The sequence below is a fragment of the Pseudomonas sp. dw_612 genome (genome assembly GCF_018449725.1).
Lineage (GTDB): Bacteria > Pseudomonadota > Gammaproteobacteria > Pseudomonadales > Pseudomonadaceae > Aquipseudomonas.
The window spans coordinates 285,296-342,966 of sequence record NZ_JAAVVC010000006.1; the positions used below are offsets into that span (position 1 = coordinate 285,296).

Annotated in this window: 47 protein-coding genes and 1 pseudogene (2 of these 48 running past the window's edge); 16 read left to right on the forward strand and 32 right to left on the reverse strand. The window is 58.6% G+C overall.

Annotated elements, in window-relative coordinates; all coding sequences use genetic code 11:
- The 5 genes and pseudogenes from HB680_RS12620 to HB680_RS12640 all read right to left on the reverse strand — a co-directional run.
- On the reverse strand, positions 1-631 hold the 5' portion of the coding sequence (locus tag HB680_RS12620; protein ID WP_213938950.1) for a PoNe immunity protein domain-containing protein. 137 nt of this gene lie to the left of the window's left edge; only the first 631 of its 768 coding nucleotides appear in the window; it begins with the start codon at positions 629-631; its stop codon lies beyond the left edge, outside the window.
- Between the two features lie 11 nt (positions 632-642).
- A pseudogene (locus HB680_RS12625) lies at positions 643-1,415 on the reverse strand (PoNe immunity protein domain-containing protein); the annotation flags it as partial.
- Positions 1,416-1,521: 106 nt separating this feature from the next.
- Entirely contained in the window at positions 1,522-2,460 is a 939-nt protein-coding gene (locus HB680_RS12630; protein WP_213939019.1) for a PoNe immunity protein domain-containing protein, read from the reverse strand.
- A gap of 2 nt (positions 2,461-2,462) precedes the next feature.
- Positions 2,463-4,181 carry a hypothetical protein gene (locus HB680_RS12635; protein WP_213938951.1) on the reverse strand — a complete coding sequence of 573 codons (1,719 nt, stop codon included), beginning with the start codon at positions 4,179-4,181 and terminating at the stop codon, positions 2,463-2,465.
- On the reverse strand, positions 4,178-6,469 hold the full coding sequence (locus HB680_RS12640; RefSeq protein WP_213938952.1) for a type VI secretion system tip protein VgrG: 2,292 nt from the start codon (positions 6,467-6,469) through the stop codon (positions 4,178-4,180). Before HB680_RS12640 ends, HB680_RS12635 begins: the two co-directional genes overlap by 4 nt.
- 350 nt (positions 6,470-6,819) lie before the next feature.
- On the opposite strand from HB680_RS12640, the gene HB680_RS12645 reads away from it, so the two are divergent.
- Complete coding sequence (locus tag HB680_RS12645) at positions 6,820-8,121, forward strand: OprD family porin (RefSeq protein WP_213938953.1); 1,302 nt, start codon at positions 6,820-6,822, stop codon at positions 8,119-8,121.
- Between the two features lie 164 nt (positions 8,122-8,285).
- Here the strand turns inward: HB680_RS12645 and HB680_RS12650 are convergent, their stop codons facing one another.
- From HB680_RS12650 to HB680_RS12705, 12 genes are all read right to left on the reverse strand, one after another.
- Positions 8,286-8,906, reverse strand: coding sequence for a hypothetical protein (locus HB680_RS12650; RefSeq protein ID WP_213938954.1), 621 nt, complete (start codon positions 8,904-8,906; stop codon positions 8,286-8,288).
- Positions 8,907-9,138: 232 nt separating this feature from the next.
- Positions 9,139-10,083: a carbohydrate kinase gene (locus HB680_RS12655; protein ID WP_213938955.1), complete on the reverse strand. Its 945-nt coding sequence runs from the start codon at positions 10,081-10,083 to the stop codon at positions 9,139-9,141.
- Between the two features lie 13 nt (positions 10,084-10,096).
- Positions 10,097-11,593 (reverse strand): xylulokinase, encoded by a 1,497-nt coding sequence (xylB, locus tag HB680_RS12660; RefSeq protein ID WP_213938956.1) that lies wholly within the window; start codon positions 11,591-11,593, stop codon positions 10,097-10,099.
- Between the two features lie 586 nt (positions 11,594-12,179).
- On the reverse strand, positions 12,180-13,652 hold the full coding sequence (locus tag HB680_RS12665; protein ID WP_213938957.1) for a mannitol dehydrogenase family protein: 1,473 nt from the start codon (positions 13,650-13,652) through the stop codon (positions 12,180-12,182).
- A gap of 12 nt (positions 13,653-13,664) precedes the next feature.
- The gene (gene ugpC, locus HB680_RS12670; protein WP_213938958.1) at positions 13,665-14,768 is read right to left on the reverse strand and encodes a sn-glycerol-3-phosphate ABC transporter ATP-binding protein UgpC; all 1,104 of its coding nucleotides are present in this window, start codon (positions 14,766-14,768) and stop codon (positions 13,665-13,667) included.
- 146 nt (positions 14,769-14,914) lie between these two features.
- Positions 14,915-15,745 carry a carbohydrate ABC transporter permease gene (locus tag HB680_RS12675; protein ID WP_054046221.1) on the reverse strand — a complete coding sequence of 277 codons (831 nt, stop codon included), beginning with the start codon at positions 15,743-15,745 and terminating at the stop codon, positions 14,915-14,917.
- A 10-nt stretch (positions 15,746-15,755) separates the two neighbouring features.
- On the reverse strand, positions 15,756-16,655 hold the full coding sequence (locus HB680_RS12680) for a sugar ABC transporter permease (RefSeq protein WP_236708625.1): 900 nt from the start codon (positions 16,653-16,655) through the stop codon (positions 15,756-15,758).
- A 178-nt stretch (positions 16,656-16,833) separates the two neighbouring features.
- Positions 16,834-18,144: a sugar ABC transporter substrate-binding protein gene (locus tag HB680_RS12685; RefSeq protein WP_213938959.1), complete on the reverse strand. Its 1,311-nt coding sequence runs from the start codon at positions 18,142-18,144 to the stop codon at positions 16,834-16,836.
- A 303-nt stretch (positions 18,145-18,447) separates the two neighbouring features.
- Positions 18,448-19,353, reverse strand: coding sequence for an AraC family transcriptional regulator (locus HB680_RS12690; RefSeq protein WP_213938960.1), 906 nt, complete (start codon positions 19,351-19,353; stop codon positions 18,448-18,450).
- Positions 19,354-19,424: 71 nt separating this feature from the next.
- On the reverse strand, positions 19,425-20,291 hold the full coding sequence (locus tag HB680_RS12695; RefSeq protein ID WP_213938961.1) for a phospholipase: 867 nt from the start codon (positions 20,289-20,291) through the stop codon (positions 19,425-19,427).
- A 153-nt stretch (positions 20,292-20,444) separates the two neighbouring features.
- Positions 20,445-21,761: a glycosyltransferase gene (locus HB680_RS12700; protein ID WP_213938962.1), complete on the reverse strand. Its 1,317-nt coding sequence runs from the start codon at positions 21,759-21,761 to the stop codon at positions 20,445-20,447.
- Positions 21,762-21,875: 114 nt separating this feature from the next.
- On the reverse strand, positions 21,876-22,235 hold the full coding sequence (locus HB680_RS12705) for a response regulator (RefSeq protein WP_213938963.1): 360 nt from the start codon (positions 22,233-22,235) through the stop codon (positions 21,876-21,878).
- 263 nt (positions 22,236-22,498) lie between these two features.
- On the opposite strand from HB680_RS12705, the gene HB680_RS12710 reads away from it, so the two are divergent.
- From HB680_RS12710 to HB680_RS12730, 5 genes are all read left to right on the forward strand, one after another.
- Positions 22,499-25,990: a response regulator gene (locus HB680_RS12710; protein ID WP_213938964.1), complete on the forward strand. Its 3,492-nt coding sequence runs from the start codon at positions 22,499-22,501 to the stop codon at positions 25,988-25,990.
- Between the two features lie 27 nt (positions 25,991-26,017).
- Entirely contained in the window at positions 26,018-26,833 is an 816-nt protein-coding gene (locus HB680_RS12715) for a protein-glutamate O-methyltransferase CheR (RefSeq protein ID WP_213938965.1), read from the forward strand.
- Positions 26,830-27,423: a chemotaxis protein CheB gene (locus HB680_RS12720; RefSeq protein WP_213938966.1), complete on the forward strand. Its 594-nt coding sequence runs from the start codon at positions 26,830-26,832 to the stop codon at positions 27,421-27,423. Before HB680_RS12715 ends, HB680_RS12720 begins: the two co-directional genes overlap by 4 nt.
- Complete coding sequence (locus tag HB680_RS12725) at positions 27,417-28,598, forward strand: hybrid sensor histidine kinase/response regulator (protein ID WP_213938967.1); 1,182 nt, start codon at positions 27,417-27,419, stop codon at positions 28,596-28,598. The genes HB680_RS12720 and HB680_RS12725 overlap by 7 nt, the downstream gene beginning before the upstream one ends.
- A gap of 77 nt (positions 28,599-28,675) precedes the next feature.
- Complete coding sequence (locus tag HB680_RS12730; RefSeq protein WP_059405185.1) at positions 28,676-29,053, forward strand: response regulator; 378 nt, start codon at positions 28,676-28,678, stop codon at positions 29,051-29,053.
- Positions 29,054-29,101: 48 nt separating this feature from the next.
- Here the strand turns inward: HB680_RS12730 and HB680_RS12735 are convergent, their stop codons facing one another.
- From HB680_RS12735 to HB680_RS12755, 5 genes are all read right to left on the reverse strand, one after another.
- Positions 29,102-29,995 carry a halovibrin HvnA gene (locus HB680_RS12735; RefSeq protein ID WP_213938968.1) on the reverse strand — a complete coding sequence of 298 codons (894 nt, stop codon included), beginning with the start codon at positions 29,993-29,995 and terminating at the stop codon, positions 29,102-29,104.
- 185 nt (positions 29,996-30,180) lie between these two features.
- Entirely contained in the window at positions 30,181-31,851 is a 1,671-nt protein-coding gene (locus HB680_RS12740; protein WP_213938969.1) for a response regulator, read from the reverse strand.
- On the reverse strand, positions 31,848-33,350 hold the full coding sequence (locus tag HB680_RS12745) for an ATPase domain-containing protein (RefSeq protein ID WP_213938970.1): 1,503 nt from the start codon (positions 33,348-33,350) through the stop codon (positions 31,848-31,850). Before HB680_RS12745 ends, HB680_RS12740 begins: the two co-directional genes overlap by 4 nt.
- 230 nt (positions 33,351-33,580) lie before the next feature.
- Positions 33,581-34,636 (reverse strand): tetratricopeptide repeat protein, encoded by a 1,056-nt coding sequence (locus HB680_RS12750; RefSeq protein ID WP_213938971.1) that lies wholly within the window; start codon positions 34,634-34,636, stop codon positions 33,581-33,583.
- A 76-nt stretch (positions 34,637-34,712) separates the two neighbouring features.
- Positions 34,713-35,612 (reverse strand): bestrophin family protein, encoded by a 900-nt coding sequence (locus HB680_RS12755; RefSeq protein WP_213938972.1) that lies wholly within the window; start codon positions 35,610-35,612, stop codon positions 34,713-34,715.
- Positions 35,613-35,817: 205 nt separating this feature from the next.
- On the opposite strand from HB680_RS12755, the gene HB680_RS12760 reads away from it, so the two are divergent.
- Genes HB680_RS12760 through HB680_RS12770 form a run of 3 tightly spaced genes read left to right on the forward strand, consistent with a single transcriptional unit; the run spans position 35,818 to position 39,125 of the window.
- Positions 35,818-37,965, forward strand: a complete 2,148-nt coding sequence (locus HB680_RS12760) for an FUSC family protein (protein ID WP_213938973.1) — start codon at positions 35,818-35,820, stop codon at positions 37,963-37,965.
- Positions 37,955-38,155 carry a DUF1656 domain-containing protein gene (locus HB680_RS12765; RefSeq protein WP_054046186.1) on the forward strand — a complete coding sequence of 67 codons (201 nt, stop codon included), beginning with the start codon at positions 37,955-37,957 and terminating at the stop codon, positions 38,153-38,155. Before HB680_RS12760 ends, HB680_RS12765 begins: the two co-directional genes overlap by 11 nt.
- 4 nt (positions 38,156-38,159) lie before the next feature.
- Positions 38,160-39,125 carry an HlyD family secretion protein gene (locus HB680_RS12770; RefSeq protein ID WP_213938974.1) on the forward strand — a complete coding sequence of 322 codons (966 nt, stop codon included), beginning with the start codon at positions 38,160-38,162 and terminating at the stop codon, positions 39,123-39,125.
- Positions 39,126-39,324: 199 nt separating this feature from the next.
- On the opposite strand, the gene HB680_RS12775 is transcribed toward HB680_RS12770, so the two are convergent.
- The 4 genes from HB680_RS12775 to HB680_RS12790 all read right to left on the reverse strand — a co-directional run bounded on the left by HB680_RS12775 (position 39,325) and on the right by HB680_RS12790 (position 46,344).
- Complete coding sequence (locus tag HB680_RS12775; RefSeq protein ID WP_213938975.1) at positions 39,325-40,746, reverse strand: efflux transporter outer membrane subunit; 1,422 nt, start codon at positions 40,744-40,746, stop codon at positions 39,325-39,327.
- Positions 40,743-43,922, reverse strand: a complete 3,180-nt coding sequence (locus HB680_RS12780; protein WP_213938976.1) for an efflux RND transporter permease subunit — start codon at positions 43,920-43,922, stop codon at positions 40,743-40,745. The genes HB680_RS12775 and HB680_RS12780 overlap by 4 nt, the downstream gene beginning before the upstream one ends.
- 12 nt (positions 43,923-43,934) lie before the next feature.
- Complete coding sequence (gene mexE / locus HB680_RS12785; protein ID WP_213938977.1) at positions 43,935-45,188, reverse strand: multidrug efflux RND transporter periplasmic adaptor subunit MexE; 1,254 nt, start codon at positions 45,186-45,188, stop codon at positions 43,935-43,937.
- A 247-nt stretch (positions 45,189-45,435) separates the two neighbouring features.
- Positions 45,436-46,344, reverse strand: coding sequence for a LysR family transcriptional regulator (locus tag HB680_RS12790; protein ID WP_213938978.1), 909 nt, complete (start codon positions 46,342-46,344; stop codon positions 45,436-45,438).
- A gap of 99 nt (positions 46,345-46,443) precedes the next feature.
- On the opposite strand from HB680_RS12790, the gene HB680_RS12795 reads away from it, so the two are divergent.
- Complete coding sequence (locus HB680_RS12795) at positions 46,444-47,307, forward strand: aldo/keto reductase family oxidoreductase (protein ID WP_213938979.1); 864 nt, start codon at positions 46,444-46,446, stop codon at positions 47,305-47,307.
- Between the two features lie 44 nt (positions 47,308-47,351).
- Here the strand turns inward: HB680_RS12795 and hisM are convergent, their stop codons facing one another.
- From hisM to HB680_RS12820, 5 genes are read right to left on the reverse strand one after another with little or no spacing between them, the layout of a single operon-like run.
- Positions 47,352-48,053: a histidine ABC transporter permease HisM gene (hisM, locus tag HB680_RS12800; protein WP_213938980.1), complete on the reverse strand. Its 702-nt coding sequence runs from the start codon at positions 48,051-48,053 to the stop codon at positions 47,352-47,354.
- The gene (locus HB680_RS12805; RefSeq protein ID WP_213938981.1) at positions 48,050-48,739 is read right to left on the reverse strand and encodes an ABC transporter permease subunit; all 690 of its coding nucleotides are present in this window, start codon (positions 48,737-48,739) and stop codon (positions 48,050-48,052) included. Before HB680_RS12805 ends, hisM begins: the two co-directional genes overlap by 4 nt.
- A gap of 24 nt (positions 48,740-48,763) precedes the next feature.
- Entirely contained in the window at positions 48,764-49,534 is a 771-nt protein-coding gene (locus tag HB680_RS12810) for an ABC transporter substrate-binding protein (RefSeq protein WP_213938982.1), read from the reverse strand.
- A 60-nt stretch (positions 49,535-49,594) separates the two neighbouring features.
- Complete coding sequence (locus HB680_RS12815) at positions 49,595-50,449, reverse strand: PfkB family carbohydrate kinase (protein ID WP_213938983.1); 855 nt, start codon at positions 50,447-50,449, stop codon at positions 49,595-49,597.
- Between the two features lie 2 nt (positions 50,450-50,451).
- Positions 50,452-51,465, reverse strand: coding sequence for an SIS domain-containing protein (locus tag HB680_RS12820; protein ID WP_213938984.1), 1,014 nt, complete (start codon positions 51,463-51,465; stop codon positions 50,452-50,454).
- A 248-nt stretch (positions 51,466-51,713) separates the two neighbouring features.
- Here HB680_RS12820 and HB680_RS12825 point away from each other — a divergent pair, with 248 nt between their 5' ends.
- Positions 51,714-52,499: a GntR family transcriptional regulator gene (locus HB680_RS12825; RefSeq protein WP_213938985.1), complete on the forward strand. Its 786-nt coding sequence runs from the start codon at positions 51,714-51,716 to the stop codon at positions 52,497-52,499.
- Here the strand turns inward: HB680_RS12825 and HB680_RS12830 are convergent.
- Complete coding sequence (locus tag HB680_RS12830) at positions 52,496-53,401, reverse strand: LysR substrate-binding domain-containing protein (protein WP_213938986.1); 906 nt, start codon at positions 53,399-53,401, stop codon at positions 52,496-52,498. The genes HB680_RS12825 and HB680_RS12830 overlap by 4 nt on opposite strands.
- Before the next feature lie 166 nt (positions 53,402-53,567).
- Between HB680_RS12830 and HB680_RS12835 the strand changes: the two genes are divergently transcribed.
- The 5 genes from HB680_RS12835 to HB680_RS12855 form a co-directional block, all read left to right on the forward strand.
- Positions 53,568-54,692, forward strand: a complete 1,125-nt coding sequence (locus tag HB680_RS12835; RefSeq protein ID WP_213938987.1) for an FAD-dependent oxidoreductase — start codon at positions 53,568-53,570, stop codon at positions 54,690-54,692.
- Positions 54,682-55,014: a (2Fe-2S)-binding protein gene (locus tag HB680_RS12840; protein WP_213938988.1), complete on the forward strand. Its 333-nt coding sequence runs from the start codon at positions 54,682-54,684 to the stop codon at positions 55,012-55,014. The genes HB680_RS12835 and HB680_RS12840 overlap by 11 nt, the downstream gene beginning before the upstream one ends.
- Positions 55,007-56,407: an FAD/NAD(P)-binding oxidoreductase gene (locus tag HB680_RS12845; RefSeq protein ID WP_213938989.1), complete on the forward strand. Its 1,401-nt coding sequence runs from the start codon at positions 55,007-55,009 to the stop codon at positions 56,405-56,407. The genes HB680_RS12840 and HB680_RS12845 overlap by 8 nt, the downstream gene beginning before the upstream one ends.
- The gene (locus HB680_RS12850; protein WP_054046155.1) at positions 56,404-56,757 is read left to right on the forward strand and encodes a RidA family protein; all 354 of its coding nucleotides are present in this window, start codon (positions 56,404-56,406) and stop codon (positions 56,755-56,757) included. The genes HB680_RS12845 and HB680_RS12850 overlap by 4 nt, the downstream gene beginning before the upstream one ends.
- 157 nt (positions 56,758-56,914) lie before the next feature.
- Positions 56,915-57,671 carry the 5' portion of an ABC transporter substrate-binding protein gene (locus HB680_RS12855; protein ID WP_213938990.1) on the forward strand. It continues 26 nt past the right edge of the window, so only the first 757 of its 783 coding nucleotides appear in the window; the start codon lies at positions 56,915-56,917; its stop codon lies off the right edge, out of view.

Consider the following 57,671-nt stretch of genomic DNA (forward strand, 5'->3'; position numbering starts at 1 on the left):
CGCCATCCTTGTGCGAATCATGCCAAGGGGCTTGATCAAAGGACGAATACCAATTTGCACAATATTTTTTCAATAGTTCAGGTGCGTTGTTTTTATCTTCGACGTAAATGGCTTGAGTTAGCGGGGTATAAGCGTCGTGATACCACTGATCGATATCTTCACGGTCGGGAAGAACCTTGATTAACAGATCTTCATAAAGCGTATCCGTGCCTGCATAACCGGCATTATCTATTAGCAAAACGAATCGCTTCAGTAGGTCTTGCCGATGCAAAAGGATACACAGACTGATCACCTGCAAACATTCCTGATACTCGTCAATCCAGTCATCAATGGTAAGGGGTGAAATGTTTGTTATCTGCTCGGAGAGCGAAAGTTTTCTTTGACGCTCTTCGTAAGCTGATATCAGCTCTTCAAGAAACGGAACCAGCAAGTGGATCTGCATTCCAGCGGTATAGGATATAAATATTTTTTTTAGCGCCACGTCTTTAAAGTGAGCGGCCCTTAGAGATGCTTCTTGTTCGGGAGAGTCTGATTCGAATGTGTGGGTCTTCCAGAAAATTCTGGTCTCTTCGCTGTAAACGAGGAAGTTCGCGTGTCGGTAATCGGTGAGGAGTTCTTGTCGCTTATTCAACAGGACCCAGCCTTGGAGCCAATAGCTACCTTATGGTTTCTAGCGTACTCAACCAAATCTTTCGGATATACCATGTGATCAATCGTGCTGTCGTCTATGCCATACAAGAATGCGATTGCTCCCGCTTCAATAGCCCAGTATCCGACGTAATTCCCATCCTCTCCCTGTAAATGCAAGTCGTGCCATGGCGCTTGTTCAAATGCTGGATACCATTGACTGCAGTATTTTTTCAGATACTTGGTTGCTTCTTCTTTACTATCTGCATAGATGGCTTGAATTAAAGGCGAATAGACACCGTGAAACCAAAAATCTACATCGTGTCTGTTTGGCAGTACCTTGGTAGGTAATATAGAGTGTCGGCGCCAGCATAGCTTGCGTTATCTATTAGTTTAACAAAGCGTTTAAGTAGGTCTGTGCGATGTAGTAGTATGCAAAAACCTATAACCTGAACGCATTCTTCATATTGATAAGGCCAGTCATCAATTGCTAGAGGAGATATATTGGGGAGGTTTTCGTGTTTCTCCAGTGTGGCCTGTCTTACTTCGTACTTGTCAATCAGGTCGCTAAGGAGAGGTATTAAAGGCGCTATTTCCTCCCCAGCCGTATAAGCAGCCAGCAGTCTGTCCAGTGAAAGCGTTTGTAAATGCCTTGAGCGAATAGCTGCTTCTTCTTCGGGAGAATCAGACTCGAAGGTATTTGTCCTCAGTAATTCGATTACTTCGTCGTGTTCTATTTGAAAGTTTTTGTAATGAGTTTCACTAAAAAATCTCTGTCTTTTTTTCATAGATGTCAGCAAAGGGTACTAGCGGTTTCACCATGGCTAGATGGGCGGTTATCCACCCATCTAACTAATAACTGACTTAATTAAAGTCAATCTGTCACCGTTATCCTTACTCTCCCGACCAATACCAAATAGTGTCGCCCCAATGGGAGTCACTGAATCCAGGCATTATGTCACCTTGATTAAAGTGACGACGAGACTCTGCTTTTGCCGGCGTGAACCAATAGCCAGTCTTGCTGCATGGTTGTCCTGCATCTATACGAGCAACTTGGGATCCATTGGTCGGTTGGTAGTTTCTCGCGTATTCGACCAAATCCTTTGGATAAACCATATGTTCGATTTTGCTATCGTCAATGCCGTAAAGAAAAGCAACCGCAGCAGCCTCCAGAGCCCAGTACCCACAGTAACTTCCGTCATCCCCTTGTTTGTGAGAGTCGTGCCACGGGGCTTGCTCAAATGCGGGATACCATTCATTACAGTATTGCTGAAGTAGCTTAGAGGATTCTTCAGTGTCATCTTCATAGATTGCATAAATTAACGGCGAGTAAACATCGTGGTACCAGCGATCAACGTTATATCGATCAGGCAAAAGTTTGCAAAGTAAATCCTCGTAAAGGGTGTCATCACCCGCATAGCCTGCCGGATCAATCAATGCAGCGAAGCGTTTTAGCAAGTCAGTGCGATGCAAAAGAATGCAAAGGCTGAATACTTGTACACACTCTTCGTACTGGTCGAGCCAGTCATCAATTGTTAACGGTGTAATGATAGGTATACTTTCGTATATTGCCAGTTTTTTCTGAAGAAACTCGTAGCTATCTACTAAATTTTCCAAGAGTGGAATTAGAGTTTCTATCTCGTTTCCAGCTGTATAGCGAATTAATATTTCTTTTAGTATCAGCTTTTGAAAGTGCCTTGCCCTGACGGATTTTTCTTGTTCTTCCGAGTCCGCCTGGAATGTGTTTTCGTCGAAAAATGCTATGGTTTTTTTATACGTTTTGAAAAAGTTATCGTATCGCGCTTCGCTTAAAAATTGTTGTCTTCTATTCATCATTACGCCTCTTCCTTCAAGGAACTCAAGGTGCCATATTTTTTAATTAACGATGCCTTTTTCTTATTGACAGCTTCCTTGACTTCGTTTTCCTTGTAGTGAATGGCCTCGTGTGACGTATGTGTTTCTGGGCCTGATATGTCTATACGAGCTTTTGCATGTTCGCGAGGGCCGTTAAGAATACTGTAGAGAGGCGTAAAAAATAAATGTCGGCTGTATGAGCTTAATACGTAAAGTGAAACACCATCAAGCACTGCTTTTTCTATATTTTGGTTTATCCACTCAATGCTCATTTGTACTAAAACTACTTTGCCGGGTTTTCCGTTCGGCTTGTTTGGTTTTTCTTCTCCTTCGGAGTCGATTTTCGTTTTTGCTTTGGGTGCCGTATCTCTGGCAGGTTTTTTTCTATTGCTATTTGACGATGCACTACTAGCTGTAGCTTTCTTTCGGTTTTTCCCCGGTCGTGTTCTTTTTGGAACTGGTGCTTCTGATGTATTCGGCGACTTGTCTATTGGCTCAAGCAACTCTGCAATTGCTATGTCTCCTGATACACCCAGCTTTGAGGTAATGCTAGGTTGGCGGGGCGCTGGGGGCTGGCCTAATGCAGTAGGCTTCTTTGGCGGTTTGGCTATTTTCTCTTCTTCTTTTTTATTGTATTGGTCCTTCATAAACTTTGGGGCGTCTTCGTGTCTACTTGCCTTTGCTTCAACAATCGCAAATTTTTTTGAATTGTTTGTAGCTGGATTAGCGCGCCATACTGCATCAATACCAGTTCCGTTCGCGCCATCAGACAGTTTATATAGTGCATGCCATTTTTTTGGAGTTCCGCCCATTGAAAGTTTACCTAATGTATTTTCATCAGGATTGCCATTGAGCCAATGCCCCTCGGCGCCTTTATCATGGCCATCCCAGTTTTTACCCCAGCCCAAAGTTTCCGCGCAGTAATAGTCGGCTATATGCTCTCCGCTGACACCGAGTGCCTCGTTGGTAATATGGTAGGCCTTGGTGGCTGCGTTCTGCTGGTCAATCTTGTTTGAGTGTGTGCCACTTGCGCCGTCCGCGCCGTGACTTGCGACAGTAGCATCTTTGCCTGCCGGCTTTTTGGTCGTTGCGGGCTTGCTTGACACCGCCATCGCCGAGCTATTGCGCTGCATCCCTTTCCATTTAACCAACCGCTTCTCAACAATCCCCACCATGGCCGGCATGTTGTCGCGGGAGGCGGCGAGGACGGTGACGACAGATGTTTTGGCCCAGTTTGGAAGGCTTTGGAAAGTCGATGAGCCTTTGACGCCGGTGATGATTTCGTCGAGTTCAGCGCGCAGTTTGCCGGCATCAAATATCTGCTTGAGCAGTTCTTCGGGGCTGGTTTTGATTCCGCATTCTTGCAGTACGAAGCGCAGCAGGTCGAAAAGCACCGGGGCGTAGCGCTGCGGGTCTTTGTTGACGATGCGCAGGCTCTTTTTCAGCCCATCGCCCGGTCCTGGCACCCAGCCGATGACGGCCATCAGCAGGTCAAATTGGGCTTCTTCCTTCCCGTCGGTCGACTCTGCGTTGTAGAGGACGATGGAGGATTCGATTGTGTCGTAGGCGTCGATGGCCTGGCCAAGAAACGGCACCGCGCCGAGTGCGATGCCTTTTGCCAGTTCTACCGCGGCCTCTTGGTAAGCGGCGCTGCGGTCGTCGTCACCTTCGTTTGCGCTCTCAACTACTTCGTCACTCATGACAGCCTCCCTGCGGCTTTCTCCACCAATGCTTGTAAATCAACCTGGTCCGGGTCCAGGCCGAGCTTGCGTAAATCTGCGTTAACTTTTTCGTCCGAGTTCTGCACAACCGCGACGCTTTCACGGTTGTACGGCCTCGGATCCTCGCCGTAATACACCTTGGCCGGTCCTTTCGGTACGTCCTCCAATCGGGCAAAGCCGTCGTCGTCCAGCACACCTTCACGGGTCGAGCCGTCGGCAAAGTCGACGCGGTAGGACGCGCCTGGGACGGGCTCAAGGTTGTCGTAGTGCAGGTTCAATTCCAGCCAGGTCGGATTGGACTTGGCTTCTTTCATCAGGCGACCGGCGATGTCGGCAGCGGCGAGACCTGGAATCAGCGGGGCGAGGATGCCGATGCCGGTACCGGAGCCCGGCCCACCACCGGAGTTAACCTTCACATTAGCGCCATTGATCGTCACACCCCCCGCATCCACCTTCACAAAGCTCCCACCAGCCTTGGCCGTGAGTTCCATGCCACCCTCAACCACAACTTTTTCCCCAGCGTTGTAGTGAATCTCCGTCCCGGCTTCGACAAACTGAGCCGTCCCGACCCTCACGTGCTGAGTCACGCCAACGGTGAGGTGATCATCCGCCCGGGTTTCACTTTTGCGGTCGAGGTGGGTGATGCGGTGTTCTTCAACCTTGAATTCGCTGAGAACATTGGCCTCGACCGTGTCGTGCCGTTCGTTGCCGACGCGGATCTTCTGGTCATGCTCGATGTTTTCATCCCAGTCGCGCTGGGCGTGCAGGTAGATCTGTTCTGCACCTTTTTTGTCTTCGATGCGGAATTCGTTGTAGCCCTTGCCGCCCGGAGAGCTGAGGGTCTTGAAGGTGCTGCGGGTTTTGTTCGCCGGCAGGTCGTAGGGGACGACGTTTTCCTTGTGGTAGAGGCAGCCGGTGACCAGTGGTTGGTCCGGGTCGCCTTCCATGAAGGACACCAGCACTTCCATGCCGATGCGCGGGATGGCGATGCCGCCGTAGGCGTTGCCGGCCCAGCCGGTGGCGACGCGCAGCCAGCAGGTGGTGTTGTCGTCGGCCTGGCCTTCGCGGTCCCAGTGGAACTGGACTTTGACGCGGCCGTACTGGTCGGTGTGGATTTCTTCGCCCTTGGGGCCGGTGACGATGGCGGTCTGGCTGCCGAGGATTTTCGGTTTCGGGTGTTCGAGGGCAGGGCGGAAGTGCGCGTCCCACGGGGTGGCGAGGAAGCGGTTGCGGTAGCCCTGGTGGAAGTCATCCTTGTTGTCGGTGACGTCGCTGGTGGTGTTTTCGCCGAGGACCTGCGGCTGTTTGCCTTCGTGGACGACTTCCAGCAGCAGCCAGAGGTCGTTCCACTCGGCGCGCGGGTGTTCGCTCAGGGCCAGGAAGTGGCCGCTGACCAGGATCGGTTCGTCGCTTTTGCCTTCGGCGAGTTTGTAGTCGCTGCGATGGCGCTCAAGGGCGCGGGTTGCCAGTTGTTTGCCGCGTTCGCGGTCGGTGAAGCGGCCGGGGTAGTCGTAGTCTTCGAGGTCCGGGGCGAAGGTGCTTTTGGCGGAGCCTTCAGGAAGGATGCGCGGTTTTTCGAAGTCGTAATCCCGGCGGCTGACGCGGGTGGTGCGGGTTTCCAGGCGCAGGTTGAAGCGCTTGATCACGGTTTTTTCGGCGGCCATGCCGGAGTCTTGCTGGTAGGCCACGGGCGCGAGTTTGCGGAACACGGTCTGGTCGTCGCCGAACACCAGTTTGTGGCCGCTGGCGGAGTGCTGGAAGTGGAAGTGAATGCCTTCTTCTTCGCACAGGCGCTGGATGAAATGCAGGTCGGATTCGTCGTACTGCACGCAGTAATCGCGTTCAGGGTAGATCGCGCCGAGCTGGAAGCTGTAGGCGTCGGACAGAATGCCCCGCGCTTCGAGGACCTGGCCGATGATCTTCGGCACCGTCAGGTGCTGGAAGATTTGCTGGTCATGGTTGTGCCGCAGGTAGGCCAGTTGCGGCACCAGGCTGAGGCTGTAGCGGGTCAGTTTCTTGCCGGAATCGCCTTGCTCGATGCGATAGACCAGGCCGTGGATGATGCCTTTGCCGGTGGCGCCGAAAGTCAGGCAGCCAGGCTTGTGCAGCAGCTCTTCGAGTTTCAGGTCGGGACGGGCGCTGACCAGTTCGATGTCGAAACAGAACGGTTGGTTGAGGGCTTCGCGACCGACGAAACTGAGCACTTGCAGGTCGGCGGAAACACCGTCCAGCGTGAGGGAAATATGGGTTGCGTTCGCGTCCAGCATGCCTTGAATTCCGTCCTTTGAATAAGCTGGGGCGGATGGTGCAGGATTAAGCGGGCTCGTTCAAGGCGCAAATGCCGTGCTTGAGGATAGGGAAATCCCCTATGTGCGGGGTTTCGCTCAATGAATGCGGGGATTTGGACTTGCCGGGTTCCAACAGGAGGGAACGCGAACTCGAGAACTGCCAGTCAGTTTCAGACTAAAGTCGCCTTCAGCACGTAAAAGCCTTGTGCCACCATTGTTGTTCACCCCCGTGTGTTCACTTCACTCTGGCCCGTCACCGGTCCAGGGCGGAAGCTATTTTTTGGCTTATTGCGCCTTGCGCAAACGCTGCACTGTTGGAGCTTCTTTTCATGCGTCCCCCATTTCCCCTCATCACACCGCGCCAGTCATTCGGCTTCGGTGCTTTAGTCCTGTGCGCCGGTTTTACCGGGCCGGTTCAAGCCAGCGGTTTTATCGACGACACCACCGCGAAGATCGAATCGCGCACGGTGTATTTCAACCGTGACTTTCGTGATGGGCACACCAGCAACGAGCAGGGCGCGTCCAAGCGTGAAGAGACGGCTCAAGGTTTCATTCTCAATCTGCAATCGGGTTACACCGAGGGCACCGTCGGTTTCGGTATCGATGCGCTGGGCATGCTCGGGCTCAAGCTCGATTCCAGCGCCGACAGCAGCAACAGCGGCTTGCTGCCGTCGTCCGGCGAGAACCCGCGCGGTTCGAAAGACCAGTACGCCAAACTCGGCCTGACCGCCAAAGTGCGGGTGTCGCAAAGTGTGTTGAAGTACGGTGCGTTGCTGCCGGACGTGCCGTTGCTCAAATACAACGACGGCCGATTGCTGCCGACCATGTTCAACGGCGCGCTGCTCACCTCCAAAGAGGTGAAAGACCTGACCGTTATGGCGGCGCGTCTGGATAAGTACACCGCGCGGGATTCGACGGACTCCCAAGACATTCGCGTGCACTGCAAGAACAAGCGCTATGCCTGCAACGTCACTGCCGACCATTTCGACATGTACGGCTTTGACTACAAGATCAACGAGCGCTTGACCGCGCAATATCACTACGCGGAGCTGGAGGACATCTATCGTCAGCACTTTGTCGGTGTGCTGGCCAACCAACCGTTGGGCGATGGCGTGCTGAAGGCGGATCTACGGGTACTGAAAAGTGCCGACAGCGGCGCCGCTCGCGCCGGTTCCATCGATAACCGAGCCCTGAGCGGCATGCTGTCGTATGCGTTGAGTGGCCACACCTTCAGCGCTGGTTGGCAGCGTATGAACGGCGACAACTCGATGCCGTACCTTGATGGCACCAATCCGTATCTGGTCAATTACGTGCAGGTCAACGACTTCGCCGCCGCGCAGGAGCGTTCGTGGCAGTTGCGTTATGACTATGACTTCAAGGCGATCGGCGTTAACGGGCTGAGTTTCCTGACCCGGTATGTGAACGGTGATCACATCAAGGTGCTGGGCAGCGATCAGGACGGGAAAGAGTGGGAGCGCGACAGCGAGCTTAAGTACGTGGTGCAGAGCGGGACGTTCAAGGATGTGAGTTTGCGGCTGAGGAATGCGACGTATCGGGCGAATGACGAGAAGTTTGCCCGGGATGTGGATGAGACGAGGCTGATTGTGAGTTACAACTTTTCGGTGTTGTGATCGTTGGGGTAGCGGTGTGAGGTAGATCGCTTTCGCGAGCAAGCCCGCTCCCACAGGGGATCTTCAGTGAACACAGCTATTGTGTTCGTCGACGATCCCCTGTGGGAGCGGGCTTGCTCGCGAAGAGGCCTTAAATGTTGCGGTACGGTCAACTGCACACTGGCTCAAAGCCAATGCCAGAACCGACTCCAAAACCCCCGACCCAGATCATTCTTGCACCCAGCATATTGCTGGGCATACATATCGGAACGCCCCTGAACCTTGCCCGCCGTCGCCACCAGCCAGCCTTTGCTGGCATAGGTTTTCTGACGATACCCGCCCCAGCCTTCGTGGTAGTTGAGGTATTGCCCGAAGGCGTCGTACTTGTACACGCCGTTGATGCTGGCGGTCTTGTCCATGTACCAGCCGACAAAGTCGATGGCGTCATCGAAATCCTCGCGGTCGGCCCCACTGCGGCCAGTGCTTTTTTGGTAGTCGGACCAGACTTCATCCTTGGCTTGGGCATAACCGGACGCCGTCGACACCCGGCCCCACGGGATGATCCAAAGCAGGTATTTGCGCGGTGTCTTGGCGTCGTAACGATAGCCGGACTCCTGATACATGATCGCGAAAGGCACCTGGATCGGCACGCCCCAGCGTTTTTGCGTGACCTGGGCGGCGTCGTACCAGTCGCTCTTTTCCCGGAAGATTTCACAGAGATCGTTGGGGGAGCGGGGTGGTGAGGTGCTGCAACCGGCTAGCAGCGTGGTGAGTAGCAACAGTCCAGCCGTTTGCCTTGAGTTCAAAAGTCCGTCTTCCTGTCGTGCGCGTAAAAGGGCGACAGTTTACCTATTCACGGCAAGGGCGGGTGATTGAGAGGTATGGCTTTTTGGTGTCGTGATCTTGAGGTGGGCGGTGTCTGGCAGGCCGCTTTCGCGAGCAAGCCCGCTCCCACAGGGGATCTTCAGTGAACACAGATGTTGTGTTCGACAACGATCCATTGTGGGAGCGGGCTTGCTCGCGAAGAAGCCCTAAAACTCAGCGGAGATCTAGCAGATGGCGATACGGCAAATCCGGCCCGGTTTTGCTGCACGTCAACGCCGCCGCCTGCACCGCAAACTTCAGCATCCCGTCAATTTGCTCACGACTCAGCCGCTGAACACCGTCCACCGAATCCAGTTGATGTTCGGTCAGCCAGGCAATCAACGCCGCCTGGAAGGTATCGCCGGCGCCCACGGTGTCGGCAACTTTCACCGAAACGGATGGCACCGACCACGAACCATGCACACGACTGAACACTGTCGCGCCTTCACCACCCCGGGTCAGGAACACCAACTGACAGCGATGCTGCAACCAGCCCTCGATCACCCGCTGCGGATCCTGTTCGGGATACAGCAGGCTCAAGTCTTCATCGCTGACTTTGATCAGGTCGGCCAATTCCACCAATTCTGCAATCCGCGAACGCCACAGGTCGATGTTCGGCTCGGGATTCAACCGTACATTCGGATCAAGGCTGATCAGGCGTTTGCCGCTTTCGCGACCCACCAACGCCAGCAGCGTGTCGGCAATCGGTTGCACCACCAGCGAAAACGAGCCGATGTGCAAGCCGCGCACCTCAGGCCCGAGTACCGGCAGGTGCTCAAGGCGTAGCTGCCGATCCGCACAACCTTCGCCACGGAAGCTGTAGTGGGGCGAGCCATTGGCGCCGACCGCAACCATTGCCAACGTGGTCGGCGCGGCGAAATCGACGAGGTAGTCCGGGCGCACACCTTCATCCTGCAACACTTGCTGCAAACGTCGGCCAAGGTAGTCGGTGGACAACCCGGCAAACAGCGCCGCGTCCACGCCCAAGCGGCGCAGACCGACCGCCACGTTGAACGGCGAGCCACCGGCAATCGCCTTGAAATTCACTTTCGAAGCCAGACCGCTCGCATCGTCTTCGCTGAAGAAATCGAACAGCGCTTCGCCACACACCAGATACATAATTGTTCGCTCTTTAAAGGGTTGCGACATGCTGTTGATAGCGCTCGTAGGCTTGCTGAGCGGCTGTCACATTGTCGGCGATCGGCAGGGTTTCGCTGGCCAGATCGAGTTTTACGCAGCGTTCGCACAAATCCGCCAGGGTGCTTTCATGGCCGTTAGCCCAGGACTTGCACCACGCCGCTTGAATCGCCGCGCCCAGGGCCGCGGCTTCGGCTTGTTCGGTGCAGATCACCGGGGTGTTCATGATATCGGCGACGATCTGCCGCCACACCGGGCTTTTCGAGCCGCCACCGATCAGGCAGATGCTGCGACTTTGTAAGCCATTCTGGCGCAGCAGGTCCAGTCCGTAACGCAAACCGAAGGTGGTGCCCTCGACGGCGGCGCGGCACAGGTTGGCCTGGGTCAGGTTGGTCATGGTCAGGCCGTGCAGGCTGCCGGTGGCGTGGGGCAGAGCGGGAACGCGTTCGCCGTTGAGGAACGGCAGCATGCACACGCCGTCCGCACCAATCGGCGCATGGGCGACCAGATTGTTGAACTGTTCGATATCCAGCTCGAACAATTCGCGAATCACACCGGTGGCATTGGTCAGGTTCATGGTGCAGATCAACGGCAACCAGCCTCCGCTTGACGAGCAGAACGTCGCGACCGAGGCGTCCGGGCTGACTTTGGGCTGTTCCGAGTAGGCGTAGACCGTGCCGGAAGAGCCGAGGCTCATGGTGATCGCGCCGGGCTGAATGTTGCCGGTGCCAATGGCGCCCATCATGTTGTCGCCGCCGCCGCTGGAGACCAGCGCTTGCGGGTTGATGCCCAGGTGCTCGGCGATGCTTGGCAGGATCGTGCCGACCGCTTGGTGCGCGTCGATCAGCTCCGGCAGCGCGGCTTGCAGGCGTCCGGTGGAATCGATATCGCGCAGCAACTGCAAGTCCCACTGACGGGTGCGCACGTTGAAATAACCGGTGCCAGAGGCGTCGCCGTATTCGCTGCAACTGCGGCCGGTCAGCCAATAGTTGAGGAAGTCGTGGGGCAGCAGAATGCGCGCGATGCGGGCGAAAATCTGTGGGTGTTGTTCTTTGGTCCAGAGCAGTTTGGACACGGTGTAGCCCGGCGCAATGACGATGCCGAGGCGTTCCAGAGAGCCTTTCTCGCCGCCCAGATGCGCGAGCAGGCGGTCGTTTTCCGGGGTGGACTCGGTGTCGCACCAGAGTTTGGCCGGGCGCAGCACCTGGCCTTGGTCGTCGAGCAGCACCAAACCGTGTTGCTGGCCGGAAACGCCGATGCCGAGGATGTCCTGGCCGTCGACGTTGGCGGCGAGCAGGGCGCGGCGGGTGGCCAGAGCGAAAGCTTCGAGCCATTGGTTGGTGTCTTGCTCGCGCCGGCCGTTGGCGCCGCTGATCAGCGTGTGGGAGGCGGCCCCCTGGCCCAGCACCTGACCGCTGACGGCATCGAGGATGATGGCTTTGGTGCCTTGGGTGCCGCAGTCGATGCCGAGGAATAGTTGTTGGTTTGCCATGGGATATCCAAAACGTTGAAAACGGGCCACGATCAAGAGCCACCCCTCACCCCAGCCCTCCCGAAACGTCGGACCGCCCCAAGGGGGAGAGGGGGAAAGGGAGCCGATCTCCATGCTTTTCAAACCTGAGTTCGACTCGAGGTTTCAGGTCGATGTATCTCGAAAAAACAACTCGGTCAGTCCCCGCTACCCCTTGGTGAGAGGGGGGGAAAGGGAGCCGATCTCCATGCTTTTCAAACCTGAGTTCGACTCGAGGTTTCAGGTCGATGTATCTCGAAAAAACAACTCGGTCAGCCCCCGCTACCCCTTGGTGAGAGGGGGGAAAGGGAGCCGATCTCCATGCTTTTCAAACCTGAGTTCGACTCGAGGTTTCAGGTCGATGTATCTCGAAAAAACAACTCGGTCAGTCCCCGCTACCCCTTGGTGAGAGAGGGGGAAAGGGAGCCGATCTCCATGCTTTTCGAACCTGAGTTCGACTCGAGGTTTCAGGTCGATGTATCTCGAAAAAACAACTCGGTCAGTGTCCCCTCTACCCCTTGGGGAGAGGGTTAGGGTGAGGGGTGGTTCCCCCTGACACTCAACCAATCTAAGCCAACACCCGCTCCAATGTCCGCGTAACCCCCACTTCCCGCAAGCTGTTGCAGCACCATTCAAACGCCGCAACAAACTCTGGCGAACGCGGGATCGCGGTTCCGAAGATCTCTTCAACCTCCAGCAACCGCTGAGTAATCAACGCATCATCCGCCACCAGCGCCTGACAGAACGCCGCCCGTGGGTCCGGAATCGAGTAGGTCACGCCATTCTCATCCACGCCCTTCAAATACAAAGCCCAGGCTGCCACGACCAACGCCGCACGCTTGGTTTCCTGACCGTCGGCAATCAAACGGTTAAGCGTCGGCACGGTGAATTTCGGAAACTTCGACGAGCCGTCCGAACACACCCGCTCCAACTGATCGGCAATCGCCTGGTTGGAAAAGCGCGCCACCAGGGTGTTCTTGTAATCCGTCAGATCGATCCCCGGCACCGGCGCCAGTTGCGGCGTGACGTCCAGGTCCATATAGGCGCGCATGTACTGCACGAACAGCGGGTCGTTCATGGTTTCGTGGACGAAGCGGTAACCCTTCAAGAACCCCAAATAGGTCAGGGCCAAGTGGCTGCCGTTAAGCAACTTGATCTTCATCTCTTCGTAGGGCGTGACGTCGTCGGTGAACTGCACGCCGACCTTTTCCCAGGCCGGGCGACCGTTGACGAACTTGTCTTCCAGCACCCATTGCACAAACGGTTCGCAGACCACCGGCCAGGCGTCGTCGACCGCGTGTTTGTCGTGCAGTTGCAGCTTGTGCTCGGTGCTGGTCATCGGCGTAATGCGGTCGACCATGGCGTTGGGGAAACTGACGTTCTGGTCGATCCAGTCCCGCAGATCGGCATCGCGCAGGGCAGCGAAGGCCAGCAGCGCCTTGCGGGTGACCGCGCCGTTGTGCGGCAGGTTATCGCAGGACATCAAAGTGAACGCTGGCGTACCGGCGGCGCGACGTTTGGCCAGCGCTGCGCAGAGGAAACCGAACACGGTTTTCGGTGCATTCGGGTGCGCCAGGTCATGCTGAATCAACGGCAGATGGGCCATGAATTCGCCGTTGCTGTCGTCGATGCAGTAACCGCCCTCGGTGATGGTCAGGGAGACGATGCGGATCTCGGGGCTGGCGAGTTTGTCGATCAGCGCGTCGGCGCCATCTTCGGCCAGCAACATGTCGCGAATCGAGCCGATCACCCGCACTTCAGCGTCGTCGTTGTCGCCCAGTTCAAACAAGGTGAACAGGTAATCCTGCTCCTTCAAATCGTCCCGGGCGCGGCGGTCTTCGGCGCGCAGGCCAACCCCGCAAATCGCCCAGTCCAGGCCTTCGCCGGTGTTCATCAACGCATCGGTGTAATACGCCTGATGCGCCCGATGAAAACCGCCGACGCCGATGTGGGCGATGCCTTGGCGCGTATCGCTCAGGGCGTAGGCGGGCAGCACCACCTCAGGCGCGAGGCGATGGAGGTTCTGTTTATTGAGTTTCATCGCATAGTCTCGTCAGGCAGCGGCGCGCAGCGGGCGGGTGAGCGCTACGCCGTCGGCATCGAATAAATGGCAGTGTTCGGCATCCAGGTGCAGGCTCAGCGACTCGCCATAACGGCTGGCCAGATCGCCGCGAACGCGCATGGTCAGCGCTTCGCCGGACGAGGTCACCACGTGGCAGAAAGTGTCGCTGCCCAGGCGTTCGCTGACGTCGGCGGTGACTTGCAAGGTGCAGTCGCCGGGTTGTGCGAGGTTGAGGTGTTCCGGGCGAATGCCCAGGGTCACCGGGCCGCCGACGCTCAAATTGGCACCGCTCAACGGCAGGGTGATGCGGGTGCCGGCGTCCAGTTGCACTTCAACGCTCTGGCTGTCGACGCCGGTGACTTTGCCCTTGAGGAAGCCCATTTTCGGCGTGCCGAGGAAGCCTGCGACAAACAGGTTGGCTGGCTGGTGATACAGGTCCAGCGGCGAACCCACTTGCTCAACTTTGCCGCCATTCAGTACCACGACTTTGTCGGCCATGGTCATGGCTTCGACCTGGTCGTGGGTCACGTAAATCATGGTGGCTTTCAGTTCTTTGTGCAGGCGCAACAGCTCAAGGCGCATCTGCACCCGCAGGGCGGCGTCGAGGTTGGACAGCGGTTCGTCGAACAGAAAGATTTTCGGGTTGCGCACAATCGCCCGGCCGATGGCCACGCGCTGACGCTGGCCGCCGGACAGTTGTTTCGGCTTGCGTTCCAGCATCGGCCCGAGTTCGAGAATGCGTGCGGCTTCGCCGACTTTCTTCTCGACTTCGGCTTTTGGCACGCCGGCCAGGTCGAGGGCGAACGACATGTTCTTTTTCACGGTCATGTGCGGGTACAGGGCGTAGGTCTGGAACACCATCGCCAGGTCGCGCTTGGCCGGGCTGACTTCGGTGATGTCGCGGCCATCGAGTTCGATGGTGCCGCCGCTGACTTCTTCAAGGCCAGCGATCAGGCGCAGCAGGGTGGACTTGCCGCAGCCCGACGGGCCGACGAAGACCACGAATTCCTTGTCGTTCACTTCCAGGTCGATGCCCTTGATGATGGAAAAGCCTTCGAAGCCTTTATGCAGATTCTTGATTTTCAGGTTGGCCATGATGATGGGCCTCCACGTGTTGTTATTCAGTTGAGCTGCGCGGCCTTGAAGATCAAAAGATCGCAGGCTGCGCCAGCTCCTACAGGGGATCGCGTGGATCGGGGGCTCTGTGTAGGAGCTGCCGAAGGCTGCGATCTTTTAGCGATTCATTTCACAGCGCCAAACGACAGGCCGCGGACCAGTTGTTTCTGGCTGATCCAGCCAAAGATCAGGATCGGCGCGCACGCCAGGGTCGATACGGCCGACAACTTGGCCCAGAACAGGCCTTCGGGGCTTGAGTACGAGGCGATCAACGCGGTCAGTGGCGCGGCTTTGGACGAGGTCAGGTTCAAGGACCAGAACGCTTCGTTCCAGCACAGGATCAGCGACAGCAACACCGTGGAGGCCAGGCCACCCTTGGCGATCGGCAGCAGCACCCGGACCATTTCCTGCCACAGGGTTGCTCCGTCGAGGCGAGCGGCTTCGAGGATGTCTTTCGGGATGTCCTTGAAGTAGGTGTAAATCATCCAGACCACGATCGGCAGGTTGATCAGCGTGTAGATCACGATCAGCGCGATGCGGGTATCGAGCAGGCCGAAACTCTTGGCCAGCAGATAGATCGGCATCAGCACGCCCACCGGCGGCAGCATCTTGGTGGAGAGCATCCACAGCAAGGTGCCTTTGGTGCGTTTGGTTTCGTAGAACGCCATCGAGTAGGCCGCCGGCACCGCGATCAGCAGGCAAAGGGCCGTGGCGCTGAAGGAAATCACCACCGAGTTCCAGGCGAAGCTGAAGTAATCGCTGCGCTCATTGATGTGCAGGTAGTTTTCCAGCGTCGGCGTGAAAATGAACTGCGGCGGCGTGGCGAACGCGTCGATTTCGGTTTTGAAACTGGTCAGCACCATCCAGAAGATCGGGAAGAAGATCAGGATCGCGATGGCCCAGGCCAGGGTGCCGAGCAGCAAACTTTGCAGGCGGCGGGATTGTTGAAGAGTCATGGCGCAGGCCTCAGGCTTTGTCTGTCAGGTTTTTGCCGATCATGCGCACCAGCACGATGGCCGCGACGTTGGCAATCACCACCGCGATCAAACCGCCGGCGGACGCCATGCCGACATCGAACTGCACCAGCGCCTGGTTGTAGATCAGGTAGGCGAGGTTGGTCGACGCGTATCCGGGGCCACCGTTGGTGGTGGTGAAGATTTCGGCAAACACGGAGAGCAGGAAAATCGTTTCGATCATCACCACCACCGCGATGGGACGCGCCAGGTGCGGCAGGGTCAGGTGCCAGAAGATCGCGACCGGGCCGGCACCGTCGAGGCGTGCGGCTTCTTTCTGTTCCTGGTCGAGGGACTGCATGGCGGTCATCAGGATCAGGATCGCGAAGGGCAGCCATTGCCAGGACACAATGATGATGATCGACAGCAGCGGGTAGTGGGCCAGCCAGTCCACCGGTTGCGCGCCGAACAGTTTCCAGACGTAGGCGAGAATCCCCGACACCGGATGGAAAATCAGGTTCTTCCAGATCAGCGCACCGACGGTGGGCATGATGAAGAATGGCGAAATCAGCATGACCCGCACAATGCCGCGACCGAGAAACTCACTGGCCTCCAGCAACGCACTGATCAACACGCCGAACACCACGCTGATCAGCAGCACACTGCCCACCAATAGCAACGTGTTGGTGGCGCCGGGCAGGAAACCCGAGTCGGTCAGGAAGTAGGTGAAGTTCTCCAGCCCCACGAACTCGTTCTCGCCGGGGTTGAGCAGGTTGTAGCGGATCACCGAGAAGTAGAGGGTCATGCCCAGCGGCACGATCATCCACAGCAGCAACATGGCTACCGAAGGACTGACCAGAAACCAGCCGGGGTTGGACAACCGGCTTTTACGCACCGGTTGGGGAATGTCCATTTGAGCTTTGGCAGTTGAAATATTCATGGCGTTAAAACCGATTCATGCAGACCTATGAAGATCCAATGTGGGAGCGAGCTTGCTCGCGATGGCGGTGGATCAGTCACCCACAGTGTTGAATGGGCGACCGTCATCGCGAGCAAGCTCGCTCCCACATAAGGCGGGAGCAGGTTGCGGGTTACTTGGGATAACCGGCGCGCTTCATCTCACGTTCGGTGGTTTGCTGGGCGGCGGCCAGGGCCTGGTCGACCGTGGTCTGGCCGATCAGCGCTGCCGAGAACGACTTGCCGACCTGCGTACCGATGCCCTGGAATTCAGGAATGGTCACCAACTGAATGCCGATATAAGGCACAGGCTTGATGCTCGGCTTGCTCGGGTCGGCGACTTTCAGCGACTCGAGGGTCACTTTGGCGAACGGCGCGGCTTTCATGTAAGCGTCGCTGTAGGTCGAAGCCCGGGTACCTGGCGGCACGTTGGCGATGCCGTCTTTCTCGGCGACCAGTGCGCCATATTCCTTGGAAGTGGCCCAGGCGCTGAAGGTTTTCGCTGCGTCCTTGGCCTTGGAACTGGTCGGAATCGCCAGCGCCCAGGAATACAACCAGGCCGAGCCCTTGTCGGTGGTTTCGTGCGGTGCGTAGGTGAAACCCACGTGTTCGCTGACCTTGCTTTGGGTCTTGTCGGTGACGAACGAACCGGCGACGCTGGCATCGACCCAGATTGCGCACTTGCCGCTGTTGAACAGCGCCAGGTTTTCGTTGAAGCCGTTGCTGGATGCGCCCGGCGGGCCGGATTTCTTCATGGTGTCCACGTAGAAGTTCAGCGCGTTTTTCCACTCGGGACCGTTGAATTCAGGTTGCCATTTCTCATCGAACCAGCGCGCGCCAAAGGAGTTGGCGACGGTGGTGATCAGCGCCATGTTCTCGCCCCAACCGGCCTTGCCGCGCAGGCAGATGCCGTACTGCTCTTTATCTTTGTTGGTGAGTTTGCTGGCGAATTCGCTGATCTGGGTCCAGGTCGGGTGCTCCGGCATGGTCAGCCCGGCGTCCTTGAACAGGTCAGTGCGGTAATAGGTGATCGAACTTTCAGCGTAGAACGGCAGGGCGTACAGCGAACCCTTGACCGACAGACCTTCACGTACCGACGGGAACACATCGTCGAGGGCGTAGCTGGCCGGCAAGTCCTTCATGGGTTCCAGCCAACCTTTGGCGCCCCAGAGTGCCGCTTCGTACATGCCGATGGTCAGCACATCAAACTGTCCGCCCTGGGTGGCGATGTCGGTGGTCAGGCGTTGGCGCAGGACGTTTTCTTCGAGCACCACCCAATTGAGCTTGATGTCCGGATGCTCGGTCTCGAAGGTTTTCGAGAGCTTTTGCATGCGGATCATGTCGCTGTTGTTGACGGTGGCGATGGTCAGGGTCTGAGCGCCGAGGCTGACGCTGCTGAGGGTCATGCAGGTGAGGGCAAGCAGAGCTTTTACAGAAGGTTGCATCGTGCACTCCTTTTCTGTACCCGGCGGGGCCAGAAGGACGGTTATTGTTTTTGTGTCTTCCTGCGCAGGAAGAATGTGCACTGATTACAGCCTTCAATTGAGGTGCTGACAAATCATCCGTAGCACTTTAATCGATACTTTTTTGCACTGGGGTTTGGGGGGAGAGGCGGACGGAACGGTTATCTGGCGATTGGCCGGTATGGAATCCGTATTGGTTTTTGGCTTTGGAGGAGTATGGCTTGCCCGCGATAGCGATCTCAAGAACGCCATCGCGGGCAAGCCATGCTCCTACAGAAAAAGCGTTTAACCGAGGTTTTGCTCAGTCAACCGCTGCACCGCCAACCGACGGTAATGGGAAGGGGTCATGCCCTTGAGTTGCTGAAAGCGTCGGTTGAAGTTGGAGATATTGTTGAAACCCGACTCGAAACATACATCGGTCACCGGTTTATCGCCGTCGGCCAGCAGTTCGCAAGATTTGCTGATCCGCAGGCGATTGACGAATTCGATAAAGCAGCGCCCGGTGGCTTGCTTGAACACCCGGCTGAAATACGTGGGTTTCATGCCCAGGTGTTCGGCGACTTCTTCCAGCGGCAGTTCCCGGGCGTAATGAGCGAAGATGTAATCCACCGCCCGGTTGGTGCGATCAACGTTATGTTCATCCGCCAGTTGCGCCGTTGTTGCTCCGGACAGCAATTGGTAATCGTCGGAAGCCGCCAGCAGCTCCAGCAAAATGAAAAAATGCCCGAGTCGGGTCACACCTTTGGTGTCGGCGATACGCTGCATCAAGGTCATGGCCTGGCGAATGGTGCGCTTGCAACGGAACTCGATGCCGTACTGGGCGCGTTCCAGCAACGGGGTGAGGGTCTTGAGTTCGGCAAACACCAGGTGGCCGCTGTCGAACAACTCGTCCGTAAAGTTGACCAGCATGTCCCGTTTGGGCACCACTTCGTCTTCGGCGATCTGGCTGATCCAGTTGTGGGGCAGGTTGGGGCCGGTCAGGAATAGCGTTTCCGGGTAGAAGTTACCGATGTAGTCGCCGATGAACACCTTGCCGGAACTGGCCACGATCAGGTGCAGCTCGTATTCCTTGTGAAAATGCCAGCGCACCAGCGGGCACGGAAAACCATGCTGGCGATAGATGATGGACAACCCGTTATGGTCGTCCATCAACTCGTAGGAAGGATCGGTGATTCTGGCGGATCGGCTCATGGCAGGGCACTTTTTTTGTTATTGCACCGTGATGATGCCTCTTTCACGGCCGACAGCGCCAGCGTCTCGACTCAACCGACCCTGGGCGCTGCCTTCATGCTGTTGGCCACCCAGCAATAACCGACAATCTCTGACTCGTCGAAAAAATCGGTACTGATGATGCTGCAGCGGGTCACCCAGTCACGCGATGAATGAAACCAGTCGTTGATGTGCTGCTGGATGTCCACCGGCCCACCGAGGAACGAGTAGCTGGTGGCGGTCAGGGACCAGAAGTAGTTGTCGCGACGAGGTGTTTCCAGGGTTCGCACGATATGTTGGCGCAACTCGCTGACATTGGTCAGGCGCTCGCCGCTCCAGTGATGCGGGACCCGTATCCAGAAAAGGTTCATATCCAGTTCCACCGAACCGCTGGCGGCCATGATCACGCGTTTCTTGCTGCTCGCGGCCTTCAGTTCGCCAAGGGTCTTGTCTTCATCCTCGGACGAGATGGCCCGCGCGCCCAGCCCTTGCACCAGCAAGTCATTGAACTGCTTGAAGTCGAAGTGCTGGTTGCCGTCACGTAACTGGTGAAAGTCGAGAATGATGAACTCATCCGGATTGCGAACCAGAAAGTCATTCACTGCGTCGATCAGTTCACCCAGTACCCGCAGGGATTGGTAGCCATTGTGATGGAAGTAAAAAGTACCCCGGGGTGAACCCGCGCGGTAACCCAGGCGAAGGTCGAAAGCGCGGACACCATTGGCCAGTTGCCAGGCAAATGAATCGTTCTGGCAGGTGGTCCAGTTGCCGAGGACCACCTCGTAGTTGCGGGCTTTTTTATCCATGCCCGAGTTGTGCGTGCCGGGCCAGATAAGTTCGGTGAGTTTCAAGCGGTCGATGTCGGGGACTTCGCTCATCCAGCGTTGCGTATCGACATTGGAGGTGGGGCTGTTGGACATATTTCAAGGCTCCTGCCTGTGACTCGGCTCCCCATCCGTGGGGGCGAGATTTGATGAACTCGTGACCAAAGCCTAGAAGCCGGTAATGGGTTTTTCAATGCACGGAAACATTCACATAAACATAGCGTTAAGCCAGCTACTTCACGTCAGAAATCACCCGCGAGAATCAGAAGTGGATGACTCACTATGACGATTTTTCGCCTCGATCCACTGGGCCATGTACTGCGTACTTTTATGGGCATGATGGCGAAGCATGGCGCCGGTGAAGTTGTCTCGGCGTCGGTTCGCCAGGTCACGGCGACAGGCTTGCAGCCGCTCGATCAGGGCCGGGCCGTGCTCTGACTGGCGGTATTGGGCCGCGAGCAATTGGTCGCCATGCTCCTGCGCCTGAGTCCACAGCGCTTTGTCCTGATAAAGCGCTACGGCAGCGGCGGCGAGCGCATCGGCGGATTCACCCACCGCGCCCGGCCATGGCAGCCCGTCACTCATGCCTTCGGCACCGATCGGCGTGGTCACCGTGGGTGTGCCGCACAGCATGGCGTCGACGATTTTACCCTTGATCCCCGCGCCAAACCGTAGCGGCGCCAGGCAGATTCGCGCGGCTGACATCACCTGCAACGCATCCTCCGCCCAGTTCATGATGTGAAACCCTTGCGCCGGGTTGTGCAAAGCCGTGGCCTTGGGCGGGGTGTAGGCGCCATAGAGATGCAGTTGCGCACCGGGCAATTGTTGACGGATCAACGGCCACACCGCGGTTTTCATCCAGAGCACTGCATCCCAGTTCGGCGCGTGACGGAAGTTGCCGATGCTGAGAAAGTGCGCACGCTGCTCAAACTCCGTGTGGGCCGTTGTCGGCAGGTCGGGCATCAGCGGGCACCAGTGCAACAAGTCTCGCGGCAGCCTGAACTGATCGACCAGCAACTCGATTTCCACCGGCGAAATCATCAGGCTCAGGTCGCAGCGATACAACGCGGCAATCTCGCGTTTGGCCAGGTCAGTCCCGGCCATCAACTCGAATTCTTCGCGCAGCGCCGGGGCAAACAGTGTGCTGAAGTCGTTTTCGTCGGTGCTGGACTTCAAGCGGTCCTTGAGCCGCTGGTGCCGGGCGTGCCGCAGGCTTTGCAGGTCGGACGTTTCAAGCACCCGCAACGCATCAGGACAATGCTTTTCCACGCGCCAGCCGAACTGTTCTTCCATCATGAATTGATCAAACAACACGATATCCGGAGCTAACTCGCCAATAAAGGTGTCGAAACTGCTGTTATTAAGCTCGATCGGGCATTCACGAATGCCCAGCGCGGCGAGGTCGGCCTTGTGCTCGCCGACACCCGCCGGGCTGCTGAACGTGATGTCCCAGCCTTCCTGCAAAAACGTCTCGAGAATTTGCATCACATGCCCACTGGCCGCCGAAGAGCGGGGTTCGGGCCAGACGTAACCAATGACCAGGACTTTGGTTGTGGGCTGACTCATGAACGTGTTCCTTGGCGGCGGGCGATGGGGGGGGTGACGCAAAAAGGGCGCAATTAAAACACAGGATTCTGTTATCGAGCGGTTGCTACCTTTCGTTCATGCCCGGCGCGCAGTTCAGGCCAGCATGCCCTTGACCTTGTCCCGCAACTGGTCAATCGAGAACGGCTTGCCAATCACGTGCATACCCGCCGGCACATCGATACTTTCGGCATAACCGCTGGCAAACAGGATCGGCAGCTCCGGGCGCAGCATCCGCGCCTGGGTAGCCAATTCACGGCCGTCCATTACCGGCAAGCCCACATCCGTCATCATCAGGTCGATGTACTGGTCTTCATCATTGAGAAATTCCAGGGCCTGTTCGCTGCCATCGGCTTCCAGTACCTTGAATTCAAGCTCCTCCAGCACATCGACGATCAGCATGCGCACGATGGCATCGTCTTCGACGACAAGAATGATGGATGCGTTGGAGGACATAGTAGGGGCTCTCAAGGGTGGATTTACGGGTCGGCGGTCGATCAAAATCGCCGGTCTCTTGCTTGAGTAAATGCCAGACCCTGACAAGTTCCCGACCCGATACAAAAAACAATAGCTGTACAAGAGGCACCAAGGATAACGCGCGGCATTGATCAAGCGCAGTTAATTGCAGGAAATTGCGGCCAAAGCTGTCAGAAAATTAGATCAACGCGCCGGTTTGGGGCAAACTCCTTGGTTTTCAACAGTTCGACAAGGCCTTCCCCATGACCTCTGCGTCTTCGGTTGATGAGCAACGATTCCGTAAACTCCTGAGCCGCAACGTCAGCTTGCCGCTTGGCGTGGGTGTGATCAGCGCGGTTTTTTTTGTAGCGCTGATCACTTACCTGTTGTCTGTCATCCAATGGGTCGAACACACCGACCGGGTGATCAATAACGCCAATGAAGCGGTGAAACTGACGGTCGATCTGGAAACCGGCATGCGCGGTTTCCTGCTCAGCGGCGACGAGCACTTCCTGGACCCGTACGAAACGGCCAGGCCGAGAATCGCAGTCGCCCTCAATACCTTGCTCGAACTGACCGCCGACAACCCGGTGCAAACTGATCGTCTGCGTCGTCTCCAGGCCTTGCAAACCGAGTGGGCCACCTACGCGCAGTCGATGATCGATTTGCAGCGCAGCAGTGGCGACTATCGCGGTGCGGTAAAGGCCGGGCGCGGCAAGCGCCTGACCGATGAAATCCGAAGCCAGTTCCAGGACGTGATCGACATGGAGCAGCAGTTGCGCACCACGCGCAACGAAGAAGTGCGCCGCACCACGATCTGGAGCATCACCCTGTACCTGCTGTTCGTGGCCGGGATCAGCACGTTGCTGGCCTACATCGGCCGGCGAGACTTGCTCAATCTTTCGCAAAACTACAGCGCCAACCTGGCCGCGCAACAGACCGCTGCCGACCGTCTGGAAAAGCAAGCCTGGCTGCGCAGCGGCCAGACTGAGCTGGCCGAGCAGGTGCTGGGGCAACTGACCCTCAACTTGCTGGGGCGCAACATTCTGCAATTCTGTGCGCAATACCTGGGTACCGCCGTGGCTGCCATTTATGTGCGCGAAGAACATGGCGGTCTCAAGCGTGTGGCCTCTTACGGTTTGTCCCGGGAACAGGAAGAGCAGGATCAATCGATTTACGACGGCGAAGGGATTGTCGGCCAAGCGGTGAAACAGGGCCGGCTGATTCGCCTGGATGCCGTGCCGGCCGATTACTTCAAAGTCAGCTCCGGCTTGGGCGAAGGCTTGCCCCACAGCGTGCTGGTGGTGCCGACCAGCGACGATGACCGGATCAATGGCGTGATCGAACTGGGCTTCCTGCGGACCCTGGACGAGCGTGACATCGAATTGCTTGAGCTGATTGCCGGCAACATCGGCACCTCGATCGAGGCCGCTCGCTACCGTCAACGCCTGCAAGAAGTGCTGGCCGAAACCCAGCAGCTCAACGAAGAACTCCAGGTTCAGCAGGAAGAACTCAAGACCGCCAACGAAGAACTGGAAGAGCAGTCACGGATTCTCAAGGAGTCCCAGGCGCACCTGGAAACCCAGCAAGTGGAGCTGGAGCAAACCAACGAGCAACTGGCCGAGCAGGCGCAGATCCTCGCCGATCAGCGTGACGCGATGGACCTGAAGAACACCGAACTCAACCAGGCGCAGATTCAACTCGAAGACCGCGCCGAAGAGTTGCAGCGCTCCAGCAAGTACAAGTCCGAATTCCTCGCCAACATGTCCCACGAACTGCGCACGCCGCTGAACAGTTCGTTGATCCTGGCCAAGCTGCTGGCGGAGAACCCGCAGGAAAACCTCAGCGCCGAACAGGTCAAGTTCGCCGAGTCGATCTATTCGGCCGGCAATGACTTGCTCAACCTGATCAACGACATTCTCGACATTTCCAAAGTCGAGGCCGGCAAGCTGGAAATGCGCCCGGAAAACACCAGCGTCGCCCGTCTGGTGGATGGCCTGCGCGGGATGTTCCAGCCGATGGCCACCGACAAGAAGCTGGACTTCCAGATCGAGCTGCAGGCCGGCGCGCCGATGATGATCTACACCGACCGCCAGCGCCTGGAACAGGTGATCAAGAACCTGCTGTCCAACGCGGTGAAATTCACCGAAAAAGGCAGTGTCAGCCTGACCGTGGCCAGTCAGCCGGGCGACGGCATCGCCTTCATCATTCGCGACTCCGGGATCGGCATTGCCCCGGATCAGCAGGAAAGCATCTTCGAAGCCTTCCGTCAGGCCGATGGCACCACCAATCGCCGCTATGGCGGCACCGGGTTGGGCCTGTCGATTTCCCGGGATCTGGCGAATTTGCTGGGCGGTTCGATCAGCGTCACCAGCGAACCGGGGCAGGGCAGTGCGTTCACCCTGGTGTTGCCGCAGCAGTACGTCGAACCGGGTGACGAACCGGTCGAGCCGATGCGCGCCACCCCGGTCGCGTACACGCCAAAACCCGTGGTCGCCGCACTGGCGCCGTTGATTGCCGAAATCGACATCCCGCGTTTCGACGATGACCGCGCCAAGGCACCGTTCGCCACGCGCTGCATTCTGGTGGTGGAAGACGAGGTGAATTTCGCCCACATCCTCTACGACCTGGCCCACGAACTGGGTTATCAGTGCCTGGTGGCCCACGGTGCCGACGAAGGGTACGACCTGGCCAAGGAGTTCATTCCCGACGCCATCCTGCTGGACATGCGCCTGCCGGATCATTCCGGGCTGACCGTGTTGCAGCGCCTCAAGGAACATGCCGAAACCCGGCACATCCCGGTTCACGTGATCTCGGTCGAAGACCGGGTCGAAGCCGCGATGCACATGGGCGCCATCGGCTACGCGGTCAAGCCGACCACCCGCGAAGAGCTCAAGGACGTGTTCGCGCGGCTGGAGGCCAAGTTGACCCAAAAGGTCAAAAAGGTCCTGCTGGTAGAGGACGATGACTTGCAGCGCGACAGCATTGCCCGCCTGATCGGCGACGAAGACATCGAGATCACCGCCGTCGGTTTCGCCCAGGAGGCGCTGGACCTGCTGCGCACAACGATTTTCGACTGCATGATCATCGACCTGAAGCTGCCGGACATGCTCGGCAACGATCTGCTCAAGCGCATGTCCACCGAGGATATCTGCTCGTTCCCGCCGGTGATTGTCTACACCGGGCGCAACCTGACCCGTGATGAAGAAGCCGAGCTGCGCAAGTATTCGCGCTCGATCATTATCAAGGGCGCCCGCTCGCCAGAACGACTGCTGGATGAGGTGACACTCTTTCTGCACAAAGTCGAATCCCAGTTGTCCCATGAGCGGCAGAAGATGCTCAAGACCGCGCGCAGTCGCGACAAGGTCTTCGAGGGCCGCAAGGTGCTGCTGGTGGACGACGATGTGCGCAACATCTTCGCCCTGACCAGTGCGCTGGAGCAAAAAGGCGCAGTCGTGGTCATTGGCCGGAACGGCCGTGAAGCGATTGAAAAATTGAATGAAGTCGAGGACATCGACCTGGTGCTGATGGACGTGATGATGCCGGAGATGGACGGTTTCGAGGCCACGACCTTGATCCGCCAGGATCCGCGCTGGCGCAAACTGCCGATCATCGCCGTGACGGCCAAGGCCATGAAGGACGATCAGGAGCGCTGCCTGGCGGCAGGTTCCAACGATTACCTGGCCAAGCCGATCGACCTGGATCGCCTGTTCTCGCTGATTCGCGTGTGGTTACCGAAAATGGAACGCATCTAATGGAACGCTCCTAGTGGAAAGCTCTTAGTGGAAAAGAATACCGAAATCGAACTGCGGCTGCTGATCGAGGCGATCTACCTCAAGTACAGCTATGACTTTCGCGACTATTCCGGCGCCTCCATCAAGCGCCGGGTGGGGCACGCGCTGAGTCAGTTCGAATGCTCGACCATCTCGGCGTTGCAGGAAAAGGTCCTGCACGACCCGACCGCGTTCATGCAGTTGCTGCAATTGCTGACGATTCCGGTCAGCGAGATGTTCCGTGATCCTTCGCATTTCCTGGCGATCCGCCAGGAAGTGGTGCCGCTGCTCAAGACTTATCCGTCGATCAAGATCTGGATCGCCGGGTGCAGCACCGGCGAAGAGGTATATTCGATGGCGATCCTGTTGCGTGAAGAAGGTTTGCTCGACCGCACGATCATCTACGCTACCGACATCAACCCGCGTTCGCTGGACAAGGCCAAGCAAGGGATTTTCTCCATGGAGAATGTCCGCGCCTACACTTCCAATTATCAGCAGGCCGGTGGTCAGCGCTCGTTTGCCGACTACTACACAGCGGCTTATGGTTACGCGATTTTCGACAAGACCTTGTGCGAGAACGTGACCTTTGCCGACCACAGCCTGGCGACGGACAGCGTGTTCTCGGAAACTCAATTGATTTCATGCCGTAATGTGTTGATTTACTTTAATAAAAAGCTTCAGGATCGTGCCTTTGGTTTGTTTCATGAGTCCCTGTGTCATCGTGGTTTCCTGGTGTTGGGCAGTAAGGAAACCCCGGATTTTTCGGCATTCGGCAAACAATTCGAGCCTTTGGTCAAACAAGAACGGATCTACCGCAAATCATGAACAGTGAAGCCGGTTTGCCGACCGTAGAGGCTATCGTGATCGGCGCTTCGGCCGGTGGCGTAGAGGCGCTGCTGAGTATTCTCAGCCCGCTGCGCGAAGGTTTTATGCTGCCGATCATCGTGGTGCTGCATCTGCCTGACGAACGCCGTAGCCAATTGGCTGAAGTGTTCGCGCGGCGGGTTGCGCTGCCGGTGCTGGAGGCCGTCGACAAGACGCTGGTCGAGGCCGGAACTCTGTATTTCGCGGCGCCGGGCTATCACCTTTCGGTGGAGCAGGACCGCAGTTTCTCGTTGAGCCTGGAAGATCGCGTGCACTATTCGCGGCCCGCCATCGATTACCTGTTCGAATCCGCCGCTGACGCCTACGGGCCGGCGCTGGCTGCCGTGTTGCTGACCGGCGCCAACCGCGATGGCGCCAAGGGCATGGCCCAGGTCAAGTACCGTGGCGGCCTGACCGTGGTGCAAGACCCGGAAGAGGCTCAGGTCGCGACCATGCCCCAGGCGGCGCTGGACTTGCACCAACCTGACCACATTCTCTCTATACGCGGCATCGGCCGTCTGCTTGTCGAGCTGGAACGAATAGCATGCTAAGTACCATCCAAGCCAAACTGCTGATCGTCGACGATCTGCCGGAAAACCTGCTGGCCCTTGAGGCGCTGATCAAGCGTGAAGATCGCATGGTCTACAAGGCGCTGTCGGCCGACGAAGCCTTGTCGCTGTTGCTGCAGCACGAATTCGCCATGGCCATTCTAGACGTGCAGATGCCGGGCATGAACGGCTTCGAACTGGCCGAACTGATGCGCGGCACCGAAAAGACCAAGAACATCCCGATCGTCTTCGTCAGTGCCGCCGGTCGTGAGTTGAACTACGCGTTCAAAGGCTACGAAAGCGGCGCCGTGGACTTCTTGCACAAGCCGCTGGATATCCACGCGGTCAAGAGCAAGGTCAATGTGTTCGTCGAACTCTATCGCCAGAGCAACGCGATCAAGCAACAGGTTGAAGCGCTGGAGCAGGGCCGTCGCGAACAGGAAGCGTTGCTCAAACAATTGCAGAACACCCAGGGCGAACTGGAGCAAGCGGTGAGGATGCGCGATGACTTCATGTCGATCGTTGCCCATGAAGTGCGCACGCCACTCAATGGCCTGATCCTCGAAACCCAATTGCGCAAGATGCACCTGGCCCGGGACAACGCGGCGGCGTTCACGCTGGACAAGATGCATGCCATGGTCGAGCGTGATGAACGCCAGATCAAAAGCCTGATCCGCCTGATCGAGGACATGCTGGATGTGTCGCGCATTCGCACCGGTAAACTGTCGATCCGCCCGAACCGGTTCGATCTGGTGAAACTGGTGGCTAACCTGCTGCAAAACTTCGCGCCACAATTCGATGCAGCCGAGTCCGCGGTGACCTTTACCGCCGACGCGCCCGTGGAAGGCCAGTGGGATGAGTTCCGCATCGAGCAGGTGATCTCCAACCTGCTGACCAACGCCTTGCGCTATGGCGGCAAAGGCACGATTGATGTGCGGGTGTACAGTCATGGAAGCCAGGCCTACGTAGAGGTCCAGGACCGTGGCATCGGTATCAGTGAAGAGAACCAGAAGCGTATTTTCCAACAGTTCGAACGGGTTTCAGCCAAGACCGTGGTCGCGGGGCTTGGGCTGGGTCTGTTTATTTCCGAGCAAATTGTCGCCGCCCATGGCGGATCCATCGTCGTCGAGAGCAGAATCAACGAAGGCGCCTTATTTCGCGTTTGTCTGCCGTTGTAGGAAAGCAGCCAGGCAAACGCAACCTCTGGACGACCCCACGGTCGTATCAGCAGCTATTGACCGAACAAAGGCTTCCCATGAGTGAAGATGCGCAAGATGTAGTACTCATTGTCGAGGACGATCCCTCGATTTTGATGGTGTTGTCTGCCTATCTGTCGGGCGAGGGTTATCGCGTATTGCAGGCCGAAAACGGCGAGCAGGCCTTCGAAATCCTGGCAAGCAAACCGCACCTGGACATGATGATCACCGACTTTCGTCTGCCTGGCGGGATTTCCGGCGTGCAGATTGCCGAGCCCGCGGTCAAGCTGCGACCGGAGCTCAAGGTTATTTTCATCAGCGGTTATCCGCAGGAAATCCGCGAGACTGACAGCCCGATCACGCGCAAGGCGCCGATCCTGGGCAAGCCGTTTGATCTGGATGTATTGCAGGAATTGATGCAGGAGATGTTGTCCTGAGCGGGCGTCGGTGGGTGCCGACGCTCCGTAGACTCAGTCCAGACACTACTATTTCACCTGGTCTGCCGGGTTAAACAAAAACTGTGCATCGGCCGTCGGTGTGGTGGGCAGAATGATCCGTATAATCGGCTTCACGATGCCACCGGTGGAGTTGTAGAAGTCATTCTGGTCAAATTGCGCACCCGCCAAGCCCCCTTCGAGATAGAAGAATGCTTCGATGGGCAGCTCTTTGGGGATGTTTTGTGGCCAAGTGGCCAGGATCAGTTCGATGTAGTCATGGGGCCCGGCAAAGAAGTTAGCCATCTGATGGGCCCGGATGCTTTGATAAAACGAGTCGGCACCCAGATTGTCCATCGCGTCTCTGACGTCGAAGCTGCACATGTAATATGCCCGTTCGTACTGGTTCCAGCGTTGTACCCATTGCTCGGCGGTGGTCGTTCCGACGGTCTGGCAGCGACGACTCCCCACCGGCTCATACGGGTGAGCGCCACAACCGGGTTTATCGCGCAACGTAGTCCCGCCATCAATCGGAAACGCACAAAGTACTTCAATGTGCCGTATGCCGCTCGGGCTATCGAGGATCGGGTAAAAGAGATAACCATTCTTCTGTCCAAACACCAGTCCGTTGAATTTGGCGTCTTTGCTCAGGTATGAAAACGACACGCCACCGCTGGTCTGGGAGTGTGGGCTGGGGTTCCAGGCCTTATAAGCGGTCGAGGGCACTGTAGACCTCATTATCACCCCACGGCAGAGGAACGCTGGCATCGACGGCCTGCCGCAATTGATGCGTGTGTCGTTGTAACGCCGGGTCAAGTTGGCGGCAACCTCGGCGCCACTCGCGATTGCATTGCCGGGACCCCTTTGAGTGGGAGGGGCTTGTTGTTCGTGAACCTGGCAGCTTGCGAGAAAAATCAATAGCAGCAATGCGGTCAACTTTTTCATGAGTGTCGTCCCTTGCGATTAATCCTGCCTGGGGCAGGCAAGCGCAGGGGCCTTGGAGCGGGCGCCTCATGCACTTGAGAAGGGATTAAATCCAAGAAAAAACAGGATGAATAGCTGTCAGAGTTGACAGGTGACAGGCCCGAAATCGAGGCTTAAGCTCGGCTGCAACGCAGCATCAGGCCTGGTTACTGGCGGATCATCTCCCGCACCTTTGCGGTCAGCAGATCGAAGGTAAACGGCTTGGTGATCATCTGCATCCCCGGGTCGAGGAAGCCTCCGCGCACCGCTGCGTGCTCGGCATACCCCGTAATGAACAACACCTTGAGATCCGGCCGGTACTGGCGGCCGATTTCCGCCAACTGCCGGCCGTTCATGCCTGGCAGGCCAACGTCGCTGATCAGCAGATCGATGCGCTGGGCGGAATCGAGGATCGGCACCGCACTGTCGGCATCCCCGGCCTCGACAAAGGCATAACCCAACTCGCTCAACACCGCGCTGACCAATACCCGAACCGCCGGATCATCCTCGACGATCAGCACGGTTTCACCGTCCTGGGCGAAAGGTGCTTGCTGGATATCCACGAGAGGATCCTGCGCCAGGTTACCGAGGTATCGTGGCAGGTACAGGTTAACGGTGGTGCCGTTGTCGACTTCACTCTGAATCGTCACGTGGCCACGGGACTGTTTGCTGAAACCGTAAATCATCGACAATCCGAGCCCGGTGCCCTGGCCGATAGGTTTGGTGGTGAAGAACGGATCAAACGCCCGGGTGATGGTGCTTTGCGGCATGCCACAGCCGCTGTCGGTGACGCTCAGCACCACGTAATCCCCGGGCTGGAGGTTGCCATGGGCCTCGGTGAAACCGGTGTCCAAATGCTGGTTGAAGGTTTTCACCACCAGTTTGCCGCCGTCGGGCATGGCGTCGCGGGCGTTGAGCACCAGGTTGAGCAGGGCACTTTCCAGTTGATTGGGGTCAGCCTCGGCCACCCACAGTTGCTCGCTCAACTGCATGTCCAGCTGAATGCTTTCGTTGATGCTGCGTTCCAGCAGTTCGCCCATGGACGTGACCAGGGTGTTCATCACCACCGGTTTGGAGTCCAGCGACTGGCGGCGGGAGAACGCCAACAATCGGTGGGTCAGGCCAGCCGCGCGGTTGGCCGACGTGACGCCCAGATCAATCAGGCTGTCGAGGTCTTCGGTACGGCCACGGGCCAGCCGTCGGCGCAGCAATTCCAGGCTGCCGATAATCCCGGTCAGCATGTTGTTGAAGTCGTGGGCGATACCGCCGGTCAATTGGCCGACGGCCTCCATTTTCTGCGATTGGCGCAGCGCTTCTTCGTTATTGCGCAGCTGGGCGGTGCGCTCCTCGACTTGTTGCTCGAGGGTTTCCAGGGTTGTTTGCAGCCGCAGTTCGCTTTGGCTCAGGTCGATCAGCCGGTCCCGGGCTTCGTACTGTCGTCGGCGACCGCGCAATGCGGTGGTCACCAGGCTGATCAGCGTCACCGGGTGAAACGGGCGCTCCAGAAACGTGACGTTGCCCAGTTGCGGGCCCAATCGCGACGCAGGGTTCTGTTCCGGGCCGCCGTGGTATGTCATCAGCACAATCGGCAAGTCCGACCAGGCCGGTTGCTGTTCTATGAGGCACAGCAGCGGCTCGATATCTCCGCCAAGCAAGGCTTCGGATGAGATCAGTAGCAAACCGGCGCCGTGCTCCAGCTCACTGCACAATCCCGGCAAATCACTGCTGATGATGCCGTCGTAACCCGCTTCGTTAAGCATCATCAGCGCAATCTGGCTGTCGCGCCCCAGCGGCGCGAGGATGATCGCGCGCTCGGAGGTCGCTGCCAGCGAAGTCATTGACCGTCATCCTTGAGCAGCGGGTTGCTTGCGCCCAGGTAGGTCGGCACGCCGCGCAAGACACCCTGGAACGCGTCCAGCGGTTCGCCGATGGTCATGCCCTGGCCGCTGATGCGGTATTCGCGGATGGTTGATTCATGGCTGCCGGTGCGTTTCTTGATGATCGAAATGGCTCGGCGCACCTTGCCCAGGGCTTCGAAGTAGCGCAGCAAAATAACGGTGTCGGCCAGGTAGGTGATGTCCACTGGCGCTTGCATGTCTCCGACCAACCCGTGCTGGGCGACGGTCATGAACGTCGCGGCGCCCCGGCGATTGAGGTACAGCAGTAATTCATGCATGTGCAGCACCAGGGCGTTTTCCTCGGGCATCGCGGCCTGATAGCCGTTGATGCTGTCGATGACCACGGTCTTGATGTTGCGCTCATCAACGCAGCGGCGAACCCGGTGGGAAAACTCGCCAGGGGACAGTTCAGCCGCGTCTACTTGCTCGATCAGCAGGTTGCCGGTGTCTTGCAGCGCCTTGAGGTCGATGCCCATGTTTTTCATGCGCTCGAACAGCAATCCCAGTTCTTCGTCGAAGATAAACAGCGCCGCTTTCTCACCACGGGCGACGGCTGCTGCGGCGAAGATCATCGAGATCAGCGACTTGCCGGTACCGGCCGGGCCGAGGATCAACGTGCTGGAACCGGTCTCGATGCCGCCGCCGAGCAGGGCGTCCATCTCGCGGATGCCACTGGTCAATTGCTGGCGAACGTAGCCGCCACGGTGTTCGGCCGCGACCAGGCGCGGGAACACGTGGATACCGTCGCCCATGATGGTGAAGTCATGGAAACCGCCACGGTATTTCTGGCCGCGGTATTTAACGACGCGGATACGTCGGCGTTCGGCGCCGTAGTTGGGGGTCAGCTCTTCGAGGCGAATCACCCCGTGCGCAACGCTGTGGACGGTTTTGTCGAGGGATTCGGTGGTCAGGTCGTCGAGCAGCACGACCGTGGCGTCATAGCGCACGAAGTAATGCTTGATCGCCAGAATCTGCCGACGATAGCGCAGTGAGCTTTGGGCCAAAAGTCGGATTTCGGACAGACTGTCGAGGACCACGCGGGTCGGCTTGACTCGTTCGACCACTTCGAAGATCTGCTTGGTCGCTTCGCCCAGCTCCAGGTCCGAGGAGTACAGCAGGCTTTGCTGGTGCTCGGCGTTAAGCAGGCTTTCCGGGGGCGTCAGCTCAAAGATGTGGATGTTCTCATCCAGCTCCCAACCGTGGGACAACGCGCCCTGGCGCAGTTCACGTTCGGTTTCTGACAGGGTGATGTACAACGAGCGCTCGCCGGCTCGGGCGCCGGCAAGGAGAAAATGCAACGCGACGGTGGTTTTACCGGTTCCCGGCTCACCCTCCAGCAGAAACACATGTCCGCGGGACAATCCACCGGCCAGGATGTCATCCAGACCTTCGATGCCGGTGGCGGCTTTTGCACTGAACAACTCGTTAGACGTAGACAAAAAATGCCCTCTCATGACTAGGGGAAGCGAGGCAGCAGGCCTGAAGTGCCTGAATTGACTGCCTGTTTCTCTTGACCCTTGGCCGAGACGACGGTTCAACCTATTTTGGCCGGAACCAACGGCACCTCAGTGCCATCGTTTTTGTAGGAGCAAGGCTTGCTCGCGAAGGCGATCTCGCGGGCGCCATCGCGGGCAAGCCTTGCTCCTACAGGGGGAATGGTGGTGACCGGTTAAAGACCTTGCTGCAGCGCTGGATCATCCGGGTTCATTTGCTCCAGTTGCGCCAGTAGAATCTGCACGTTTTGCAACTGTCCGCTTTCCGTCCAGTAATTGATCAGCAACACCCGTGCCTTGCGGTCGGCAGGGTGGCGCTGGACGATTTCCTGCAACTGTTTCTGCGCGGCTTCCAGCTCTTCCTCGCTGTGCAGCGTGGTGGCCAGGTCGTAGCGGTATTCCTTGTTGTCCGGTTCCAGCTCAACCGCTTTCGAGAGGCCAAGCACGGCAAACTCACTCTGCCCGTGGTGCAGCAGCCAGAGCCCGAGGGCATGTTGCAGATAGGCGGAATCCGGTTGGGCCTTTAGCTGTTTGGCCAGCAGTTGGCGCGCGGCATCGCTTTGCCCTTGCTTGTCGAGTACTTCGATCTGCATGACCAGTGCCGGCAGATTGCCGGGTTCGAGCTGCAAGGTGCGCTCCAGCGCCAGTTGCGCCTCTTTCAACTCGGCGTTGTGCAGGTGCAACCGCGCCAGTTGGTAATGCGTGTCAGCGCTTTCGGGTTCGTTCTTGAGGACCTGCTCCCAGGCATCGATGGCCTGCTGCAATGGCCCGAAATACAAGCCCAGGTCATCCGGCGATAACCCCAGCAGCGCGTTGACCGCAGCAAAGCGCACAGTCTGTTCGCTGTCATCCAGCAACGGTCCCAGCAACAGACTGCGCTGGCCGCTGGGGACCAGGCCGACAACGCTTTTGATCGCCGCCATGCGGACATCCACCGATGTGTTTTGCAAATCGGCGCCGGCCAGTTTCAAGGCTTGTGAGCTGGGGTAGTTCGGCAGTTCGGCGAGCAGCCAGATGCGACGTTTGGCCGATATATCGGGTCGGCCCAATTGCTGGTAGAGAACCCGCGCCGCCCCCGGTTGACCGGCACGCGCCTGGGTCAGCGCTTCGCTGTAGCCGCGTTTGATCGCCTCCGGCACCACGGGTGTGGAACTGCGCAGGAAAAACCAGGCGAGGGCAATGGCAAGCAGGACGCAGAGGCTGATAAGCAGGTAGCGGCGGGACTGAGGCATGCAGGAATCCGGGAGCTGGCGAGCTTTTGCAAAGGCGTCAGCTTCGGTCAGGCGCGGCTTCGAGTCAAACCCTGGCTCAGTTCAAAACGTACTCGATGGGTTCCAGGGCCGGCGGCAAATCGGTTTGCCCCAACGCGGCCAGTACTTCGCGCTCCAGGGTGCGCAATATCGCGTTACACGGTAAATCGTTTTCATCGAAGCCGAACGGGTCTTCGAGGTCGTCGCCGATCTCGTCGAGGCCGAAAAAAGTGTAACTGACGATGGCGGTGAACACCGGCGTCAGCCAACCCAGTGGTTCGGCCATGGCGAACGGCAACAAGATGCAAAACAGGTAAATGGTGCGGTGCAGCAGCAAGGTGTAAGGGAAGGGCAGCGGCGTGCTTTTGATTCGCTCGCAACTGGCCTGGACCTGGCTCAGGCTGACCAGCCGGGCCTCCAGTTGGGTGTAGCGCCATTCGCTGATCCGCCCGACTTCGGCGAGCTCCGAGCAACGGGCGCCAATGCGTTGCAACAAGGCATCGGGGATGTTCGGGTGTTGATGATCGATGGGGTCGTGGGTCCAGGGCGCGACGGCTTGCCGTTCACTTTCAAAGCGCAGCCGAGCGATCAGGCCGTGGGCGAAACCGCAGAGTTCACGTAGCAGCAGCTCGCGTTCGTCGGCGTCCATCAAGCCCTGGGTCTGGCGGATCAGCGAGCGCACCTCGATGATCAACTGCCCCAATTGCTTGCGACCCTCCCACCAACGGTCGTAACAGGCGTTGTTGCGAAAGCTCATGAAGATCGACAGCGACAAACCCAACAGCGTGAAGGGCGTGGCGTTGACCTTGGAGAAGTACGCCGGGTGCCAGGTTTCCACCAGCACAATCACCGAGGCGAGCAGGGTCACCAACAGGCTGCGCAAGGCAATGCGCTTGGCAATCGAGCCTTTGAGTGAAAACAGGATGCCGATCAGGTTCGGCTTGGGACGCACGATCATGGGTAAGGCTTTATTGAGAGACGCTTTCGCAGCGATTGAAGCCTAGGGGCCTCGTGCGTTTCTGTCCAATTGCTATGGCTGACGGGGTTATCGAGCGCGTCTATCGGAAACGTCTGACTCATCATCGAATTTGCCTACGACGCCTGTCGACTTTGAAACCTGTCGAGGTCCTGAAGCAGTGACTACGCTTGCTTGAGATGACCCGATGAGTGCGACCATGCAACCGCTGCTTCACTACTTCAAGATGCTGCTCAACCCCGGCCAAGGGGCATTGCTGTTTGCCCTGAGAACCATCGCGGCCGGGCTGCTGACCTTGTACCTGGCGTTTCTGTTCGACCTCGACCAACCCAAGTGGTCGATCATGGCCGTGGTCATCGTCAGCCAGCCGCTGGGTGGCATGGCCCTGGCCCGAAGTTTCGGCCAGGTGATCGGCACGACCCTGGGGGCGGTGGTCGCGGTGCTGATCATGGCGATTTTCCCCCAGGCGCCATTGCCATTCATCATCACCCTGGCCTTGTGGCTGGCGCTGTGTACGGCTGGCGGCACCTTGTTGCGTTACACCAGCTCCCAGGCGTTTGTGCTCAGCGGCTACACGGCGGTGGTCGTCGCCTTGCTGGCGGTGCCGGATCAGGACGGCACGTTTTTGTTGGCCGTCACCCGGGTCACGGAAACATTGTTGGCGGTTGCCTGCGTGTGCGTGGTCAGCCTGCTGACGGCGCGGCCCGAGACGGTGGCTCGCAATTATTTCGCCAAGGTCGATCACGTGATCAAGTTGCTGGCGACGCACGCGGCCGCCGTCATTCGTACCGAAGAAAGCGAAGCCGATTTCCATCGCCGACAGATGCAACTGCTGGGCGAGATCAGCGCGCTTGAAGGGTTGCGCAGGCATTTGTACTTCGACGCGCCACGGCTGCGCAGTGCCAATGGCCTGGTGCAGTTGCTGGGCAATCAACTGGTGCTGCTGACTTCGCGGCTGACGGCGTTGCGTCATCAGCGAGAGTTGCTGGCCGAGCGCTGGCAAGGCGCGTTGCCCCTGGACATACAGGCGTTGCGCGCCGAGGAGCTGGCCTTTCTCGATGAGCTGGCGGTGCAGGGGCGCTCGTTATCACTCGAGGCTCGCCAGCATTTCCTCGCATTGCAACAACAGTTCGACAACCAGGCCTATAAAGCCGAACAACTCACAGAAACCATGACCGCTACCTTACGCTCGCTGGCCTGGGCGCTGCGTTGGGAGCAAGCGCGGATGTTGCAGCAACTGGAGCAGATTCTGGAGCTGAGCGACGCGATACAGGATGGGCGCGAAGCGAGTTGCGTGTTTCGCGGGCAGGAAAATCCGCTGCACCTGGACTTCACCCTGGCGGCGATGAATGCCATTCGCGCCTTTACTGCCCTGGTGGTTGCGGGCCTGATCTGGATCGAGACGGGCTGGGATGGCGCCCGTGGCGCAATGGTGCTGGTGGGCATTCTCTGTTCGCTGATGGCGACGTTTCCGCGACCGCTGCTGGCGGCCCAGAGTTATGCGAGGGGGTTGGGGTTGGCACTGGTGGCCTCGGCGTTCTATCTATTTCTGCTGTTTCCAATGATCAGTAACTTCGAGTTGCTCGCGTTACTGTTGGCGCCTCTGCTGTACGCCGTGGCAGTCGGACTGACCACCCCACCTACCACCGGGACCGCCATTGGACTTGGGCTTTCGACGTTTCTGCTGTTGGGGCCGCAAAACGTGGGTATTGGCCAGAACAGTGCGATCCAGTGGTTCGAGTTTGCCGGCGCTTACACCTGCGCCACCGTCCTGGCGTTGAGTGTCTACGCGCTGATCTTCCCGTTCCGCCCTGTGTTGCGGATGCGTCGGTTGTTCAATGAAAACTGCGAGCAGGTCTACGCCTTGATGAAGACGGCGCCTACCGATGAGCAGCAATTCGCCTTTGAAAGCCGCATGGTTGATCGCCTGACCATGATGCTCGGCTTGCTGCCGGCGATTGAGGACCGGCGTTCTAGCGAGCTGTTCGAAGTCAGCCTCGGCTGCATGGCGCTGGGGGTTGCGTTGAATCAGCTCAGGCAACAGGGGCAAAGCAACACCTTGCTCAGTACCGATCAACAGAACCGCTTAGTGGGCACAGTCCGTGAAACAGGAAGGTTGATTGCCGGACGTCCCGGGATTGACCTTGAGCGATTGCTCGCCAATCTGCGAACCCTGGGCGATGAAATGGATGACTTGCATGTGGATGTTCACGAGCACTTGTGGTCGGTGTTCCGGATGCGCGTGGCGCTGCTGATCGTGGTGTCGTTCCTGCAGCGTTACCGCGACTACTTTCAATCCGCCGACACAGAAGGAGTACCGGCCCTTGCCCATTGATCTGGAAGTAGGTGGGGTCTACTTGCCACCGATTGCCCAGGCCCTGTTGCTGGCCTTGCCGATTTTTTTGCTGCTGGACTGGCTTCTGAGGCGTTTGGGTGTGTTGCGCTTCGTCTGGCATGAGGCGTTGTTCGAAGGGGCGTTGTATGCCTGTGTTTGCGCCACGCTGATCCTGGTCATGGGAGCCTGATGCCTTGAAGAAGAACCTTGCCCGACTCGCAACGGTTGCCGTGGTGTTGCTGGCTTTCATCCTTGGCTGGTTCGCCTGGGAGCATTACACCCGCGCACCCTGGACCCGGGATGCCCGGGTGCGTGCGGATGTGGTGACGTTGTCCGCCGACGTCGCGGGGCGCATCGTCACTTTAGGTGTGCAGGACAATCAGCATGTAGAGAAAGGCCAGTTATTGCTGGAGATCGATCCGGCGCGCTACAGCCTGGCGGTGGAACGAGCCAAGCGTTCTGTCGAGGTGTCGAAAGCGACCCTCGGCCAATCCCAGGCCTCGATTGTTTCCAGCGAAGCCTTGCTCAAGCAGCGTCAGAGCGAGGAGCAACGGCGGCGCAAGTTAAAACTGGGGTTCGCGATTTCCGGTGAGGAATGGGAAAAATCCAGTACCGAAGTGGCGGTGGCCCAGGCCGAATTGTTGCGTAACCAGGCCAACCTCGGGCTGGCCCAGGCCAATGTGCAACTGGCTATTGCGGCGTTGACCCAGGCTGAACTCGATTTACAGCGCACCCGGGTCGAGGCTCCGGTCAGCGGCTATGTCACCAACCTGCTGACCCGCCAGGGCGATTACGCCACGGCCGGTGGTGCGTTGTTGGCGCTGGTAGACAGCGACTCGTTCTACGTCAGCGGATATTTCGAGGAAACCAAACTGCCGAGAATCGAGGAGGGCGACCGCGTGCGGATCGAGTTGATGAGCGGCGAAACCTTCGGCGGCACGGTGCAAAGCATTGCCTTCGCCATTGCCGACCGGGAAAACGCCCCCGGCGGTCGTTTGCTGGCCAGCATCAACCCCAGTTATACGTGGGTCAAACTGGCGCAACGGGTACCGGTTCGAATCCAGATTGATGCGGACTATGCCGCCAAGAATCGGCTGCGCGCCGGGACCACGGCGACCGTGACCGTCATGGAAACCCATAAATCTGAGGAACACCGCTAAACCTTTTAGGAGCAAAGCTTCCTCGCTAAGGCGGTTTGTCAGGCAATGCTGATGTTGGCTGACACACCGCCTTAGCGAGCAAGCTTTGCTCCTACAGGAGACAGTATTTTCTGCAGGCAAAAAAAGCCCCGCGACCGAATGAGACGCGGGGCCAAAAAATTTGGTTGGTTGCGGCCAACCAAAGGAGCTCTTTAATAACTTACTTGCTGGCGACCGTCTCCGGCTGCCAACCGCCACCGAGGGCCTTGTAGATCGCGACGATGCCGCGATACAGATCCACTTCGGCCTGGGCCTGGGAATCTTCGGCTGCCAGGCGTTCACGCTGGGCATCGAGCAGGACGAGGAAGTCCGCCGTGCCTTCGCGGTAGCGAATTTCCGCCAGATCAGCAGCGGCGCGGCTCGATTCGCTCTGACGAATCAGCGAAATCAGGCGTTGCTGACGCTTGCCGTAGTCGCTGAAAGCATTTTCCGATTCCTCGAGGGCCAGCAGCACTTGTTGCTCGTAAGTCGCCAGGGCGCCTTCGGCTTCGGCGTCGGCACCGCGCAAACGGGCGCGGACGCTGCCCAGGTCAAACGCTGCCCACGTGATGCTTGGACCCAACGCCCAGGCATTGGCTGCCGAGGAACCGATCTGCGAACCACGCCCGGCGGTGAAGCCGAGGAAGCCGCTGAGGCTGACCCGCGGGAACAAATCAGCCTTGGCCACGCCGATACGGGCAGTGGCGGAAGCCAGTTTGCGTTCGGCGCTGAGGATGTCCGGACGACGTTGCAGCAGTTCACCCGGATCACCGATCGGCAAGGCCTTGGCGATGGCGGGCAAATCTTTCGGGCTCAAGTCGACGGTCAGTTTGTCCGGACGTTCACCCAGCAGGGTGGCAATACGGTTTTTCTGCCGTACCTGTTCCGCTTGCAGTTGCGGCACGCTGGCTTCGACTGACGCCAGGCGCGCATCGGCGCGGACCACATCAAGCTGATCGCCGACGCCGGCATCACGCAGGCTGACCGTGATCTTGCTCGATTCCTGTTGGTTGTTCAGGTTGGCCAGGGCAATCTTTTCCCGCAGTTGCGCACCGCGCAGTTGACCGTAGGCATCCACCAGCTCGGCAATCATGCTGACTTGCAGTTGATACAGGTCTGCTTCAGCCGCTTGTTGCTCGGCGTCGGACGATTCCAGATTGCGCTGGATACGACCGAAAAGGTCCAGTTCCCACGCCATGTCCAGGCCCAGGTCATAGCGTTCGCTATTGACCCGTTTGGTGGTCTGGCCAGGGATTTGGCCCTTGGCCAGATCACTGCTGGCCCGGCTGGTGATGGTCGGCATCGCGTCGTTGCTGGCGTCATCGCGAATCGCTCGCGCGGCTTTCCAGCGAGCGAAGGCGACGCGCAAATCACGGTTGCCTTGCAGGGATTGCATCACCAACTGGTTGAGGGTCGGGTCTTCAAACTGTTGCCACCAGATGCCTTCGAAACGCGAGCGGTCATAGTTCTTCTGACCGTTGGCGCCATCGGTGGCGGCTGTAATGTTGGCCGCCTCCGTGGTTGGGGTTTTATAGTCCGGGCCGACGGCACAGGCGCTCAGCGCCAATACCAGCAAGCTCGGCAGGAAGGCTTTCAGGCTCATTGTTGCGACTCCAGTTTCAGGGCCTTGGCCGCTTTGCGCGCTTCACCGCGCTCCACAAAGTTACGAATCAATACGTAGAACACTGGCGTCAGCAACAGACCGAAGAAGGTCACCCCGAGCATTCCGGAGAACACCGCCACACCCATGGCATGACGCATTTCGGCACCGGCACCGCTGGAGAACACCAGTGGCACAACACCCATGATGAACGCGAAGGAGGTCATCAGGATCGGCCGCAGACGCAGACGGCAAGCTTCGAGAACCGCCGCCAGGGGGCCGAGGCCTTCCTGCTGTTTATCCTTGGCAAACTCGACGATCAGAATCGCGTTCTTACAGGCAAGCCCCACCAGTACGATCAAGCCGATCTGGGTGAAGATGTTGTTGTCGCCTCCGGAAGCAATCACACCGGTAATGGCCGACAGCAGGGTCATCGGTACGATCAGGATCACCGCCAGTGGCAGGCTCCAGCTTTCGTATTGTGCCGCGAGCACCAGGAACGCCAGCAGTACGCAGAGCGGGAACACGAACAGCGCGGTGTTGCCGGACAGAATCTGCTGGTAGGTCAGGTCGGTCCACTCGTAGGTCATGCCGTTCGGAAGTTCATCCTTCAGCAGTTTCTCGATGGCGATCTGGGCCTGGCCGGAGCTGTAGCCCGGGGCTGCCGCACCGTTGATTTCAGCAGTGATGAAGCCGTTGTAGTGCATGACGCGGTCCGGCCCCGAGGTGTCGCTGACCTTGATGAAGGTCGCCAGCGGGATCATCTCGCCCTTGTTGTTACGCACTTTCAGCTGACCGATCTGGTCCGGTTCGAGGCGGAACTGTTGCTCGGCCTGAACGTTGACCTGATAGGTGCGACCGAAGCGGTTGAAGTCGTTGGCATACAGCGAACCCAGGTAAATTTGCAGGGTGTCGAAGATGTCGCTGACGGCCACGCCGTGGGTCTTGGCTTTTTCACGGTCGATAGCGGCATCGACCTGCGGCACGTTCACGGTGTAGCTGGTGAACAGGGCGGCCAGTTCCGGCACGTTGTGGCTTTTGGTAATGATGTTCATGGTTTCTTTGTACAGCTCGTCGTAGCCCAGGTTGCCCCGGTCTTCGATTTGCAGGCGGAAACCACCGATGGTGCCCAGGCCTTGTACCGGCGGCGGCGGGAAGATCGCCATGTAGGCTTCTTCGATGCCGGCGAACTTACCGTTCAAGGCGCCGGCAATCGCACCGGCGGACATGCTCGGGTCTTTACGCTCGTCGAACGGTTTCAGGGTCACGAACACGATGCCGGCGTTCGGGCTGTTGGTGAAGCCGTTGATCGACAGGCCCGGGAAGGCCACCGCACTGTCCACGCCAGGCTGTTTCAGGGCCAGGTCGGACATGCGTTTGATCACGTCTTCGGTACGGTCCAGGCTCGAGGCGTCCGGCAATTGCGCGAAAGCCACCAGGTATTGCTTGTCCTGGCCGGGTACGAAACCGGTCGGGGTGTTGGCGAAACCGAAGAAGGTCAGCACCATCAGGCCAGCGTACAAGAACAGGGCGATACCGCTGCTGCGGATAACCCGGCCAACGGTGCCGACATAGCCATGACTGGCCTTTTCAAAGAAGCGGTTGAAAGGACGGAACAACCAGCCACCGAAGATCTTGTCCAGCACCTTGGAGAAACGGTCTTTCGGCGCGTCGTGGCTCTTGAGCAACACCGCGGCCAGCGCTGGCGACAGGGTCAGCGAGTTGAAGGCAGAGATCACGGTCGAAATCGCGATGGTCAAGGCGAACTGTTTATAGAACTGCCCGGTCAATCCGGAGATGAATGCCGCCGGGATAAACACCGCACACAGCACTAGCGCCGTGGCGATGATCGGGCCGGTTACTTCACGCATCGCACGCTTGGTCGCTTCGACCGGCGTCAGCCCAAGCTCGATGTTTCGCTCGACGTTCTCCACCACCACGATGGCGTCGTCCACCACGATACCGATGGCCAATACCAGGCCGAACAGCGACAGGGCGTTCAGCGAGAAGCCGAACAGGTGCATCACCGCAAACGTACCGATCAACGAAACCGGCACCGCCACCAACGGAATGATCGAGGCGCGCCAGGTTTGCAGGAACAGGATCACTACCAGAACCACGAGAATCAGCGCTTCGAAGAGGGTGTGAACCACCGCCTCGATGGAGCCGCGCACGAAGATAGTCGGGTCATAGACGATGCTGAAGTCCATGCCTTCCGGGAAGCTCTTCTTCAGTTCAGCCATCTTGTCGCGAACTTCGTTGGAGATTTGGATCGCGTTGGAGCCTGGACGCTGGAAGATCGGGATCGCTACAGCAGGCTGGTTGTTCAGCAACGAACGCAAGGCGTATTGGCTGGAACCCAGTTCGACGCGAGCGATGTCTTTGAGGCGAGTGATTTCACCGTTGTCGCCGGAGCGAATGATGATGTTCTCGAACTCTTCTTCAGAGACCAGACGCCCTTGAGTGTTGACCGACAACTGGAAGCTGGTGGCATTTGGCGCAGGAGGCGCGCCCAAGGCACCGGCAGCGACCTGACGGTTTTGCTCGCGAATGGCGTTGACCACATCGGTCGCGGTCAGGTTGCGCGAAGCAGTCTTGTTTGGATCGAGCCACACCCGCAGCGAGTAGTCGCCCATACCGAACAGTTGCACATCACCGACACCGCCCAGACGCGCCAGCTCATCCTTGATGTTGAGCAAGGCGTAGTTGGACAGGTAGAGCATGTCGTAGCGTTTGTCCGGCGAGGTCAAGTGGACCACCATGGTCAGGTCCGGAGAGGCCTTGTCCACGGTGATACCAATGCGCGTCACTTCTTCTGGAAGCTTCGGCTCGGTCCGGGTTACACGGTTCTGCACCTGCACCTGCGCGTTGTCCAGGTCGGTACCCAGGGCGAAGGTGATGGTCAGGGTGATCTTGCCGTCAGCGGTGGACTGCGAGGACATGTACAGCATGTTCTCGACGCCGGTAATGGCTTGCTCCAGTGGAGCGGCCACGGTTTCGCCGATGACTTTAGGGTTGGCACCCGGGAAGTTGGCGCGGACCACAACGGTCGGTGGAACCACTTCCGGGTATTCGCTGATCGGCAACTGGAACAGCGAGATGGCGCCGGCGATCAGGATCAGCAGCGAAAGTACCGCTGCAAAGATCGGCCGTGAAATGAAGAATTGGGAAAAATTCATTGTTGAGATCCCTTAACCGCGTGGGGTCGCAGCAGCCAGTTTCACAACTGCACCCGGCGCGACCTTGGCAGGTGCGACTTGGGGCAGGTTGCTGGCTTCCAGCGCTTGTCGTTGTTGAGCCAGAGCGGCGAGGGTTTCCTTGGTGGCCATCGGGATCACTTCAGGGGTGACCGGCGAACCAGGACGAACCCGTTGCAGACCCTTGACGATGACCGTGTCGTCCTTGTTCAGGCCGCTGCGCACGATACGCAAGCCTTCGATCTTCGGACCCAGCTCGACCGAGCGGTATACCGTTTTGTTGTCGGCATCCATTACCAGCACGAACTTTTTACCCAGGTCGGTACCGACCGCTTCGTCGTTGATCAACACGGCAGAGTAGGTGCCGCTGCCGACCAGTTTCAGACGTGCATACAGACCGGGGGTGTACTGGCCGTCAGCGTTGTCGAACACCGCACGACCGCGAATGGTGCCGGTCTTCGGGTTAACCTGGTTGTCGACGAAGTTCATCACGCCCTGGTGCGGGTTGCCGTCTTCGTTGGACAGGCCGAGGTACACCGGGGTGGTAGCGCCGCGTTTACCTTGACGGGCGAGTTGGGTGTATTTGAGGAATACACGCTCGTCGGCGTCGAAGTAGGCGTAGACCTTGTCGGTGGACACGACGCTGGTGAGCGCGGTGGTATCGGCGGTGACGAGGTTACCGGCGGTGATTTCCGCACGGCTGACGCGGCCGCTGATCGGCGAAGTGACGCGGGTGAAGCTCAGGTTCAGTTTGGCGAGGTCCAGTTGAGCCTGGAGGGCACCGACGGCAGCGCGAGCTTCTTGGGAAGCGCTGGTGCGCGAATCGGCCAGTTCGGCGGAGATCGCGTTGCTGGTGCGCAGGCGTTCGCCGCGCTGGGCTTCGTTTTCGCTGCGGGTAGCGTTGGCGCGGGACTGCGCGACCAGTGCTTCGAGGCGGCGGACTTCTGCCTGGAATGGGCGTGGGTCGATCTGGAACAGCACGTCGCCTTTCTTGACCAATGCGCCTTCAGTGAAAGCCACTTCATCGATCTGACCGGAGACCCGTGGACGAATTTCTACGGTTTCTGGCGCTTCGAGGCGCCCGGTGAATTCGTCCCACTCGTTGACAGGTTGCTCCAGCACCTTCGCCACGCTGACCTTGGCCGCGGGCATGGTGGCGGCGGTCTCAGGAGCCTTGCCGCAAGCGCTCATCACCAGAACGGCCAACAAGGCCAACGGGAAGCGCAAATGTTTGAGTGACTGTTCCATGGATGCATCCGCCAATGTATTGAGAATGGACGGATGATGCTCGGCGAGGCTGTATCGCACGAATCGAATGAGGCAAAGGTAACTATCATTCGGAATGATATAAGCGCCGGGCGAGCCCTCTAGCATGCGCCTTTAGTTAGGGGGCTATCAATCGGATTGATAACAAAGCTGTATTGCGAGGAGCGCAAAGGTCTCGATAGGCGTCTGGTGCGTGTGGGCGGCGTTGGTGGCCTGTCTATCTATCGCGTCAGTCGGCCCAAGGTTCTGAATGAATAAAGTCCACAAATGCTCTCAGCGGAGAGGGCAGGTACCGACGTCCGGGATAATAAAGATACGGCCCGGTAAAGCGCTGCCACCAAGGCTCGAGCACCCGTTCAAGCACACCGCTTTCCAGGTGCGGTTGCAACCAGTCCTCGAACAGATGAACAATCCCCAAGCCATCAATAGCGGCCTGTACGGCCAGATCCATCGCACCTCCAATCCGGACGATCAATGGGCCCGTCGGGTCGATGCGGACCACTTCGCCGTCACGCTCATATTCCCAGAGCGGCACGGCGCCGCTGGGGAACTTGCCGAGCAGGCAGGCATGTGTGAGCAGGTCTCGAGGGTGCTCGGGGCGCCCTCTGGCGTTCAGGTAGGACGGTGCTGCTGCCGTGGCGAAGCGCTGAAATCGTGGGCCGATACGGACGGCAATCATGTCCTGCTCCAAACGGTCGTCGTAGCGAATACCTGCATCACAGCCGGCCGCGAGCATGTCGACGAAGCTCTCTTCGGTAACGACCTCGACACAGATATCAGGATAGGCTTGCAAAAAAGGCGTGATGATTTTCGGCAACACCAGGCGCGCCGCGCTGACGGGAACGTTGAGCCTCAGTGTGCCTGAAGGACGATCACGGAAGTCGTTGACCACATCCAGTGCCGACTCGACTTCGCCAAGTGCAGGCACAATACGCTCCATCAACCGCGCTCCGGCCTCGGTTGGCACTACGCTGCGGGTCGTCCTGTTAAGCAGACGCACACCCAGGCCCGCTTCAATGCGCCGCACAGCATCGCTCAGGCTTGAAGCCGATCGGCCGCTTGAGCGTGCACCCTCGCGAAATCCACCAGCCTTTACCACGGCCACGAAGGCCAACAAGTCTTGAATATCAGTCGCCATTGTTCGCCCACCCGTACGGCCCGTGCAGATTGCAGCTGATTATCAGTGCAGTCGTCAATGCCTATAGTGCCCCCACACACATTGAAGGACGCACACGAAATGAGCCAAGCAATCCAGGCCGGTACTTTTTCACTGGGTGACCGGACCGTAAACCGAATGGGCTACGGCGCCATGCAGCTAGCCGGTCCAGGCGTGTTTGGACCTCCCAAAGACCCCGAGGCGGCGATTTCCGTTTTACGCGCAGCGATCGCGGCGGGGGTGAACCACATTGATACCTCTGATTTCTACGGCCCGCACGTCACCAACAAACTGATTCGGGAAGCCTTGCATCCCTACGCAGATGACTTGGTGATCGTGACCAAAGTGGGCGCACAGCGGGGAACCGATGGCTCCTGGAAACCGGCGCAAACCCCGGCTGAACTGGTCCAGGCGGTGCATGACAACCTGCGTAATCTGGGGCGCGATGTAATGGATGTGGTGAATTACCGGGCCTGGGGGAATTTGCACTCGCCTGGCGACGAGTCCATCGAAGAACAGTTCACTGCCTTGGCAGAACTCCAGCGCCAGGGCCTCATCCGCCACCTCGGCGTCAGCAATGTCACCGCCACGCAGGTCAGGCAGGCGCAGGGGATTGCCGATATTGTCTGTGTGCAGAATCATTACAACCTGTCCCACCGCAATGACGAGTTGCTGATCAGCGAGCTTGGCGCTCAAGGAATAGCCTATGTGCCGTTCTTCCCGCTGGGCGGCTTCACACCGCTCCAGTCGCAAACACTGACCACTGTTGCGACGCGCCTGGGTACTTCACCCAACCAGGTAGCATTGGCGTGGTTGCTACAGCGTGCGCCCAACATCTTGCTGATTCCCGGTACATCTTCGGTCAAGCACCTGGAGGAAAATCTGAAGGCGAGTGATTTGGTCATTGCACCGGACCTTTTGGCAGAGCTGGAGGACATGGCGTAGGTTTATTCAGCGCAGCCCGCTAGCCATTATCCTGCTGGCCTGTTTCATCGCTGATAGGCCAGCAAACGGCGCTCAGCCAATCGGAATATGCCTACCAGCGCACACGCCACCAACATGTAGAGCAAAGCAGCAATCCCATACGCCTGAAAGGTTTTGAAGGTTGCAGCATTGACATCGGCGGCGATTTTCAGGATGTCGGGGACGGTTGCAGTGAAGGCAATGGCCGTGGCGTGCAGGACAAAAATCACTTCGTTGCTGTAAGCGGGGAGTGCTCGACGCAGCATGCTCGGTATCAGCACGTGAATGAATAGTTGGCTGCGGGTCATGCCCAAGGCCAGTGCCGCCTCGATCTCGCCGCGCGGGGTGGTACGCAGTACGCCGGCAAGAATTTCAATGGTGTAAGCGCACGTATTCAAGGCCAGCGCGAGAATGACGCAGTGCATGCCGTCACGAAAAAACCACCACAGGCTCGATGACTCTCGGATGAAGCTCAAACTGGCCAGTCCGCTGTAGATAATCAGCAGTTGCACGAACAACGGCGTGCCGCGAAATACCAAGGTGTACAGCCGAATGGGCAGTGCGAGCCACTGACTGCCGTAGGTACGAATCAGTGCCAGCGGTATCGCCGCACACAGACCGATGAAGGCTGACGTCACCAACAGCCATAGCGTGATGGACAGACCGCTCCAGCGGTAACCGTCGGACCACAGGAAATTCGGCCCGAACTCTTTCAGTATCTCGATCATGACGCTCTCCGCTGCGGCTCGACGCTGTAGCGCCGCTCAAGGTGTTTGAGCGCCAGACTTGAAAGGATCGCAAAGGCAAAAAATATCGCGGCAATCACCAGATAAAAAAACATCTGCCTTGAGGTCGCGTTGCCCGCCTGTTTAGCGACCTGCACCATGTCATTGAGGCCCAGCAGCGAGATCAGGCCGGCACTTTTCAACAGCACTTGCCAGATGTTGCCGATGCCGGGCAATGCGAATCGCATCATCTGCGGGAAACGGATACGTCGCAGTACCTGCCAGTGGCTCATGCCGTAGGCGCGAGCCGCTTCCAGTTGCCCGAACGGGATGGCCTGGAAGGCTCCGCGAAAGGTTTCGGCGCAGTAGGCACCGTAGATGAATCCCAGCGTACCGATCGCGGTGCCGAAAGGGTTCAACTGCAACGATTCCTGACCGAACGCTTCCGCCAGCTGGTTCAGCCCGATTTGCGCGCTGTAGTAAATGAGCAGCATCAAGACCAGGTCCGGGACGCTGCGCACCAGCGTGGTATAGACCGTTGCGATCAGCCTTAGCGGCGCCAGTGGCGAGAGTTTCGCCAAGGCCCCGAGCAGGCCAAGCGCGATAGCCACGCAGGCAGCCCAGCTGGCCACCTGCACCGTCAACCACGCGCCCTGAAAAATAAGACGGCCGTATCCCTCAAGAAACATGGTTCCAGGCTCCGCGATGGTGGTTTATTTAGGCGAGATGTCGAAGTCGAAGTATTTTTTGGCGATGCGTTCGTAGGTGCCGTTCTGGTGGATTCGCTCGAGCGCCTGATTGATGTCGCCAGCCAGTGCGGTATCGCTTTTGCGCAAGCCGATCCCGGTTCCCGGTCCGAAGATTTCAGGGGATTTAACCACCTCGCCGGCATAGCTGAAGCCTTTGCCCATCGGCTTCTTGAGCAGGCCTTCGGAGACCGCGATGGCATCGTCGAACGCCGCATCGAGCCGACCGTTGATCAAGTCCGAGTAGGTCAAATCACTGCTTTGATACGGCACCACTTCCACGCCTTTCAAACCCCACATCCGCTTGGCATAGACCTCGAACACGCTGCCTTGCTGGACGCCGATGCGCTTGCCGCGCAAGGATTCGGCGGTCGGTTGCAACGCGCTGCCCTCAGGTGCCACCAGGCGTGCCGGGGTGTCATACAGCGTGTTGGAAAAGGCGATTTCGGTTTTGCGTTCTTCGGTGATCGACAAGGCAGACAGGATGCCGTCGAATTTTTTGCCTTTAAGGGCTGAGACCATCCCGTCGAAGGCGTTTTCAACCCAGACGCAACGACGTTTCAACTCGGTGCACAGGCTTTCACCCAACTCGATATCGAAACCTGTCAGCGAGCCGTCCGGCCGCTTGGACTCAAACGGTGGATAGGTGGGGTCGACCCCGAAGCGCAGCTCTTCGCTGGCGCCCCAGCTCATCAGCGGGCTGGTCACGAGCATCAAACCGATCAGATATTTTTTCATCGACAGGGTATCCACGACAGGTTGGTTGAGCCGCCTCGGGATTGGCCGAGGCAGCACGGATCAGCCTCGAATGTTCAAGGCTTGTTTCAGATGCTCGGAACGTTCGGCGTCCAGGGTTTGGCCATGGCCGAAACCACCAGACCAGCCACACACCTGGCGGGCATAATCGACGCCGCGTAAAAGGCAGTCGGCAAGGCTGTGCCGGGCTTGCCATGCCAGCACAAACGCGGCAATGAAGCCGTCCCCAGCGCCCATGCTGTCGACAATCGTGCAGGGCAGGCTGGGCTGTTCATGGACGCCGTGGACATCAACCGCGAGGGCGCCCAGCGCACCGCGAGTGATGACCACAGTCGAGGGGCCCATCGCCCGCATCGAGTGCGCGAGTTCATAGGCTTCTCGTGAAGACAGGTCAGCCGCCGAGAAAAAGGCGATATCGACATGCTTGATCAGGGCCGGCCAATCGAATTCGACCCAGTTGTCCGAGAAGTCGAAGGACAGGCAGCCGCTGGCGTGACGAATCTGCGCCAGTTGGTTTTCGAGGCCGCTGTAGAGGCTGCTGTGTGCCAGCGGGAACGTCGAGATATAGGCCAGATCCTCGGTGTTGAGTCGCAGCTGACGGCAAACACCAGGATCGCTGCCGAGAAACACACGCTCGCCATCGATGTTGTCAACACACGCCCAACCATTTGCGCCCGGCAGCGTTCGGCAACGGGATGCATCGACGTCTTCTTGTTGCAGGCAATCGAGCAGGCGCTGGCCATAGCGGTCGTCACCTACGCAGCCCAGGTAGGCACTACGAGTACCAAGGCGGGACGCGAATACCGCAACGTTGAGCGCATTCCCGCCCGGGTATTCGACGTTCCGGTCCAGGTACACGTCAATCGTGTTGTCGCCGACCGCGATCAGGCTGGCCATGCTCAATACTCCGTTTTCCACATATAGCGGCGAGTCGTCAGCGGTTGCTGATGCCAGACCGCCAGATGAGCAGCGATGCGCTCAGCGGCGATGCCGACGATGTAGGGCGCGACCATCGCACGGATCTGCGGGTCGATCCCTTCCATTGGAAAATCTTTGGAGTCGTAGACCATGACCCGTTCGGTATACCGTTGGCAGAAGCTCACGACCCGTTCCATCTGCGCTCGGCTGGGGTCTTCGCCGACCAGCAGAAGCAGCGGGGTGGAGGCATCGATGGCTTCGAACGGACCATGGAAAAACTCTGCGGCCTCCACTGGCAGGCAATGCAGCCATTGGCTTTCCATCACCACACAGACGCCGAACACATAGGCAGTGGTGAACATCGGGCCCGACGCGAGGAAGTACATGACGCGATCATCTTTATAGAGACGCGCCTCCTCGGTCGCTCGTTGGTCGTTGTTGATCGCCGCATCGGCCAGCGCTTGCGGTAGCGCTTTGAGTGAGCGAGTGAGCTTATCCAACAGCGGCCAGCCTTCGCGTTTGGCCAAAATACCGCCGATCAACGCCTGAAGGATCATGAAGCAGCCGAAGTACGCCTCGTCCGTGCGGCCCAGCAGGAAGCAATGTTGAACGGCTTGGGCCAGCGGCAGCTCGGCGGTCTGTGTCACGCCCACCGTGAGGCATGGTTTGTCTTGCAGGAAGCGTGCAGCGGCGATGGTTTCCTGGGTCGTTCCGGATTTGGACGCGAGCACAACGAGGGTGCGCTCATCCAGGCGCGGCGGGTCGATGTCCATGAAATCGGCCGGGAAATAACGGCGCACTTCCAATGAATGGCTGTAGCGCTCAAGCCAGTACTGCAGGCCGAGCATGATGCGGTTGGGAGCGCCGCAGCTGACGAAATAGATGCGGTCAATCCGCGTTGCCAGCTCTTGGCCAAACTGCTGGGCGTCGTCGACGATTTGAACGGATTGCTGCAAGGAAGCGATGAAGCCTTCTCGGTTGAACTGGATCGCCATGTGGACTCCTGGGTGCCTTGTCAAGGCGGTGCATGTTGCTGTTCATGACCACCATTTAGACCAAAAGCTATACCATGAAAAATACCATTACAAGGGTTTTTCCCCGTGGTCTAATGGGCCAAATACACGGTTTCCAGGGGTTTCCTGAGCCGGGTATTCTTTGTCATAGCCCAGTTGGCGGGTTTGCGTCGGTTTTCGGTTTTTACAGTCGCAGTGGATCGCCAGAAAAATATTCCAGGATGTAGACCATGAAAGTGACCAGCGAAAAACCTTCCGACGTGACGTTTCCCACGCCCCTGCGCAAACAGGTGGCCTGGCAGGCAGTCCAGGCGTTGCTTGAAATGCTGGAGCGTCCGGAGTTCGGACCGGCTGAGCGAATCCCGGCAGAAAGGGACCTGGCCGAACATCTGGGGATCAGCCGGATGACCTTGCGCAAGGCGCTGCAAACACTGATCGATCGCGGGGTCCTGGAGCGCCGCGGCAATCGCGGAACGTTCGTGACCGCTCCGGGCGTCGAACGACCGCTGAATACGGTGGCGCGTAAAGGCATTGCCGAAGTGGTTGAACAGGCTGGAGCCCGATCTGGCAGCAAATTGCTCTATTTCGAACAAACCCAGGCCAGCGTCCGCGTCGCCAAACTGCTGAAGATTCAGGAAGGGGATGTGTTGCTGACCATCAGGCGTCTGCGCACCGTGGACCAAAAGCCGTTCTGCATCGAGACCAGTTACATTCCTGCGGCCCGGGTACCGGAGCTGGTGGCGGGGGATCTGATCGAGGGGGGCTCGTTGTATGCGTTGTTGCTGTCGCGCTATCAGATTGAAATAGAAAGCGATGAGGGGACGTTAAGTATTGCCACGATGAATGACCAGGAGGCGCGTCTGCTGGAGGTCGACCCCGGAACGGCCGCGCTGGTGTATCGGGGCGTGATTTTCGACACCCAAGGGCAGCCCGTGGAGTATCTGGTCTCGATCAACCACCCTCAGCGTGTGGTGTTCAAACTGGCAGACAGTCGGGTCAACAGCTTTCGCGTCTAAAACCGATAATCCGCCGGCACCTCCCGAGCGATGAAGTGCTGCATGTGGTCGAGAAAGCTGATTTGCAGTTTCGACGCCGGTCCTTGAATCGGCAACAGCATGTTGAAGTCCATCTCGATGGCCGGTTCGAACGCTCTGAACACGATGCCATTGCCCCGGTACTCGACCGCGCTGATGGCATCGACCAACGCTATTCCCAGTCCTTGTTCGACGAACGTGCACATCGGTAGCGACAACTGGGTCTCCAGGCGCAGTTCACGCTCGACCCCATGAGCGGCAAATATCGCGTCGATGTGCTGCCGCGAACCGATGGATTGTGGATACGAAATAAACGCCTCGCCTTGCAGATCCTCCGGGCGGATGGTGGCCTTGTCCTGTAAGCGATGATTGGCCGGCAGTGCGCAGAGCATCCGTGTTGCCAGCAGTTTTTCTGCGCGCGGGCTGGGGTAGGTGTTGGGCAGTACGATGATGCCCAGATCGCAGCGCTGACCGACCACCAGATCAACGATCTCGCGCGATGAATGCACCACCAGCGAGATCTGCACTTGATCATGCTCAGCCATGAACGCAGCGATGGCTCGCGGCAGGAATGACAGGCCCATGGCCGGTGCGCAAGCGATGTGCAGTGAGCCGCGTTTCAAGCTGCGGATGTCTTGTGCCGCTCGGGCAATGCGCTCGACCCCGAGCAGTGAGCGTTGCACTTCCTGATACAGCGTCATGGCCTCAGCGGTCGGTTGCAATCGGCCCTTGGCACGGACAAACAAATCAAAGCCGATGTCCTCCTCGAGGCTTGCAATCAGGCGCGTCGCCGCCGGTTGCGAAATGTGCAGCATCTCGGCAGCACGGGTGACGGTCTGGCCGAGGATGACCGCGCGGAAGGCTTCCAGCTGGCGAAGATTCATGGTGGTGTCCTTCAGAAAAGCCATAACAAAAAGACATGGCCTTGCCAAAATAAAGCATTTTTCAAGCGCTTGTCTGCTGTTTAGCATCGTCCCTATCAAGATTATCCAGGCGTAATGCCTGCGTCTGGGCTTATTCCCTGGCGTTGAAAGGGCGACAGTGAAGCTCATGCAAAAAACTGATGTCATGATCGTCGGCGGTGGCTTGGTCGGGTTGTCCATTGCTTATGGGCTGGCCTTGATGGGGCGCCAGGTCAGCGTACTGGATGAAGGCGACGATGCCTTGCGCGCGGCCCGTGGCAACTTCGGTCTGCTGTGGGTGCAGGGCAAGGGATACGGGATGAGTCCTTATGCGCAATGGACGCGTGAAGCGGTGGCGCTGTGGCCACGCTTGGCGGCCTCGTTGCAGGCCGATACCGGCATCGACCTTCATCTGCGTCAGCCGGGCGGTTTCCAGCTGTGTTTGAGTGACGAGGAAATGGCCGAGGAAAGCCGTCGGCTGCTCTGGCTGCGCGATGCCATGCAGGGCGATTATCCCTTCGAGTTGCTGGATGGCGAACAACTGAAGGCTCGTCTGCCGGGCGTGGGGCCGACGGTCGTGGGTGCCTGCTATTCGCCCATGGACGGGCACGTCAATCCGCTCAAGCTGCTGCGTTCGCTGTACGCCGCCTGCCGAGCGCGTGGGGTCAGGATCATCAATGGTCATCGGGTCAGCGCCATCGGCCAACGAGCCTCGGGCTTCGAGCTGGAAGCCGGTGAACAACGCTGGTATGCCGGGCGGGTGATATTGGCCGCCGGGCTCGGCAATCGTGAGCTGGGCGCGCAGTTGGGGATCGACGTGCCCGTGAGTCCCAACCGTGGGCAGATCCTGGTCACCGAGCGCCTCAAACCTTTTCTGCATTACCCCACCACCTACATACGCCAGACCGACGAAGGCACGGTGCAGTTGGGCGACTCCCATGAGTCCGCCGGGTTCGATGACGGCACCGGCAGCGCAGTGATGGCGACGATCGCCGCGCGCGCGGTGCGCTGTTTCCCCCGGTTGGGGCAAGTGCGTCTGGTCCGGGCCTGGGGCGCGCTGCGGGTGATGAGCGCCGATGGCTATCCCATTTATGAAGCCTCCCAGGCGTGTCCGGGGGCTGTAGTCGTCAGTTGCCACAGCGGCGTGACCCTGGCGGCGATCCATGCCTTGCGCCTGGCGCCGTGGATTGACGGCGAGTTCGACGATCCGGCGGTGGCGGCGTTCGGCCTTGGGCGCTTTCACCACAAAAGCGAGGTGCGCCATGTCGGTTGATTCGTTGTTTCGGGCGCTGGGCCCTGCGCAAAACACCGTGCAGATCGAATTCGAAGGCGCGCCGCTGTCAGTGCCGGCCGGCGTGTCACTGGCCGCGGCATTGCTCGGCAGCGGCGTCACTCATACCCGTGAAAGCGCGGTCAATGGCCGACTCGGCGCGCCCTTTTGCATGATGGGGGTGTGCTTCGAATGCCTGGTTGAGGTCGATGGGCAAGCCAACTGCCAGGCCTGTTTGCTGCCGGTTCGAGCGGGCATGCGAGTGCAGCGTCAGCGTGGCGCTCGCGATGTGCTGGGGGGAGATGAGGAGGTGACTGATGAATGAACAAACGGTCGATCTCATCGTGATCGGCGCCGGTCCGGCCGGCATGAGTGCCGCCCTTGAGGCTACGCAACGCGGGCTTTCGGTGGTGGTGCTGGATGAGCAGGGCAGCCCGGGCGGGCAGATCTATCGCAACATCCAGCAGGCCGACGCGCGCAGCCGCCAGCTATTGGGGCGCGACTATGACGCGGGCGCGCCATTGGTTGCGAAGTTTCTGCAATGCGCCGCCCGATACCTGCCCAATGCGGCGATCTGGCAGGTGACACCGCAGCGTCAGGTGCATTTCCTGATCGAGGGGCGGGCGCAAATCCTCCAGGGGCGGCATGTGTTGATCGCCACCGGGGCGTTCGAGCGCCCCATGCCGATTCCGGGCTGGACTTTGCCGGGCGTGATGACCGCCGGTGCCGGACAGATCCTGCTGAAAAATGCCGCACTGGTGCCGCAAGGCCCCGTGGTACTGGCGGGTTGCGGACCGTTGCTCTACTTGCTGGCGGTGCAATACCTGCGCGCCGGGGTTGCAATTGAAGCGCTGGTGGACACCAGTGGCCGCAACGATATGTTGCGCGCCTGGCGCAACATCCCAAGTGCCTTGCGTGGCTGGCGCGATTTGCTCAAGGGCCTGCAACTACTGGCCGAACTGAAGCGCGCCGGTGTCAGGCATTTTAGTGATGCGCGGGATTTGCGTATCGAAGGGCAGGCGCACGCCAGCGCCTTGAGCTTCGTCAGTCACGGTCGGGACAGGACCATTCGCGCTTCGTTGATCCTGCTGCATCAAGGCGTCGTACCCAACACACAGATCAGTTGGTCGTTGCGCCTGCAACACGACTGGAGCGAACAGCAATTGTGCTGGATCGCGCACCGTAGCAGCGAAGGTGAAACCAGCCTGCCGGGCATTTACATCGCCGGTGATGGCGGTGCAATCGGCGGGGCGCAGGTGGCGCGGCTCGAAGGCCGTCTGGTCGGGCTGGCGATTGCCGCCCGCTCGGGAAAACTCGATGCGCAACAGGCGCAACGATTCGCCGCGCCTTATCGCAAGGCGTTGCGTCGCCAGCTTGCCGCGCGGCCACTGATTGATGCGTTGTACCGCCCGCAGCAGCAAAACCGCATACCCGCCGACGAGGTGATTGTCTGTCGCTGCGAAGAAGTCAGCGCCGCTTCGATTCGCCAGTACGTCGAGCTGGGGTGCCTGGGGCCCAATCAGGCCAAGGCGTTCGGTCGCTGTGGCATGGGGCCTTGCCAGGGGCGCCAGTGTGGCTTGAGCGTCACTGAAATCATTGCCGCGCAACGCCAGGTGCCTGCCACAGAAGTCGGCTACTACCGCATTCGATCACCGCTCAAACCCATCACCCTTGCCCAACTATCAACCGAGACACCTTTGATCCAGGAGCCTGTATGAGCCTTATCCAACGCATCGAAAGCAACCCACGCCTGAGCCGCAGCGTCGTGCACAACGGCGTCGCCTGGCTGAGCGGCATCGTCGCCGCCGATTGCAGCCAGGACATCCGTGGCCAGACGCGCCAGGTGCTGCAACGGGTCGACGAATTGCTGGAAATCTCCGGCAGTGACAAGAGCCGGCTGCTCAGTGTGCAGATCTGGATGAAAGACATGAGTGCAGATTTCGCCGGCATGAATGAAACCTGGAGTGCCTGGGTCGATGCCGCGCAAACGCCGGCACGCGCCACCGCCCAGGTGATGTTCGATGACCCGCAGATCCTGTTGGAGTTGATTGTCACCGCCGCCGTCTGAGTTTTGCCCGACCCCGTTGCGCCGGTTCCACGCGGCGCAACAACGGAGCAGGGGCCATCAGAGCCGCCATCTCCGCCTGTTCACATTTCCGCTGCCATAACGGACGCCTTCCTTTGGGGAGCGCCCGACAGAAACAACATCGCATCTGGAGCCATGTATGAACGTAAAAAATACGCTATTGAAGGCTGGTCTCATCTCACTGCTGGCATTGGCCGGCCACCTGCACGCGGCGGAGCAGCCGCTGCGCCTGGGGATCGAAGCGGCTTATCCGCCGTTCGCCTCGAAGACCCCCGATAACCAGATTGTCGGTTTCGACTACGACATCGGCCAGGCCTTGTGCGCGCAAATGAAAGTCCAGTGCGAGTGGAAGGAACAAGAGTTCGATGGCCTGATTCCCGCGCTCAAAGTGAAGAAAGTCGACGCGGTCATTTCTTCGATGTCAATGACCCCGGAGCGCCTCAAGTCGGTCGATTTCAGCAATCGCTACTACCGCATTCCGGCGCGGCTGGTGTTCAAGAAAGGCAGTGGCATTGTCGACATTCCGGCGCAGCTCAAGGGCAAACGCATTGGCGTTCAGCGCGCGACCAACTTCGATCGTTACGTCACCGAAAAATTCGCCCCGGCGGGTGCCGAAGTGGTGCGCTACGGCTCGCAGAACGAAATCTTCCTCGACCTGTTGGGCGGGCGCCTCGACGCAACCATGGCCAGTTCGGTGGTGATTGATGAAAGCCTGTTGAAGCGCCCGGAAGGGCAGGATTACGAATTCGTCGGCCCGAATTTCACTGAAGAGCTATTCTTCGGCACGGGCATCGGCATTGCCGTGCGCAAGAACGATCCGCTGGCAGGCCGTTTCAACCAGGCCCTGGCGGCGATTCGGGCTGATGGCACGTACGACAAAATTCGCCAGAAGTACT

Excerpts from the sequence above, each read along its gene's own strand:
- HB680_RS12630 (WP_213939019.1), bottom strand. The coding sequence starts at position 2,460 with ATGAATAGAAGACAACAATTTTTAAGCGAAGCGCGATACGATAACTTT.
- HB680_RS12635 (WP_213938951.1), bottom strand. The coding sequence starts at position 4,181 with ATGAGTGACGAAGTAGTTGAGAGCGCAAACGAAGGTGACGACGACCGC.
- HB680_RS12640 (WP_213938952.1), bottom strand. The coding sequence starts at position 6,469 with ATGCTGGACGCGAACGCAACCCATATTTCCCTCACGCTGGACGGTGTT.
- HB680_RS12645 (WP_213938953.1), top strand. The coding sequence starts at position 6,820 with ATGCGTCCCCCATTTCCCCTCATCACACCGCGCCAGTCATTCGGCTTC.
- HB680_RS12655 (WP_213938955.1), bottom strand. The coding sequence starts at position 10,083 with ATGTATCTGGTGTGTGGCGAAGCGCTGTTCGATTTCTTCAGCGAAGAC.
- xylB (WP_213938956.1), bottom strand. The coding sequence starts at position 11,593 with ATGGCAAACCAACAACTATTCCTCGGCATCGACTGCGGCACCCAAGGC.
- HB680_RS12665 (WP_213938957.1), bottom strand. The coding sequence starts at position 13,652 with ATGAAACTCAATAAACAGAACCTCCATCGCCTCGCGCCTGAGGTGGTG.
- ugpC (WP_213938958.1), bottom strand. The coding sequence starts at position 14,768 with ATGGCCAACCTGAAAATCAAGAATCTGCATAAAGGCTTCGAAGGCTTT.
- HB680_RS12675 (WP_054046221.1), bottom strand. The coding sequence starts at position 15,745 with ATGACTCTTCAACAATCCCGCCGCCTGCAAAGTTTGCTGCTCGGCACC.
- HB680_RS12680 (WP_236708625.1), bottom strand. The coding sequence starts at position 16,655 with ATGGACATTCCCCAACCGGTGCGTAAAAGCCGGTTGTCCAACCCCGGC.
- HB680_RS12685 (WP_213938959.1), bottom strand. The coding sequence starts at position 18,144 with ATGCAACCTTCTGTAAAAGCTCTGCTTGCCCTCACCTGCATGACCCTC.
- HB680_RS12690 (WP_213938960.1), bottom strand. The coding sequence starts at position 19,353 with ATGAGCCGATCCGCCAGAATCACCGATCCTTCCTACGAGTTGATGGAC.
- HB680_RS12695 (WP_213938961.1), bottom strand. The coding sequence starts at position 20,291 with ATGTCCAACAGCCCCACCTCCAATGTCGATACGCAACGCTGGATGAGC.
- HB680_RS12700 (WP_213938962.1), bottom strand. The coding sequence starts at position 21,761 with ATGAGTCAGCCCACAACCAAAGTCCTGGTCATTGGTTACGTCTGGCCC.
- HB680_RS12705 (WP_213938963.1), bottom strand. The coding sequence starts at position 22,235 with ATGTCCTCCAACGCATCCATCATTCTTGTCGTCGAAGACGATGCCATC.
- HB680_RS12710 (WP_213938964.1), top strand. The coding sequence starts at position 22,499 with ATGACCTCTGCGTCTTCGGTTGATGAGCAACGATTCCGTAAACTCCTG.
- HB680_RS12720 (WP_213938966.1), top strand. The coding sequence starts at position 26,830 with ATGAACAGTGAAGCCGGTTTGCCGACCGTAGAGGCTATCGTGATCGGC.
- HB680_RS12725 (WP_213938967.1), top strand. The coding sequence starts at position 27,417 with ATGCTAAGTACCATCCAAGCCAAACTGCTGATCGTCGACGATCTGCCG.
- HB680_RS12730 (WP_059405185.1), top strand. The coding sequence starts at position 28,676 with ATGAGTGAAGATGCGCAAGATGTAGTACTCATTGTCGAGGACGATCCC.
- HB680_RS12735 (WP_213938968.1), bottom strand. The coding sequence starts at position 29,995 with ATGAAAAAGTTGACCGCATTGCTGCTATTGATTTTTCTCGCAAGCTGC.
- HB680_RS12740 (WP_213938969.1), bottom strand. The coding sequence starts at position 31,851 with ATGACTTCGCTGGCAGCGACCTCCGAGCGCGCGATCATCCTCGCGCCG.
- HB680_RS12750 (WP_213938971.1), bottom strand. The coding sequence starts at position 34,636 with ATGCCTCAGTCCCGCCGCTACCTGCTTATCAGCCTCTGCGTCCTGCTT.
- HB680_RS12755 (WP_213938972.1), bottom strand. The coding sequence starts at position 35,612 with ATGATCGTGCGTCCCAAGCCGAACCTGATCGGCATCCTGTTTTCACTC.
- HB680_RS12760 (WP_213938973.1), top strand. The coding sequence starts at position 35,818 with ATGAGTGCGACCATGCAACCGCTGCTTCACTACTTCAAGATGCTGCTC.
- HB680_RS12775 (WP_213938975.1), bottom strand. The coding sequence starts at position 40,746 with ATGAGCCTGAAAGCCTTCCTGCCGAGCTTGCTGGTATTGGCGCTGAGC.
- HB680_RS12780 (WP_213938976.1), bottom strand. The coding sequence starts at position 43,922 with ATGAATTTTTCCCAATTCTTCATTTCACGGCCGATCTTTGCAGCGGTA.
- mexE (WP_213938977.1), bottom strand. The coding sequence starts at position 45,188 with ATGGAACAGTCACTCAAACATTTGCGCTTCCCGTTGGCCTTGTTGGCC.
- HB680_RS12790 (WP_213938978.1), bottom strand. The coding sequence starts at position 46,344 with ATGGCGACTGATATTCAAGACTTGTTGGCCTTCGTGGCCGTGGTAAAG.
- HB680_RS12795 (WP_213938979.1), top strand. The coding sequence starts at position 46,444 with ATGAGCCAAGCAATCCAGGCCGGTACTTTTTCACTGGGTGACCGGACC.
- hisM (WP_213938980.1), bottom strand. The coding sequence starts at position 48,053 with ATGATCGAGATACTGAAAGAGTTCGGGCCGAATTTCCTGTGGTCCGAC.
- HB680_RS12805 (WP_213938981.1), bottom strand. The coding sequence starts at position 48,739 with ATGTTTCTTGAGGGATACGGCCGTCTTATTTTTCAGGGCGCGTGGTTG.
- HB680_RS12810 (WP_213938982.1), bottom strand. The coding sequence starts at position 49,534 with ATGAAAAAATATCTGATCGGTTTGATGCTCGTGACCAGCCCGCTGATG.
- HB680_RS12815 (WP_213938983.1), bottom strand. The coding sequence starts at position 50,449 with ATGGCCAGCCTGATCGCGGTCGGCGACAACACGATTGACGTGTACCTG.
- HB680_RS12820 (WP_213938984.1), bottom strand. The coding sequence starts at position 51,465 with ATGGCGATCCAGTTCAACCGAGAAGGCTTCATCGCTTCCTTGCAGCAA.
- HB680_RS12825 (WP_213938985.1), top strand. The coding sequence starts at position 51,714 with ATGAAAGTGACCAGCGAAAAACCTTCCGACGTGACGTTTCCCACGCCC.
- HB680_RS12830 (WP_213938986.1), bottom strand. The coding sequence starts at position 53,401 with ATGAATCTTCGCCAGCTGGAAGCCTTCCGCGCGGTCATCCTCGGCCAG.
- HB680_RS12835 (WP_213938987.1), top strand. The coding sequence starts at position 53,568 with ATGCAAAAAACTGATGTCATGATCGTCGGCGGTGGCTTGGTCGGGTTG.
- HB680_RS12840 (WP_213938988.1), top strand. The coding sequence starts at position 54,682 with ATGTCGGTTGATTCGTTGTTTCGGGCGCTGGGCCCTGCGCAAAACACC.
- HB680_RS12845 (WP_213938989.1), top strand. The coding sequence starts at position 55,007 with ATGAATGAACAAACGGTCGATCTCATCGTGATCGGCGCCGGTCCGGCC.
- HB680_RS12850 (WP_054046155.1), top strand. The coding sequence starts at position 56,404 with ATGAGCCTTATCCAACGCATCGAAAGCAACCCACGCCTGAGCCGCAGC.